The organism is Streptococcus sp. 210928-DFI.4.42, from assembly GCF_020554365.1.
Classification (GTDB): domain Bacteria; phylum Bacillota; class Bacilli; order Lactobacillales; family Streptococcaceae; genus Streptococcus; species Streptococcus parasanguinis_S.
In genome coordinates this window covers 1-57,671 of the sequence record NZ_JAJCHF010000004.1, presented here as the reverse complement: position 1 = coordinate 57,671, position 57,671 = coordinate 1, and the positions used below count along the sequence as shown (strand labels likewise).

The window sequence follows — 57,671 nt, the reverse complement described above, 5'->3', positions numbered from 1 at the left end:
CAATTCCCTTGCTTCGAAGAAAGATCAGGGTAGCAGAGAGATACTTGGGCTCATTGAGCAATTCATCATCGCTGATCTGACCCGATAAGGCCTGGCAGGTTTGGAGGTGTTGGCAAAAGAGAGGATCGGAAGTCAGTTGTTGCAAGAGAGCATTCTTTTGTTGGCTAAAAGCATCCAACTGCTCTTGCTCTTCCTTGGTTGGAAAGGCGAAGTAAACATAGTCTTGGTGGGGACAAAGGGTGTCTTCCTTGACCAATTCGGGAACCGTAATTTCCTCATCGATCTCACCACACATGCGGATATAGCGATCCCAAAGGGCAGGATCCCCTTCATAGGGAGGGGTGGCGGTGAGGGAGATCATCTTTAAGTCAGGGAAGGCTTGACGAAAAGCTTCCAAACTCTTCCACCATTCATTGCGCAAGTGGTGACACTCATCCAAACAAAGGGTTCCGAGTGAGATGGCTTTGAAAGTAGTAAAGATATCAAAGCCTTTGAAATCAAATGTTTCAATCTCTGCCTGGTCATCGGTATCCTCAGCTTGTGATTGACCGACGACTTGGTTCATGGCGCTGTGTAGAGCCTGATAGGTAGCCACTGTAATCAGCTTAGGATGTTTGAGGTCCTGAGAAATCAGTTGCTCCGCTTGGCTTTCATCACTCAAGAATGCCTGGATAATCCGGTCGACCCATTGTTGACGAATGGTGACCGTTGGAGCCAAGATCAGGGTTGGCTGGCCGAAGCGTCTGATAAATTCGATTCCCAGGGTTGTTTTTCCAGAGCCAGGAGCTGCTACCAAATGCAGGTGGCCATCCGCCATAAAAGCGTCACTCTTATCGAGAACGCGTTTTTGATAGTGTCTCCATTGGCCTGTAAAGGCTAGTTCTTGTAACATTGGTTTCCTCCCTTGTACTGTCCCCATTATATCATAGCGGAGGACAAGAATCTCTTGGTAGAAGTTGAAGATTTCCGCTTTCTAATGAAAATAGCAAAGGGGAAATTTTGAGTGATAAAAAGCCCAATCAACGGATTAGGCTTTTCATGTTAGTCTTTCTTTGTTTTACGAGAGAGGCCAAAGGCAGCACCCATGCTAAGAAGACCAAGACCTAGAGTCGTCAAAGCAATTGAGGTCTTGCTTCCTGTATTTGGAAGGCTTGCTTCTTTTTGAGGAAGAGCAGCTGGTGCGATATAAACTGCTGTTTTGACAGGCTCATCTTTAGCCGGTGTGAAAACGGTCGGTTTCGCAGGAGTGACAACAGCCGGTTTCTGAGGAGTAGGAGTCGGTGTTGCAGGTGTTTGGATGCTAGGCGTTTGTGGTTTTGCTTTCGCCACGCGGTGAGTTTTTGAGATCAACTCATACTTGTCTGTTTGTACCTTGAAGACACGACCTTTTTGGACAGTTTCAACGACTTTATTGGCAAATTGAACGTTCAACAAGTTAGCAAAGTTTTTGTCGATATCTAAGTAGAGACCATTTGTTCCATTGACCAATGGATCAAAGTCTTTTTTTTCACGTGTTTCACCAACCACTGTCAAAGAGATACCAGCATCTTGAAGGGCTTTCAGTGTCGCTTCTTTTGTTGGTGTATCCTTTGTAAGATCAATGTCCTCATCTGTAATCAAGAAAGCAAAGCGATGGTTGTTTGCCCCAGTCCCCCAGTTGTAGTCTCCTGAAGTAGCGATATGATGCAATGGAACAGTAGCATTTTCATAGTAGCCTTTAGTTTTGATGGTTTTCAGAGCAGAAATGAAACTTTCTGGATCTGTTGTGAATTTTGATCCATTAAAATCATGGTATTTTGTACGGTCTGATCGTTCATATTCAACCAATCCTAAACGGGCTTGAATATTTTTAGCAGAAAGATTGCGAACGAAGGTCTCAACATTTTTCATCGTATTATTAATATGGTCGTCCATTGAGAACGATTTATCAATGACAAAGACGATGTCTGATGTTCCTTGGACTTCTTTTTTATTGACCACATCTGCTTCTTTTGTCACTTCGACTAGAGTTGTTTTATTAACTGTTTCAGTTGTTGTCTCAGTGTAGTCAGCTGTTTCTTTGGTTGATGTAGCTGTCTTGGTAGATGACACTGGTTTTGAAGTGCCAACAGGTGTGTCTTGATCGGATAAGCTAGTCGTTTTGATGGTTGCTGTTGAAGTAGTGGTTGTGTCTGCGCCGTCTGTTTTAGCAGATGGGCCAGTTTTCTTGACGTCCACAGCGATGACATCGCCGGTTTTTGCTTTATCAGCAGGAACAACTGGTGTATTGGCTTTGGCATTGATTTCTTCTGTTGCAGCAGTGATAGGTGATTTTGTTTCTGTATAAGTTGCAGGAGCGGCTTGGGTTGTGCTAGGTGCAACCTCATCAGCAGAAGCAATAGTCGTTCCTGTGAAGATCGTTCCTAAAACAACGGAAGCTAAAGTTAAAGTTTGTTTACGTGAAATAGTATATTTTTTCAAAATACGTCCCCTTTTTAATAAACTTTTTTCTATCATACAGGTTTTTGAAAAACTTGTCAACGGTATAATAATCAAGGGTTTCACTGACTTTTATATTCCTAATTATTGATAAATAACCAAACAAGAAAAATATGCATAAAATAGGTTTAATATACAAAATATATAATAAAAAATAGGATTCCTAGCAATTGGCAAGAAACCCTATTCTATCAGTATTTCTACTCTATTTTTTTGCCGTAAAAAATACTAGCTAGTCACTTTATTTATGTCTCTAAATCAGGACATAGGTTTCAACCGCATGCCCAGCACCATTTTCATTGTTGGTCTTTGTCACGACAGTCGCTCCGTCTTTCACTTCTTGTGGAGCGTTGCCCATAGCGACCCCGATGCCTGCTTTTTTGAGCATAGGGAGGTCGTTGAAGTTGTCTCCCATGGTGAGGACTTCTTCTAAGCACAAGTGGTAGTGGTTGGCTAGCTCAACCAGAGCATCCTCTTTGGAGACCTGCTTAGCCGTGACTTCTAGGTAGTTGGCTTTGGAGAGATAAAAGGCGGTAGAAGGGAAGTCGTCGGCAGAAATAGTGCGATAGAGAGCTTGGATCTCTTCTGGCTCTCCAATTAAGAGCAATTTGTGGAGGGGCTTAGTCGCATCCAGCAAAGGATCCAATAGGGGAAGAATGAGAGGTTTTTCCCCTGTAATCCGGGCTTCCTCTTGACTCCATTGGTCAAGTCGGTCGGTCATCCAGTCTTTTCCACTATAGAGGTTGATCGAAACCTGAGGAAAGTGTTGGTTGACCCAGTCGATAAAGTTCCGGGCCTCCGTCTTGTTCACAGGGTGCTCGAAAAGAACCTGCTCTCCCTTTTGGATCAAGGCGCCATTGTAGCAAGCTATGGGGCAGTCTTCTATACCGAGTTCTTTGGCAATGGGAGCCATTCCTTTTGGAGAACGAGCAGAAGCCAGTACGAAAGGAATGGTTTCGCGTTTTAAATCTGGGATCAATGCTACCAACTGTGGATCGATCTGATGGTGATCATTTAAGATAGTACCATCGATGTCGCTGATGATGAGACGAATGTGAGACATAATGAGGACCTCCTAATAGAGAATAGTGGTTTCACTGCCGATTTGTTTAAGGATTTCAGGGCTTGGTTTTTGATCAGTAATCCAATAGTCAAATTGCTTGAGACGAGCGAGATAGTAGTTGGCATGTTTGTGGAACTTTGCACTTTCTGCTACCAGCACCTTGGTACGAGTCCGTTCAAAAACGAGGGACTTGACTGCAACGTCTTCAGCATCCTCAAAGGTGACTTCGCCATTGGCTAAGCTACTCGCTCCAAAAAAAGCAAGATCAAAGCGAAGATTGTCCAGTATGTGTGCTTGATTCGCGTCATAGTAGAAGCGGTTTTTAGGGTAGAATTTCCCGCCTAGGAGATGAACGTCAACCTGGGAATGGCTACTGAGCTGGATGGCATTGTCAAGAGAGTGCGAATAGACCGTGACTTCCTTATTCAGCATGCCAGCAAGCAGGGTCATCGAGGTGGAAACGTCGAGAAAGATCACTTGTCCATTTTGGATCAATTGCAGGGCCCTTTGAGCCATGGCAGTCTTTTCCTTGTTGGCTTTCTGACTGCGGTCTAGGTAAGAAGGGCCAGGTTCTTTGTTTAAGGGGAGAAGTCCACCATGGGTCCTACGGACTAGCTGGCGTTGGCTCAGAAGGGCAAAATCTCTGCGGATAGTATCTTTTGAGACCTTGAAATAATCGACCATTTCTTTAGCGGATAGCTGTTTTCGCTCTTCTAAAAGTTCTAGGATTTTTTCGAGCCGTTGTTCCTGGTACATGAATTCGCTCCTTATTGCTGTTCTTGCCTTCATTGTACATCATTTTGTAAGTGGATGCAAGTTTTATTAAGTGTATTTAAGTGTTTATGATCTTTTTCTTGTAAAACCTTATTTCTGACGTTTGTTTTAAAGGGGGAATTCTGCTATAATATGTCAAAATAACGTGGAGGTTTCCTTATGGCCAGTGAATATGAAAAAATGATTGCAGGTGACTATTATAGACCTGCAGACCCTGAATTACGGGCTTTGGCCAAAGCCTCTCGGGAGAAACAAGAGGCCTTTAACCAAGAAGTAGACCCTAAAAAAGGGGCGGCCATCATCAAAGAGTGGTTTGGCTCTACTGGCGACAACCTCTATCTAAATCGTCAGGTTCTTGTGGATTATGGGGTCAACATCCATCTGGGAGAGCATTTCTATGCCAATTACAATTTGACTATGTTGGATATATGTCCCATTACGATTGGAAAGAATGCCATGATTGGTCCTAATTGCCAATTTTTGACACCCTTGCACCCACTGGATCCAGATGAACGCAATTCTGGTCTGGAGTATGGGGCTCCGATTACTATTGGGGACAATTTCTGGGCAGGAGGAGGTGTCACCATCCTTCCTGGTGTGACGCTGGGTGATAATGTAGTCGCTGGTGCTGGGGCAGTCGTGACCAAGTCCTTTGGAGATAATGTGGTCCTTGGAGGAAACCCAGCCCGTGTCATTAAAGAAATACCCGTTAAAAAGGAGAAGGGATGATCCATAAACATGAAATTCCTATTTTAGAGTTTGACGACAACCCACAGGCAGTCCTGATGCCGACTCATGAGGGGTTAGACCTGCACCTGCCTGAAAAATGCGTTTATGCTTTTTTAGAGGATGAAATTGATCGCTTTGCCAAAGCTGTTGGAGCTGAGCAAGTGGCTACCTTTGTCTCAGCTACCAAGGCTTATCCAGTCTATGTTCTGGAGCACCAAGGGGAGAAACTCTGCTTGGCCCAAGCGCCAGTTGGATCTGCACCAGCAGCTCAATTCATGGATTGGTTGATTGGCTATGGGGTGAAGAAAATCATTTCCGCAGGCAGCTGTGGCGTCTTGGTAGACATAGAAGAAAATTCCTTTTTGATCCCGACCAAGGCCTTGCGAGATGAGGGAGCCAGTTACCATTATGTGGCGCCTTCTCGTTATATGGAAGTGGATCGTCGTGCACTGACTGCTATTGAAAGGGTTCTAAAACAAGCGTCCATTCCCTATCAAGAAGTCATGACCTGGTCGACGGACGGCTTTTATCGAGAAACGCCTGACAAGGTAGCCTATCGCATTCAAGAAGGGTGCAGTGTTGTGGAGATGGAGTGCGCCTCACTGGCAGCAGTCGCCCAGCTTCGTGATGTAGTTTGGGGCTTGCTCCTATTTACCGCAGATTCTCTTGCAGACCTGGAAAATTATGACCAGCGTGACTGGGGTGCTGAAGCTTTTGAGAAGGCCCTAGAATTGTGCCTAGAGATGGTTCATCACTTGTAGGTCTTTTCACCTTTTTATGATACAATGAAGCTATGTTAGTCAAATTATTTTTTAAACAATGGCAGGCCAAAATTAAAAGCCTGTCTCCGGCAAGGCGAATCTTTCTCAGCTTTGCCTTGGTTATCCTGGTGGGCTCCCTCTTATTGAGTCTGCCTTTTGTCCAGCAAGCAATCTCAAAAGCAGGTTATGTCGACCACCTTTTTACAGCAGTCTCCATGGTCTGTGTGACAGGGCTCTTTACCCAATCAGTAGCTTCGACCTATAATGGTTGGGGGCAATTGATTTGTATGCTCTTGATTCAGATTGGTGGCCTGGGGATCTTGACCTTTATCGGTCTCTTCTTTATGGAAGGTCGCCAAAAGCTTAGCTACAAGGACCGACAGACCATCCGGGACAGCTTTAGCTTTAGCAATAACCAGAGCTTGGCCCGTTTTGTCCGTTCTATTTTCATTACCACCTTTACCATCGAAGGACTGGGGGCCTTGCTCCTCATGATTCGCTTCATTCCTCGATTTGGTTGGGGCCATGGAATCTTTAACTCTATCTTTGTTGCGGTCTCGGCCTTTTGTAATGCGGGCTTTGATAATTTTGGGGGCGATAGTATGATGAGCTTCCAGACCGATTGGTTGGTCAATATGACCTTATCTGCCCTTATTATTACTGGGGGCTTGGGCTTCATGGTCTGGTTTGACCTGGCTACCAAGGCCCGTAATCAATCAGGACGGCGGACTCTTCGCTTCCATACCAAGGTGGTTCTCTGGTTAACAGCTGCGATCCTTCTCTTTGGGACAGTAACCAGTCTCTTGACCGAGTTTAATAATCCAGCAACGATTGGGTCCCTTCCATTAGGAGAGAAGATCTTGGTCAGCTTCTTCCAAACTGTCAGTATGCGGACAGCTGGTTTTGCATCCTTAGATTATACAGCAGTCCGGCCAGTGACGCTCTTCGTCTATCTCTTGCAGATGTTTTTAGGTGGAGCACCGGGTGGGACAGCAGGGGGCATGAAGATCACCACCTTCTTGGTGCTGATTCTCTTAGCGCGCAAAGAGTTGCTCGGCTTGCCACATACCAACCTGGGTAAGCGCACCATCGCACCAGACTTGGTCCAACGCTCTTTGGGGACGGCAGTGATTTTCCAGTTGACTTTTCTCCTTGGACTCTTTGGCCTTTGTCTCGTGACTCCGGATGGTCAACGCTTTTTGTACCTGGTCTTTGAGGTAGTATCGGCTCTAGCGACAGTAGGCGTGACAGCCAATGTGACCTCGACCTTAAATGGAGCAGGGCTGGGGATCATCATGGTGCTTATGTTTATCGGTCGGATCGGCCCCTTGACCCTCATGGTCAGTTTGAACAATTACAAAGCTAAGAAGGCAGATGCCTTGCAATATGCTAAAGCAGACATCATTATCGGATAGGAGAAACTTATGGCAAATCGAACCATTGGAATTTTAGGATTAGGAATTTTTGGACAGAGTGTCCTGAAAACCCTGCAAGACCAGGATGTGGATATTGTTGCGATTGATGATCACGCAGATGTGATCAACCAATATGAATCCATGATTACGACTGGAATTGTTGGAGACATTACGGAGTTGGACCTCTTGGATGCAGCAGATATTGGGAACTGTGACACAGTCGTGATCGCGACGGGTGAAAACCTGGAGTCCAGTGTGCTGGCTGTCATGCACTGTAAGGCACTAGGTGTCGAGCACGTCATTGCCAAGGTCAAAAATGAAGTGACCAAAGAAATTCTGGAAAAGATTGGGGCTGATTTGGTCATCCTGCCAGAGGTAGAAGCAGGCATGTCCCTCGCCAAAATGGTTCTTTTCCAACACCGGATTGAAGTTTTCCAGTTGGATGAAGAAGTGGTAGTAGTCGAGTTTACGGTTCCATCCAGCTGGGTAGGAAAAAGTCTTCAGGACTTGGCTGTCAGAGAGGAGTACCATCTCAACATTATTGGTTATCGAGATGCGGAAGATCAACCGCTTCATATTCAGATTGCTCCCGACTTTATCTGGCCAGAAGGGGTGCGCGTGATGGCGGTGACAGACAACCAGTATCTGGATAGAATCCAAGATTTGTTAGACTAATTGTGTAATGGAAACGGCCGAAAGGTCGTTTTTTTCCTCTCTAGGTTAACTCTTCTTTAAGCAATGATTGCTAAAGTAAGAGAAACAAAAACACTTCCATTGTGGGAATAGAAGGATGAAAGATGATATTTTTTAACAGTATACGACCCAAACAGCCCTTAAAAGAGCTCAAATGGTTTGATATTGGTATTGTGACGGCCATTCTTTTTGGGCTTAATGACTTCGGTGAGTGAGAAGAACAAGTGGAAGGCGCTGGCCTTTTCAACCCTGATCCGCTTTTCTTTCCACACCTATCAAGTGCTTCTCTGGGCCCTTGTGATTGGCGTCATTTATGGGCTCTTCTATTACGTCATGTATAAGAAGGTCGTCAAGAATCTCTTGCCATTTTTCCTCATGCATGCCTTGGCAGATATGTTTGGCTCGAGTCTCATGTATCTCTTGATCAATTGGGGAAGTTGATCTTATAAAATTTTAGGAAAGGCTCTGTCAAGTGTTGACAGGCCTTTTTTTGAGTGCTATAGTAAAAACGTAAGCGCTTACCTAGTAAGGCGAAGCAGATGAAAAGAGGGCGAGTCAGATGCCCAGTAAAAAGAGGAGGACAGACAAATGGCAGGACCAGTGATAGAGGGAGAAAACTACCGGATCTCCGTATTAACGGAATCTTTGGTGCGCTTGGAATACTCAGAGGATGGTGTTTTTGAAGATGGTCAGACGCAAGTTGTACAAAATCGAGATTTTGGCCCTGTTGCCAGTGAGGTCGTAGAGACAGAAGAGGTCCTAGATCTTCATACAGAGCATCTCCACCTCCATTTTGAAAAGGGACCTTTTGCACCGGATCGGCTTTATATCGAACTCAAGGGTCAGTATGCAGTCTATGGGAGCCGCTGGCACTATGGAGATCAGCCGGAGACCTTAAAGGGGACTAGTCGGACGCTTGACGAGGTCGATGGGGCTATGGAGTTGCAAGATGGGATCTTGAGCAAGGCCGGTTATGCTCTTTTAGACGATTCCGCTTCCTACTTGTATGATGACGAAAGCGGGTTTAGAGCACGGCCACGTCCAGAAGTGGATCTGTATTTCTTCGGTTATGGGCGCGATTATCTAGGAGCCTTGAAAGATTTTTACCATCTGACAGGACAGCCACCCCTCTTGCCACGTTATGCTCTGGGAAACTGGTGGAGTCGCTATTGGCCTTATACCAGTCAGGAGTACACAGATTTGATGGATCGTTTCAAAGCAGAAGGGGTGCCTCTTGCAGTCAGTGTGATCGATATGGACTGGCACAAGACGGCGATTCCTGCTCGCTTTGGAAGTGGTTGGACTGGCTATAGTTGGAACCGGGATTTGATTCCTGATCCAGCTGCTTTCTTAAATGGCCTGCATGAGCGTGGTTTAAAGGTGACCTTAAATGTCCATCCGGCAGATGGAATTCGCGCCTTCGAAGATACTTATCCCATGGTCGCAAAACGCTTGGGACTGGATGCTGAAAAAGAAGAAGCGGCTAGCTTTGACTTTTATAGTCCAGCTTTTCGCGAAGCTTATTTCGAAGATGTCCACCATCCCTTGGAAGATCAAGGAGTGGACTTTTGGTGGATTGATTGGCAGCAAGGTAGTCATGGCAAGATGGATCCCCTTTGGTTGTTAAACCACTATCATTATCTAGACAATTGCCGAAAAGGCCAAGCTGGTCTCATCTTATCACGATATGGGGGTCCCGGCAGCCATCGGTATCCGATTGGTTTTTCAGGGGACACTATTGTGACTTGGGAATCCCTAGCCTTTCAACCCTATTTTACTAGCACAGCTTCCAATATCGGCTACACCTGGTGGAGTCATGATATCGGTGGCCATATGCGGGGCTACTATGATGAAGACTTGGCTCTTCGATGGTTGCAGTTTGGGGTCTTTAGCCCGATTAATCGTCTCCATAGTTCTTGTAATGCCTTTAACAGCAAGGAACCGTGGTTTTACTCGCCTGAGACCTGTCGCTTGATGAAGCAGTATTTGCGCCTGCGCCATGGCCTACTACCTTATCTCTACACCATGAATGTGGCGACACACGAAGAAGGGCTACCTTTGGTTCAACCCCTCTATTACCACTATCCAAATGAAGAAGAGGCTTATGAAGCGAAGAATCAATATTTCTTTGGTAGTGAACTCATGGTGGCACCAATTACCGAAGCGCTGGATCCTGTCTTTCATAGTGCTTCTGTGAGCGTTTGGTTCCCAGACGGCGTTTGGTACGATTTCTTCCATGATTGGAAGTATGAAGGAAGAGGCAAGCTTACGGTCTTTAGGACCAGCCAGGATATTCCGGTCTTTGCACGTGCAGGAGCCATCATCCCTATGGATGCACAACCACAGACAGGAGTAGACCTTCCAGAAATGCTGGACTGGCATCTCTTCCCAGGTGACAATCGTTCCTTCGTACTCGTCGAAGGAGAAGGAGCTAGCAAGGTTGAAACCCGCCTAACAGTCGATTGGGATGAAAAAAAGATTAGGATGGATCTGTCAGGTGATCTAGCCTTGCTTCCTGAAAAGAGACAGCACCGTTTCTTGCTCCATACCTTTGAGACAGCCCCTATTTTAGTGGACAATCAAAGTCAGGAAATTGCGATGGGTGAGCTGCAATCGCATCCGATTGCTAAAGAAGATCGGATGTTTGAACTCTTGAAATCTGCCAACCTGGCTTACGATAGGAAAAATGAATTATTTGCGGCTTGTTCAAGAGCCAAGGATTGGAAACAGTTGATGAAGGTCATCACACCTTTGGAGGAAGGCTTGCGCCAACGTCTCTTTGAAGTGATTTATTCTAGTGAAGAGGGAGAAGACTTGTAAACTCTTGCAATTTCACCCCTATTTTTGTATGATGAAAATGATTTCACAATCATAAAGGAGAAGAAAAAATGGAACAAAAATGGTGGCATAACGCCGTAATTTACCAAGTTTATCCAAAAAGTTTCAAGGATAGTAATGGCGATGGCATAGGGGATCTCAAGGGGATCACGAGCAAGCTAGACTATCTGGAAAAGCTAGGGATTACAGCCATCTGGCTCTCACCAGTCTACAAGAGTCCCATGGATGATAACGGCTATGACATCTCGGATTACGAGGATATTGCCTCCATCTTTGGTACCATGGAAGATATGGAAGAATTGATCGCAGAAGGTCAGAAACGTAAGATCAAAATCATCATGGACTTGGTGGTCAACCATACCTCTGATGAGCATGCTTGGTTTATCGAGGCGCGTGAAAACCCAGACAGTCCAAAGCGGGATTTCTATATCTGGCGCGATGAGCCCAATGGTATTATTTCTGCTTTTAGTGGCTCTGCTTGGGAATTCGATGAAGCTTCAGGTCAATACTACCTGCATAACTTTAGTAAGAAGCAACCAGACCTTAACTGGGAAAATGAGGAGCTTCGTCATCAGATCTATGACATGATGAATTTCTGGATTGACAAGGGAATTGGTGGCTTCCGTATGGATGTGATCGATATGATCGGTAAGATTCCAGATCAGGAAATCATCAGCAATGGTCCCATGCTCCATCCTTACTTGAAGGAAATGAATCAAGCGACCTTTGGTGATAAGGATCTGCTTACAGTGGGTGAAACTTGGGGGGCAACTCCAGAGATTGCCAAGCAATACTCCAATCCGAAAAATCAAGAATTGTCCATGGTCTTCCAATTTGAACACATCGGCCTTCAATACCAACCGGGTCAACCAAAGTGGCACTACGCGAAGGAATTGGATGTGCCTAAATTGAAGGAAATTTTCACAAAGTGGCAGACGGAATTAGGAGAAGAGGAAGGCTGGAATTCCCTCTTTTGGAACAACCACGATCTCCCACGGATTGTGTCAACTTGGGGGGATGATGGCGACTACCGTATCAAATCTGCCAAGGCTTTAGCAATTCTGCTTCACTTGATGAAGGGGACTCCGTATATCTATCAAGGCGAAGAAATCGGGATGACCAATTATCCATTTAAGACCCTTGAGGATGTGGAAGATATCGAGTCAATCAACTATGCCCATGAAGCCTTGGGAAAAGGAGTGCCACTCGAAGTGATCATGGATCAGATCCGCCATATTGGTCGGGACAATGCACGGACACCGATGCAGTGGAATGATGAAGCAGAAGCTGGCTTTACGACAGGTCAACCATGGCTTGCGGTCAACCCAAACTACAAAGAGATCAATGTAGAGGCTGCCCTAGCAGATCCAGACTCTATTTTCTATACCTACCAAGCCCTCATTGCTTTGAGAAAAGAGTACCCTTGGCTTGTGACCGCTGATTATGAATTGGTGGACGCAACAGACAAGGTTTTTGCCTACAAGCGGGTAGAAGGAGAGCAAGCCTATCTGGTGGTTGTCAATCTCTCCAGTCAAGAGCAAGAGTTACCGCTCGTCAATGGGGTTGAAGAGGTTCTCATTGCCAATACCAAGGTAGAACAAGTCCTCGAATCAGGCAAGTTGGCCCCTTGGGATGCCTTCTGTGTTAAATTAGCCTAATGAAGCAAATGAAAAAATAGGGGAAATTACTTCCTCGTAGAAGCAGGTCTTTCTCGATAGAGAAGGCCTGTCAGAATGAGGACGAAGTCATCTAAAAAACTTTCCTTAGGTGAGTACGGACGTCAGCGAACTTCTACGAAGTTCCAAGACTAAATCAAGATACTAAGGGCGTCTGCGGATAAAGTCAAAATAGGAAGTTTGACGCAGAATCTTTTGATTCTAGAAAAACTTATCTTTTTGACACAATCCGCAGCCCGTGTTCAATTTTTATTGAGCCCCTTCGCTCTTTAATTTCTGGGCTCAGGCTAAAACAGTTTCCCAAACTGTTTTACTCTCAATAATTCCGAGTGCTAGAAACAATAGTGTTTCTAGCACTTTTCTCACGGCGGAAAGTTTCACTAGATGATAGAATCATTCTAACGAATACATTTTTATAGAATTTCTTAGATTTGTAAACAGAAGCAATTTGTTTATGCTTGCACAGGTCTTTCTCAGTAGAGAAGGCCTTCTTTAGTTTTTAGGGGCTGTTCTTCTAGCAGAATCCGCTCAAAATCCGCTCAGAAATGGTTCAGGGACGCTTGGGCTATAGGAAATCTTTATAAGAAGTCCTAGTTTTTGCTTTTAATCTCTGGTCTCAAGGCCCATTAAATCCGTGTTATAGTTTTTGGCTATATCAAAATTCGTGTAAAAGCAATTATACAAGACGGCTATCTTCTGATATGATAGTGTCAATTAGAATTTTTGGAGGACACAACATGTCAACTACAATTATCGGTTTCCCACGTTTGGGTGAATTCCGTGAATTAAAATTTACAACTGAAAAATACTTTAGAAAAGAAATCTCAGCAGACGAGCTCTTGGCAGCTGCTAAAGACTTGCGTGCTAAACATTGGAATATCGTTAAAGAACAAGGCATCTCAGAGATTCCTTCAAATGACTTCTCACATTACGACAATTTCCTTGATGCAGCCTTCCTTTTCAACGTCGTGCCTGCATCTGTTCAAAACTTGGATTTGACAGACCTTGAACAATACTTCGCTTTGGCGCGTGGTTACCAAGGTGAAAAAGGGGATGTCCGTGCCCTTCCAATGAAAAAATGGTTCAACACCAACTACCATTACATCGTTCCTAAATTTGAAAAAACAACAGAAGTGAAATTGGCTGGTCACAAGATTTTTGATGAGTATCAAGAAGCCAAAGAATTGGGGATCAACACTCGTCCAGTAGTGGTTGGACCATTCACTTTCCTTCAATTATCTGACTTTGAAGATGGTGTGAAAGCTGAAGACTTCTTCGACAGCCTGGTTGCTGCTTACCAAGAAGTCTTTGCTAAATTGGCTGAGCTTGGTGCGACTCGTATTCAACTCGATGAGCCAGCTCTTGTTAAAGATTTGACAGCCGAAGAAAAAGCTCTCTTCTTGAACCTCTACAACAAACTCTTGGCTGACAAGAAAGGTCTTGAAGTCTTGATCCAAACTTACTTTGGTGATGTTCGTGATGTCTACAAAGACCTTGTAAACTTGCCAGTAGATGGTATCGGTCTTGACTTTGTTGAAGGGAAGAAAACGCTTGAATTGGTGAAAGGTGGCTTCCCAGCTGATAAGACCCTTTATGCTGGTATTGTCAATGGGAAAAACATCTGGCGTAACAACTACGAGAAGAGTCTTGCAATTCTTGAACAAGTTCCAGCTGAAAAGGTTGTCTTGACGACTTCTTGCTCCCTTCTTCATGTGCCATTTACAACGGCTAACGAAGATTTTGAACCAGCTATTTTGAACCACTTCGCCTTTGCGGTTGAAAAATTGGGTGAATTACGTGACTTGGATGCCATCCGCAATGGTCAAGGAGCAGAAGCTCTTGCTGCCAACAAAGAACTCTTTGCAACAGAACGCGTTGGAGCAAATGCTGAACTTCATGCTCGCATCGCAGCTTTGACAGAAGCAGACTACACTCGCTTGCCAGCCTTTGCAGAACGGGAAGAAATCCAAAAAGAAGCCTTCAAGCTTCCAGCACTTCCAACCACTACCATTGGTTCATTCCCTCAAACTAAGGAAGTACGTGCCAAACGTTTGGCCTTCCGTAAGGGTGAATTGACTCAAGAAGAATATGATGCCTTCCTTGCTGAAACGATCGACGAATGGATCAAATGGCAAGAAGAAGTTGGATTTGACGTACTTGTACACGGTGAATTCGAGCGGAACGACATGGTTGAGTACTTCGGTCAAAACTTGTCTGGTTACCTCTTCTCTAAAAACGGTTGGGTACAATCATACGGTATGCGTGGGGTGAAACCACCAATCATCTGGGGAGATGTGACTCGTCTCAACCCAATCACAGTGAAATGGTCTAGCTACGCACAAAGCCGTACAGACAAACCTGTTAAAGGTATGTTGACTGGGCCTGTGACCATTCTTAACTGGTCATTCCCACGTGAAGACATCTCTATCAAGGATTCTACTCTTCAAATCGCTCTTGCTATCAAGGATGAAGTTCTTGACCTTGAAGCTGCAGGCGTGAAAATCATCCAAATCGACGAAGCTGCTCTTCGTGAAAAATTGCCACTTCGTCGTAGCGACTGGTACGAAGATTACCTTGACTGGGCGATTCCAGCCTTCCGTTTGGTACACTCAACTGTAGCTCCAGATACCCAAATCCACACTCACATGTGTTACTCAGAATTTACAGATATCATCCCAGCGATCGACAACTTGGATGCGGACGTTATCTCATTTGAGGCTAGCCGTTCAAACCTTGAAATCTTGGACGAACTCAAAGCGAAAAACTTCCAAACAGAAGTTGGACCTGGGGTTTACGATATCCACTCACCACGTGTCCCACAAGACGGTGAAATTGATCACACTATCGAAGCGATCTTGGCCAAAGTACCAAGTGGCAAAGTTTGGATCAACCCTGACTGTGGTTTGAAGACTCGCGGAATTAAAGAAACAAAAGAAAGCTTGATCAAGCTGGTTAATGCCGCTAAAGAAGCGCGTGAACACTTGTAAGAAATGTTTCGAGGACCTTCTATCATCGTGTAGAGGGTTTTCGAATCGTTCCCTTATCCTAGAAATAGTGGCTCAGAGTTCTTGATCAAAGAAACAAAAGAAAAGGATAGAATATGTCACAACACACACCGTCTCTGTCATTTGAAGTTTTTCCTCCAAATCCTGAAGTAGGCAATGCCAAGCTCTTACGTGCCTTGGCAAATATGCAGGAGTTAGCCCCTCACTTCATTAGTGTGACCGCTAGCAATAATAAATACAATATCAAAGAGACGACGGTTGCTTTAGCCAATTACATTCAAAATGAATTGTCTATTCCGACAATTGCTCACTTGCCAGCCGTCTATTTGAGCAAGGAAAAAGTGGCCGATACTCTTCATGAGTTAGATGAAGTAGGAGTTCATCGGATTTTGGCTCTGCGTGGGGATATTATCCCTGGTGTGGAACCTTTAAAAGACTTTCGTTATGCAACGGATCTGATTGAATTTATTAAAACAGAAGCGCCCCATTTTGAGGTAATTGGTGCCTGCTATCCTGAGGGACATCCAGATTCTCCAAACCAAATTTCAGATATTCAAAATCTTAAAAAGAAGGTAGATGCAGGGTGCTCTAGCTTGGTCACTCAACTTTTCTTTGACAATGAGCGTTTCTATGATTTTCAAGATAAGTGTACCTTGGCTGGGATCAATGTTCCTATTCATGCAGGAGTGATGCCGATTCTCAATCGCAATCAGGCCCTTCGCCTCCTTAAGACTTGTGAAAATGTTCATATCCCACGGAAGTTTAAAGCGATTTTAGACAAGTATGAGCATGATCCAAAGTCACTCAGAGCAGCAGGACTTGCCTATGCAGTCGATCAAATCGTTGATTTGGTCACTCAAGATGTGGCAGGTGTCCATCTTTACACCATGAACAATGAAGATGTCGCTTACCACGTCTACCAAGCAACAAAGGCTTTATTTGCTCATCAACCGAATTTTGAAGTGAATTAATCAACACTTTTAGTAGGAAGTGTAGAGATTGAGAAAGAATCGTTCTCAGTCTCTTTTTATTTGGATAAATTACTTGCTAAAAGCCAACTTTTTTTTTATAGTATTAATATGAAGTTTTTGGAGGCGCTTGCAATGAAGAAAGATCTCACGTTAAAGTTATTTGGACCCCCTAAGGTTGTTTTCAATCAGAAAGATATTCGGTTTTCTTTCTCGAAGATGGAGGCCTTGCTTTATTACTTGGCAGTCATGGGCCAGGTCAACCGAGATGAAATCGCCGGTATTCTTTGGGGAGATAAGGAAAACCAAGTAGCTCGCAAAAACTTACGAAATACGGTTTATCAAGCCAATAAAATCTTTGAAGGAGATATCATTGTCTCACCAAGCCGGAGTAGTTTGGCCCTTAATCCTGACTTGAATCTTTCGCTGGATGTTCAGCTCTTTGAAAGAGATCCACTAAGTGCCTTGGATCTCTATCGGGGAGACTTTCTAGAGGGCTTCTATGTCAAGGATGATGAAGACTTTGATCAGTGGGCATCTCGCAAACGAGATGCTTATAGGAAGCTCTATGTCGAAAGCTGCTATCAAAAAATTGAAAAGGTCGGTTTCGGAGATCCTGGTATAGAACTCTTGCTCCATCATTTGGTAGAACTGGATGAATTTGAAGAGAAAAACTACCAACTCTTGATGGAGTATTATAGCTTCCATCATCAGCTAGGAAAATTTTTCGAGACCTATTATAAGCTAGTCGATTTATTGGATCGCGAGCTCAGTGTGCGTCCCAGTCGAGCGATTGAGGAACTTTATCACTCCGTTTTGGAAGCCAAACGAACTCATAAACTGGCCAATCGCTTGAATATTCGTGAACTTTCTTTCTTTGGTCGGAAACAAGAACTCTCGCAACTCGAGGAATACCTTTCCTTAGTCGAGACAGGTGAAGCGGTAGGACCGTTTCTGGTGATGGGGCAATCTGGAACAGGTAAGAAACGTCTGTTGCGACAGTTGGTCTTGATGTCCAATCGCAGTTTTAACTTTATCAAGGTGGAAGGAAAAGCTACTAGTCAACGATACGAAGGAAGCAGCTGGAATGATCTCAGACAAGCGCTAGAGAAACTGGGGGATGAGATGGGGATTTCCCTTCTGGAAGAGGAGGATGATCTCATTTCTGTATGGAATCAGCTTCAAGGCCTTAGCAAAGAAAAACCGCTCCTGATCCTGCTTGAAAACGCCCAGTGGTTCGATGCAGTGTCTCTAGAAAAAGTGAAACAACTAGAGGAGAGAAGAAGTCAGGAGAAATGGCAACTAATTTTCACAGCGGAAGATCCCCTACCAGATTTCTTCGTCAACTTCTTGGGGGGCTTGAAGGTAGAGAAACGCTTGTCCCAACTAGAGTTGACCAATTTTTCCCCAAGTGAAAGTCGTGCTCTCTTGAAAGGGGAACTGGGGGCAATAGAGCCGGCAGTGATGGAGCAGATGGTTGAATGGAGTGAAGGCAGTCCGTTCTTGCTGTCCAGCTATATCGAAGAGTGGAAAGAAAATGAAAATTTAGAACCCTTGCCTGATATCATTCAAGCCTATCTTTCTCAGGAACTTGGGGATATGAGCAGTGAGGAAGAGGCTCTTCTACACTACCTATCTTGTTTTCATAAGCCAATTTCTCTGTCTATCTTGGCAGAATTGACAGCTACAGAGCTTCCTGTTTTGACAGAATTAATCGAGCCTTTATCTGAAAGAGCGATCGTTTCAATCGTAGAAGAAGGAGAGGCTCTCATGGTTCAATTTTGCAAGCAATTGGTAGCCATGTACTTTTACCATCTCCTCTCGCCAGCTAGACGGCGACTCTTCCACCAACAAATTGCGCAAAAATTGGAAGAAAGCTTAGAAGATGCGACGGACCTTCTTCTTTATAAGGAAATTGCCTACCAATACAAGCAATCCCAAAATCTTTTGCGTTCCATATCTTTTGAGTTGACCTATTTAGAAGAAATCCTTCAGCTGGAGCATGAGCTGTTTCCGATTTATTCCAAGGTAGATGAGGGGTTCCTATCAGATGGTACAAATAGCCATTTGGACATTTTTGGAGAGCTATCCCGCATTCGCCAAGAATTAGATAACCTCTTTTCAAGGCACCAAAGAGATAGAGAATACAAGCATTTACAACTGCGTTACTTGTACTTAGAAGGTCGCTATTTTATTCGAAGTGGGGAGTATCAAAAGGGGATTCATGATATCCAAAAAGTCATCTCCTATGCGCGGGAACTCAAGCAATCCGACTTCCTCTTAGAGGGTTATCGGCAAATCATTTATTATTGCATTCAAACGGAAAATATCTCTGAGATGGCCTATTATACAGATTTAGCTTTGGAAGATGCCATCCAAGCTAATAATCATGAGGTCATCGCGATCCAGTTGCGTTTGAAGGGCTTGTATCACCTGATGGTTGGGGATGAGGAGCAGGCAACCCGGCATCTGTATCGCTCCATTGATTGCTTTAGTTTGACCAATAGCATGCAGGCCAAGTATGCCATTCAAATTGCGGCTTCTTTGGCCTATCTCGCTGAAATCGAGCAAATTAGGGGCCATTTCCAAGTAGCTGTCACCCACTTAGAAGAGGTTCTGCGTTTGGTGGGAGATCAAGCTGTTGATTCCGTCCGTGTCGTCTTTGATATTGATCTTGGGATCGCCTATTATTGGAAGGGAGATTTGATCCAAGCTCGCCGCTGTTTTGACAGAGCTCAGAAGATTTTGTCCAGTGTTCGCTTCCCTTGGAAGGAAGAATTGCTCGAATTTTACCAATCCTTAATTGCTTGTCAGCAAGGAGATCAAGAAAAGGTTGCGGCTTATCTGGCTCGAAAAGAAAGGACGATGAAACCATCTGCTAATTCACGGGATAAGGGGATGGTTCATTATCTATTAGCTTTCTTATCTGATCAAAAGGAGAAAGGAGAAGAGCTCGCTCCTGCCCTGAGCACCTTCTTGAAAGAAGATAAGAATTACTACAAGAAGGTGGCAGAGCAACACTTGAATCCCTACAGAGATCGTCATTTTCTTAAAAAATTAAAAGACCTGTAGTGGCTCTTGCCTAAATCATAAGAGAGGGCTAAGTGGCCTGTTCTCCTTTCAGGCAAAGATCATTGTGCCTGAAAACGAAGAAAAAGCATAGAAATACCCTAGCAATGGGTGTTTCTATGCTTTTTATGTGTGTAGAAATCTTCTTAGTTCAGTTTTTGTTGCGCCAATATTTGGGTCAAGTAAAAGATAAAGGTCGCAGCAAGGTTTGAAGTATGGTTGTCAATATCATGAGGAGGAGAAACTTCCACGACATCAAATCCGATTAGCTTACCACTAGCAGCAATGTGTTGGAGAAGCAGGAGGGCTAGTTTAGGATCGACACCAAGCGATTGGATGGCGCTAACACCAGGAGCAGAGCCGACCGCAAAGCAATCCATATCAATAGACAGATAGATCGCGGTTTGGTTTTCTAAAAATTGATCGATTCGATCCAGAATGGCTTGGTGGCTCATCTGGAAGAGATCTTGGCCAGTTAAAAAATCAATGCTTGGTGTTTTAGCAACGTAATTAAAGAGGAAGAGGTTATTATTGTGCTCTTGGATCCCCAGGATGAGGTAAGGGAAGTCCTGACCTTTTTCTTTAGCATGATCAGCCATTTGACGAAAACCTGTTCCAGAATTGGGACCGGTTTGGTCGTAAGGTCGCAAATCAAAGTGGGCATCCAGATTGATCACAGCCAGTTGTTCATCTTTTTCTAAACTGGATTGAATCCCTAGATAGTGGCCGTAAGCAGTTCCGTGACCGCCTCCTAGGACAATGGGTTGGATCCCTAATTGGTACATGCGCTGGATCGCTTGTGAGAGGCTTTCTTGGAGTTCTTCTAGTGAATGGTTAGGCCCGTCAATATTTCCCACATCATACACTGTCACATTGGTTCCCCAGTGCCATGGAAGTTTAGCGATTTGAGAACGGATGGCTGTAGGACCCTCGACTGCTCCTACACGCCCATTATTGATATAGACTCCTTTGTCGCTCTTAAAGCCGATGATCCCAAAGGTCATCCCCTCAAATGGTGTGAGAGTCTCGTCGTTTAGGTCTAAAAATTTGGTGACCATTCCCCATTTGGCCGTGTAGGGATTGTCCTCGATGCTACCTTGGTAGTAGCTGTAGGTCATTGGATAGTAGTTTGTGAGCAAGCTTGTCGCCTCCCTTATTTTTCTGAAAGCAGGCAGAGGCTGAGAAGATCGCCAGCCTCTGTTTTGCTTTATTCTTACTGTATCAGTATTGAATGCTTAAGTCAACTGCTTTTTCGATGGTTGCTAAGAATTCTTCGCTTTCGACAACAGCAGATGCTTTATTAAGTTCTTCAAAGATTTCGATATCTTTGTCAAATTCAATGAAGTTCAGTTTTTGACGAATCAGCTCATAAGCTGGTTTTGTACCTTTACCAAGTTCATGATTTTCTGGCTTGAGATCCAAGGCTTGGCAAGCTGCCATGATTTCAGTAGCAACGATGCGACGGGAGTTCTTAAGAATTTCAGCCGCTTTACGAGCTGCTGTTGTTCCCATGCTGACGAAGTCTTCTTGGTTTTCACAAGATGGGATAGAATCGACACTAGCTGGGTGAGACAAGATTTTGTTTTCAGATGCAAGGGATGCACAAGCATACTGGGTAATCATGAAGCCTGAGTTGAGTCCAGGGTGTTTAACCAAGAAGGATGGTAATTTACTAAGCTGGCTGTTGACCAAGCGTTCCACCCGACGTTCAGATACGTTTCCGATTTCAGAAAGGGCGATCCCTAGGAAGTCAAATGGTTGTGCCATTGGTTCTCCGTGGAAGTTCCCGCCGGAGATGACGTGGCCTTCTTTAGTAATAATTGGATTATCTGTCACAGAGTTGATTTCGATTTCAACTTTTTCTTTTACATAAGCAATAGAATCCTTGCTAGCTCCATGGATTTGAGGGATACAACGGAGTGTGTAAGGGTCTTGGACCCGTTGTTGGGTTGCTACCGTTGTGTTCTTGCTTCCTTCAAGGAGGTTGCGGATATTGCGAGCGGTTGCCAATTGTCCACTTTGAGGACGGATGGTATGAAGGTCTTCTTCAAATGGACTGGTAATCCCATTGTGGACTTCCATTGAGAGAGCACCGGCAATGTCAGACAGTTTAAGCAATTGAATACCGTCGTAGGTTGCAAGAGCTCCGATACCGGTTAGAACGGTTGTACCATTGATTAAGGCAAGCCCTTCTTTGGCAGCCAATTGGATTTTTTCAATACCAGCTTGGTCGAGAGCTTCTTGACCGCTTAAGAGTTGCCCCTTGTAGTAGGCCTGTCCAAGTCCCAACATTGGTAAAACCATGTGAGATAGAGGAGCGAGGTCTCCAGAAGCTCCGAGAGAGCCTTTTTCAGGGATATAAGGAGTGACTCCTTTGTTGAGCAATTCTAACAGTTTTTCAACGGTTGACAGACGAATGCCAGAATAACCTTTCAATAGTGAGTTAATACGGATCAGCATGATGGCACGAACGGCATCTTCAGGAAGTGGATCACCGAAGCCAGATGAGTGAGTTCGAATCAGGTTTTCTTGCAGTTGAACAGTATCTTCTGGAGAGATGCTGACATTACAGAGGGAACCAAAGCCAGTGGTTACACCATAGACGACTCGTTTTTCCCGGACAATGTCATCAACGATTTTACGGGATGCGATAACGGCTTCTTTGGCTTGTTCATCAAGCTCACATTGGGCACCGTGCCGAGCTACAGCGATGACTTCTTCGAGTGTTAAGCTATTACCATCTAAATGAATCAATTGAGTCATATAAAACCTCCGATTATGAATAGTTGTTCTGTGGAAGTAGTGTTGTTTACTTCGGTTTGAATACCAAACATGGTCCCATTGTCTATTGATCATAAAAATTGAAAAGAGTCATAGAGAAAAGGGCTCAGGTTTGACATTCGTGGAGTCCTAGATGGGTTAGGGAGCAAAACCGAGCTTCGCTCCCTAACCCATCTACTGTGTAAAGAAAATTAGTGAGGAAGGGTTTTCGATTTATGTAGTTTGTCACCGTGGAAAACAAAGTAAAGTCCACTAGCGATTACTAGACCGATAGCTCCCCATACAAAGTTCATTAGATTATCCCCTGCAATCATCAAGATACTGATGACAACAGCCAAAATTGGGATAACTGGACCGAATGGCACTCGGAAGGTAACCTTTTTCTCTGGGTACATTTTTCTGAGTTTGAGCACTGCCAAAGCAGTCGGAATATATTGGAAGAAACGGAAAACAACACTGAAAGCTGCTAAGGATTCGAAAGATCCAGATAACAAGAGTAAGAATGCAAAGAAACCGGAAATGATAATGGCAATGACAGGAGCATTCTTGGAGTTTGTTTTTCCAAGTTCTGCTGGCAAGAGTTTTTCGTCTGCTAGGGCAGCACCGAAACGAGGGACCATGATGGATTCACCAATGTTTAGACCGGCAATTGAAATGAGGGCTCCGTAAGAAACGAGTGGAGCTCCGATAGGGCCAATCATTTCGACAAATGCATCTTGTACCGGTGCACCAGTTTGCATAATGCGACCACCAAGCATGGCGATTGTTCCAGCGATGATCAACATGTAGAGAACAGATACAATACTGATAGAACCTAGAATAGCGCGGGGAACGTTCTTTTCAGGGTTACGCATTTCCCCTGCAACGATAGACATGGTTTCAAATCCGATGAAACCGTAGAAGATGTAGACGGCTGTACTAGAAATAGAACTGAAGAGATTTGTTCCACTTTCCAATTGAAGGAAAGGTGTGAAGTTGCCCTTGCTTACCCCGCCAGGAATGAAGAAGATGGCAAAGAGCGAGAAGAGGACAATGGGGATTAATTTTGCAACAGTAGCTGTCAGAGTGAACATCTTAGAGGTTTTCAGACCGGCGATGTTCATCAGACTCAAGAGAATCAGCATACCGATACTGATCGGAAGGTTGTAGCCTTCAAATGCTGGGAAGGTGATGATGAAGATCTTAGCAAATCCGGCTAACATGGCAGCCCAAGCGATAACAGTAACGGCCCAACCGAGAATCCCAACGTTAAAGCCAACGAAGTCTCCGAAAGCGGCTTTTGAGTATTGCATGGCTCCACCGTTTTTGTCGAAGTAGCCAGCTGTTTCAGCCAGACAGGCTGATAGTAGCATGACGAGAATGGCAACCCCGAACATGACAGCTAGAGAAGCTGGTCCGAGGCCAGAATAAATTTTTTGAGGAAGGAGGAAGATACCAGATCCGATTACGGCGTTGATACCGTAAAGAGTGGCACCGCTAAAGCTGAATTTCGCTTTTTCTTGTTCCTCAATCGACTGTTTATGTGCTCCGTTCATAATGTTTCTCCTTTGTGAACATTATTGTAGTCCAGTCCAGATAGCAATCGGTTGCTCCCCAGACTGATGGGGTAAAAACGTGATTGTCATCTCTTGAAGAGGAGATGCTTGTTCGATCACCAGGAGCTCGTGAGTTTGGAGAGTTTGAGAATGATTGTTTCCCCATTCGAGTGTTAGTGGACAGAGAGCGTAGATCAATTGATAGCGACTCTGACTTTTGACACTCTCTTTTGGGGATATAGCACTCATATGCCCCTGATAAGAAGGTTTGTAAATCAAATTAAAGTCTTGACAAGTCCCTTGGCTAGATACAGGATCTCCCCCATCAAAGAAGTAGCTTTGAAAGGGGTTCAAAACCACTTCTTTCTGTTGATGGTTGAGTCGAATGGAGGCATTCAAGGGCATCAAGATTCGGTGGTAGCCCGTGAGATCGGTAAAGTTACTTTTTTCAACCTCTACCGTTGCAGTAGAGAGGCGGAAGTCAAAGGTCCGATCTGGATAGCTTCCTCCCTCTGGGGAGAGAAAGAGTTGGGTGGTTTGGCCACCGGACCAGGTAGAAATTTGATAATCTGCGGGGGTAAGATGAAGGAGAGTCACCATAGGACGCCTTCTTTCTTAAAAGAGACCAGTGATATTGCCGTGGGCATCGATATCAATCTTTTCACTGGCAGGAACTTTAGGTAGGCCAGGCATGGTCATAATGGTACCAGTGAGAGCTACGATGAAGCCAGCTCCGGCAGCCACCTTAAGGTTACTGATTTTAACTGTGAAATCTTTTGGTGCTCCCATCTTCTTCGCATCGTCTGAGAAGGAATATTGGGTTTTGGCCATACAGATTGGGTAGTTTGAGAAGCCAAGAGCTTCCAATTCTTTGAGTTCGCGTTTGGCCGCTGGTGTTAAGCTGATGCCTTTACCACCATAGACTTTTGTGACGATCTTGGTCAATTTTGTTTCAATGCTGTCTTCTTCGTCATAGACATAAGAGAAGTGGTTTTCTTCTTGAGCCAGTTGAATGACTTTTTCAGCCAAGTCACGACCACCAGCTCCACCATGTGCCCAGACATCTGAAATGACCACATCTACATGGCGTTTCTTACAAGATTCATAGACAGCTTCTAGCTCTGCTTCTGTATCCAGTGGGAATTTGTTAATGGCAACGACCACTGGTAGACCATAGACTTCTTGAATGTTGGCCAAGTGTTTGTCTAGGTTTGGTAGTCCATCGATAACGGCTTGGACATTTTCGGTAGCCAAGTCTGCTTTGGCAACTCCACCATGCATCTTGAGGGCTCGGATGGTTGCGACGAGGACTACGGCAGCAGGTTTGAGTCCGGCAATGCGGCACTTGATATCAATGAATTTTTCAGCACCTAAGTCTGCTCCAAAACCAGCTTCTGTCACAACATAGTCTGCATATTTGAGAGCTAGTTTAGTAGCCAGCACACTGTTACAGCCATGAGCAATATTGGCAAAAGGTCCGCCGTGGATGATAGCAGGAGTATGTTCTAAGGTTTGTACCAAGTTTGGATGGATGGCATCTTTGAGGACGGCTGCCATAGCACCTCCAGCCTTGAGGTCTTTAGCTGTGACTGGTTGTCCTTGGTAGTTGTACCCAATAATGATGCGATCGAGGCGTTCTTTGAGGTCAAGGATATTTTCTGAGAGACAGAGAATAGCCATGATTTCAGAAGCCACGGTGATGTCAAAGCCATCTTCACGAGGAACCCCGTTTGTTTTTCCTTGAAGACCATCGACAATATGACGGAGTTGACGGTCGTTCATATCGACCACCCGTTTCCAGGTGATGCGACGAGAATCGATGCCCAACTCATTGCCGTGATGGATATGGTTGTCAATCAAGGCTGCAAGCAAGTTGTTGGCAATCCCAATGGCATGGAAGTCTCCGGTAAAGTGAAGGTTGATATCTTCCATTGGAACCACTTGGGCATACCCGCCACCGGCAGCTCCACCCTTGATCCCAAAAACAGGGCCAAGAGAAGGTTCGCGCAGGGCAATGACGGCTTTTTCACCAATAGCTGAAAGAGCATCGACCAAGCCAACAGAGGTGGTTGTCTTTCCTTCTCCAGCAGGTGTTGGTGAGATGGCTGTCACGAGGATTAGCTTTCCATCTTCCTTATCCTTGAGTTGTTCCAGTTGGTTGCTATCAATTTTTGCCTTGTATTTTCCGTAGAGCGAAATATCGTCTTCGGTCAATCCAAGTTCAGCAGCGATATCGGTGATGGGCTTCATTTGGACAGAATTGGCGATTTCAATATCCGATAAAACCATAGAATCCCTTCTTTCTTTATTTTTATTTGCTAGGTTTAAGATAGACTTTCTAAAATGGTTTGGTAAATGTTATCTGCAAGATCAGAACCGGTTTGGAGGAGTTCGAGTCCCTTGCTATGGTATTCTTGGACGAAGTCTTGGTCCTTGATTCCTGAAATGTTGATCAAGACATTGAGCCAAGCACCTTGAAGGCCAGCTTTAAGATTCAGAGCAGCTACCCCTAGGTCACTAGCCGCATTGGTGTTGGACTTGCCAACAGCTTCTTTGGTGGTTTCAAGAGCCTCAACGATGAGCTCCATCATAGAGAAAGGAGATACTGTCGCGTGTTTCAAAGCTTTTTGCATGGCTTCACGACGAGCGGCTTTCTCTTCTTCCGTTTCTTTTGGAAGATCAAAGACAGCTGATACGACGTTGAAAGCTTCTGTATCTTTATCGATGGCTTCTAGTAATTGGTCTTGGAGTTGAGCGCTTTTTTCATGAACCCCTTTGATGTGGTCTTCAAATTCTGCGTATTTTTTCTTTCCAATGGTCAGTTCACAGACCATTTTTGTAAGGGAAATCCCATTCGCAGCAGATAGAGCAGCAGCAGAACCACCACCTGGAGCTGGAGCATCTGAACCAAGAACTTTGGCAAACTCCGTAATACTTAAGTCAACTAGTTTCATAGAACTCCCTTTCTAACCCAACAAGTGATTTTCCAAGACTTGTTTGCTGTAGTCAAAGTCTTCTAATTGCAAGTAGTATTCAGCAGAGTCGATCAAAGCCTTAGCAGGAGCCAGTCCAATGAGTTCTGTTCCGATGATGCGAACACCATAGCGTTGCGCTTCGAAACGAACGGTTTCAACGACACGATACAATGGGAATTGTTCCAAGTTGACCATGTTGATGGAGACTTGGGCGATGTTGCGATCTTCTAGCATGACGCCGATCGCTTTACAGTACTTGTATCCACCGCTTGATCCACGAATGATTTTAGAAATCTTATTGGCAATCTCTAGGTCGTCTGTGTCAAGGTTGATATTGAAAGCAACGAGTGGCATACGGACACCGACAGCTGTAACCCCTGCAGTTGGGTGAATCTTGCGTTCACCGTAGTCTGGCTTCCAGTCTTCTTCCAACAATTTTTCTGGCATTCCTTCAAATTGTCCTTTACGCACTTTCGCCAAGTTCTTCCGTTCTGGGCGAGTTGCAGCATCTTCATAAAGGAAGATTGGAATACCTAATTCACGATTGATGCGTTCGGCTACTTTGTTAGCAATCTCAACGCATTCAGCTGTAGTGATATCCTTAACCGGAACGAATGGACAAACGTCTGTTGCCCCCATACGAGGGTGTTCGCCTTCGTGCTTGGTCATATCAATGTTTTCAGAAGCGTATTTCACCAATTGGAAAGCCACTTCTTGAATGCTTTCTTCATCCCCAACGAGTGTAAAGACGCTGCGGTTGTGGCTGGCATCGGACGAGTAGTCTAGTAAAGTGACACCTGGAATACTTTTTGCTGTAGCTGCTAATCCGTCGATCACAGCCTGATTGCGTCCTTCAGAGAAGTTTGGAATACATTCAACAATTTTTGCCATATGATTACCTCTTTTTATAGGAGAAGTTGGGGAGGAGGAGTCTTTGTATTTTCCTCCCCTTTCTCAGTTTTTATTTTTTGATGTTAAAACAATTTTTGAACGGCTTCTTTGACCAAATCTTCATCTGCCAGATAAGGAATGGTGATGTGGTCTGTTCCTGCATGGAGACGGTTGTACTCGATCGCTGTTTCGATAGCATGATCGTTCCGTGCCCAGTTCCGACGAGCAACCCCGCCCATGGTATCCCATGAAATAGCAGATTTGATAATTTCGTCGATTCGGTGACTACCGTCTAGGACGAGACCAAATCCTCCGTTGATGGCCTTACCGATACCAGTACCACCACCATTGTGGAGAGCAACAAGACTCATACCTCGAGCAGCGTTACCAGCGTAACATTGAACGGCCATATCACAAGTAACATTCGATCCATCTTTGATATTGGATGTTTCACGGAATGGAGCATCTGTACCAGATACGTCATGGTGGTCACGTCCAATCATGACCGGTCCGATCTTGCCTTGGCGAATGAGTTCATTAAATTTCAAAGCGATATTGACACGTCCCATACAATCTTGATAGAGGATACGAGCTTGCGTACCAACGACTAATTGGTTCTTTTCAGCATCGCGGATCCAGTTGTAGTTGTCGCGGTCTTGGTAGCGACGAGTTGGATCGATCGCTTCCATAGCAGCGTGGTCAGTTGCAATCAAGTCTTCGTGTTTACCGCTGAGGCAGACCCAACGGAATGGACCATAACCATAGTCAAAGAGCATAGGTCCCATGATATCTTCTACATAAGATGGCCAAATGAAGCCGTCCTTGTCATCCAAACCATTCTTAGAAATTTCCTTGATGCCAGAGTCGTAAACAGATTTCATGAAGGCATTACCATAGTCGAAGAAGTAGGTGCCCTTAGCAGTCAAAGCTTTAATCACTGCGAAGTGACGAGCTAAGGTTTCATCAACCAAGCGATGGAAGGTTTCTTTGTCTTCTGCCAGCAGACGTGTCCGTTCTTCAAAGCTAATCCCAACTGGGCAATAGCCACCATCATAAACGTTGTGGCAAGAGGTTTGGTCAGACAAGAGATGAACGTGGACATTGTGTTCATTGACATATTCGAGCAAGTCTACGATATTTCCATGGTAGGCAATAGAAGTAGATTCACCAGCTTCAAGGGCTGCTTGAGCCAATTTCACAGCTTCTTCGGCACTGTCGGTTACTTGGCTAATCCAACCTTGAGAGTGACGGGTTTCGATTCGAGAGCGGTCTACTTCTGCAACGATGGCAACAGCTTTTGCAATTTCAGCTGCTTTCCCTTGAGCTCCACTCATACCACCGAGACCAGATGAGATGAAGAGTTTACCAGTTAAGTCGCCATCATCAGGCACACCGAGTTTAAGACGTCCAGCATTAAGGAGAGTGTTGAAGGTACCGTGAACGATCCCTTGAGGACCGATGTACATCCAACCACCAGCCGTCATCTGACCGTAGTTGGTAACGCCCATCTCTTCAGCAATTTCCCAGTCGCGCATGTTGTCATACTCACCGATCAAGAGACCGTTGGTAATGATGACGCGAGGAGCTTCTGGTTTAGACTTGAAGAGGCCGAGAGGGTGACCAGATTCAACCACCAAGGTTTGGTCTTCTGTCATGACTTCTAAGTATTTCTTGATCAAGTTGTATTGCATCCAGTTGGCACAGACAGAACCTGTTTCTCCGTAAGTGACCAATTCATATGGATAAAGGGCAATTTCAAAGCTCAAGTTGTTGTCAATCATAACATGCATAGCCTTAGCAGCAGTGCATTTTCCTTTGTACTCATCAATTGGTTTTCCATAGATCCGATCTTTTGGACGGAAGCGATAGCCATAAATCCGACCGCGAGTTTTTAGTTCTTCCAGAAATTCTGGAATCAATTCTTGGTGGAATTTTTTAGGGATGTAACGCAGAGCGTTCTTAAGAGCAATCTCAGTCTGAGCTTGCGTTAAGCGGAAGCCTCTATCAGGTGCACGACGGATGCCTTCTTGAAAAGTTGCCTTTTCAGGAAGGACATCAAAGTCAAGTTTGACAGACATAGCAGCTGCAATTTCTTTATCGTCTATAAATGACATAGTAGGAACCTCCTTATGTGTAGACTATGAATTTATATTTTCTTTATTGTATCCAAGAAACGTCAATAAAGAGTCAAAAATAAATTTAATTTTTAATAAAGCAAAAAATAATGAGGGAGAAACTTTTTGACTTTTTTTTGACGCTTTTCCTGTAGAATTGTAAAATGAATAACAATGGAAATAGAAAGGAATGTTTTCATATGTCTGCTGATGTAATCTTAACCCACTTTAACCAGTTGTTTTGTCCAAATGATCTAGGCCATCCTCTCTATGGAAAAGAGATGGCAGAAGCGCGAATCCTATCCGATGCTTATATCGCTATTAAGGATGGAAAAATTCTTGCAGTTGGAACAGGTCAACCAGATCCAGAACTGATCGATGACCATACGGAAGTAAAATCTTGTGAAGGGAAAGTTGCGACTCCTGGTTTGATCGACTGCCATACCCACCTGGTCTACGGAGGTAGTCGTGAACATGAATTTGCGAAAAAGTTAGCGGGTGTTTCTTACTTAGACATCCTCGCTCAAGGCGGTGGAATTCTGAGCACTGTTCGGGCAACTCGTGAAGCATCTTTTGACAATCTCTATAACAAGTCCAAACGATTGTTGGACTATATGTTGCGTCATGGAGTGACCACCGTTGAAGCTAAGAGTGGCTATGGTTTGGATTGGGAAACGGAAAAACGCCAACTAGATGTAGTAGCTGCCTTGGACCGTGACCATGAAATTGATCTGGTTTCAACCTTTATGGCAGCCCATGCGATCCCGACAGAGTATAAGGGCCGTTCTCAAGAGTATTTAGATCTCATCATTGAGCAAATGCTTCCAAAAGTGAAGGAAGAAAAGTTAGCTGAATTCTGTGATATCTTCTGTGAAAAGGGTGTCTTTACAGCAGATGAGTCTCGCTATCTTCTGTCAAAAGCCAAGGAAATGGGCTTCAAATTACGGATTCATGCGGATGAGATCGAGTCCATCGGTGGTGTTGATGTGGCGGCTGAATTGGAATCTACCAGCGCAGAACACTTGATGGTGATTACCGATGAAGGTATTCAAAAACTAGCTGCAGCAAAAGTGATTGGCAATCTATTACCAGCCACAACCTTTAGCTTGATGGAAGATACTTATGCACCGGCTCGTAAGATGTTGGACGCTGGGATGGCCATTACCCTAACAACGGACAGCAACCCAGGGTCTTGTCCAACAGCCAATCTCCAGTTTGCCATGCATCTAGGTTGCTTCATGATGCGCCTAACTCCAGTAGAAATTCTCAATGCAGTGACCATCAATGCGGCCTATTCAGTTGATCGTGCTAAAACAATCGGCTCTTTCGATGTTGGCAAACAGGCCGACATTACCATCTTTGATGCACCAAATCTAGATTATCTCTTCTATTTCTTTGCGACAAATCTCGTGACAGATGTCTACAAGAAAGGTCAAAAAGTCATTTAACTGACTCCATTTCATTTGGGACTTTGCTGGTTTGCAAAAATCAGCAAAGTCTTTTTTTAAAACCTATCCCTGTAGGGAATGGAACCACTTTAGTAGGAAATTAAAATTTGACGTTCAAAGAATATTTTTCTTACTTTCTGATGTACAAAAAGGGAAATTCTTGATAGAATAGAAGTAATATTGAATATTTTCTTCAATATCATCTGTTTGATTGAAAACAGATTGTTTAAACTATTGATCAAACGAACAGGTTATTCAACAGACCTGTCTAGAAATTGTGAGGAGACAAGATGACTGTCGATTATAACAGCAAAGCTTACTTGGATAAAGTAGACGCTTGGTGGCGTGCAGCCAACTACATTTCAGCTGCTCAAATGTACTTGAAAGATAACCCATTGTTGAAGCGCGAAGTCGTTGAAAATGACTTGAAGGCTCACCCAATCGGACACTGGGGAACTGTACCAGGACAAAACTTTATCTATGCTCACTTGAACCGTGCCATCAACAAATATGACTTGGATATGTTCTACATTGAAGGACCAGGTCACGGTGGACAAGTAATGGTATCGAACTCTTACTTAGATGGTTCTTATACTGAATTGAATCCAAATATCCCACAAAATGAAGAAGGTTTCAAACACTTGTGTAAGATCTTCTCATTCCCAGGAGGAATTGCTTCTCACGCAGCGCCTGAAACACCAGGATCTATCCACGAAGGTGGAGAACTTGGTTATGCCCTTTCTCACGCTGCTGGTGCTGTATTGGATAATCCAGATGTGATTGCTGCCACAGTTATCGGTGACGGTGAAGGAGAAACAGGTCCATTGATGGCTGGTTGGTTGTCAAATACCTTCTTGAACCCAGTCAACGATGGGGCTATCCTTCCAATCTTCTACCTCAACGGTGGGAAGATCCACAACCCAACCATCTTCGAACGCAAAACAGACGAAGAATTGGCCCTCTTCTTTGAAGGTCTTGGTTGGAAACCAATCTTTGCGAATGTCACTGCAATTTCAGAAGACCACGAAGCTGCACACGCTTTGTTCGCTGAAAAATTGGATGAAGCAATTGAAGAAATCAAGAAAGTCCAAGCAGAAGCTCGTAAAGGTTCTGCTGAAGAAGCAACTCAACCAGTATACCCTGTCTTGATTGCTCGTATTCCTAAAGGTTGGACTGGTCCAAAAGCATGGGAAGGAACACCAATCGAGGGTGGATTCCGTGCTCACCAAGTGCCAATCCCAGTAGATGCTCACCACATGGAGCATGTCGATGCCCTTCTTTCATGGTTGGAATCTTACCGTCCAGCTGAATTGTTCGACGAAACTGGAAAACTAGTTCCGGAAATTGCGGAAATTGCACCAAAAGGTGACCGTCGCATGGCTATGAACCCAATCACAAATGCTGGTGTGATCAAACCAATGAACACAGCTGATTGGAAGAAACATGCCCTTCAATTCAACACACCAGGTGAAATCATGGCTCAAGACATGATCGAATTTGGTAAGTATGCGGCAGACTTAGTAGATGCAAACCCAGATAACTTCCGTATTTTCGGTCCAGACGAAACCAAATCAAACCGTCTTCAAGAAGTCTTCACACGGACAAGCCGTCAATGGTTAGGACGTATGAAACCAGACTACGATGAAGCCTTGAGCCCTGCTGGTCGTGTCATTGACTCTCAATTGTCAGAGCACCAAGCAGAAGGAATGCTTGAGGGATATGTCTTGACAGGTCGTCATGGATTCTTCGCTTCTTACGAATCCTTCCTTCGTGTTGTGGATTCTATGATCACTCAACACTTCAAATGGTTGCGTAAGTCTAAGACACATACAACATGGCGTAAAAACTACCCAGCCTTGAACTTGATTGCAACTTCAACTGTCTTCCAACAAGACCACAATGGTTACACTCACCAAGATCCAGGTATCTTGACTCACTTGGCTGAGAAAACTCCTGAATACATCCGTGAGTACTTGCCGGCAGATACTAATAGTTTGCTTGCAGTGATGGATAAAGCCTTCAAGGCAGAAGACAAGGTAAACTTGATCGTTACTTCAAAACACCCACGTCCTCAATTCTACTCAGCTGATGAGGCAGAAGAATTGGTTCGTGAAGGGTACAAGGTGATCGATTGGGCATCAACTGTGTCAGCAGATGAAGAGCCAGATCTTGTCATTGCAGCTGCAGGTACAGAGCCAAACCTTGAAGCTCTTGCAGCCATCACAATCTTGCACCAAGCCTTCCCAGAATTGAAGATCCGCTTTGTCAATGTTGTGGATATTTTGAAATTGCGTCACCCATCAGTAGATGCACGTGGACTTTCTGACGAAGAGTTCGATAAAGTCTTCACGACTGACAAACCTGTCATCTTTGCCTTCCATGGTTACGAAGGCATGATTCGTGACATCTTCTTCAACCGTCACAACCACAGTCTTCGTGTACATGGTTACCGTGAAAACGGAGATATCACAACACCATTTGATATGCGTGTGATGTCTGAGTTGGACCGCTTCCACTTGGCACAAGATGCTGCTAATGCAGCTCTTGGGGAAGAAGCATCCGCATTTGCAGCTCAAATGGATGAAACAGTTGCCTTCCACAATGCTTATATCCGTGAAAACGGAGATGACATTCCGGAAGTGCACAACTGGAAATGGGAAAATGTAAATAAATAAGAAAAAAAGTCGGAGCATTCCGGCTTTTTTTCTTATTTAGACCGTCTTTTACATTTCCACTTGCTTTTTTTGAAACAGTTAAGCGCTGTTTCATCAGTTTGTGGAAGTCTTCTATCCACAGAGGGTGAAATCACCTTGTGGATTGCATTGATGATGCCAGCGGTAAAAGAATTTGATATTTTTTTAAAAATATTTGATTAGCCCATCAGTAACTAGGTGAATGATTTCATAAAATAAAAAGAGTGCTGGAAAGTGGGATTGCTTGAGAAAGAAAATTACAAACGAATTCCAGTTTCTACAGTCAACCTATTTTTATATTTTGGTTGACCATTGAGGAGTTGTCTGGTATAATAGGTTAACCATATTTGAAAGTGAGGTTAACTAAAAGTGAAACAACATCATACTTTTTCAATTGTTCTTCCAGCCTTCGGAGCTGCTATCATTGCTTCCTTATCACAAATCATCATTCCGATAGGAGCGGTGCCCATCACCTTACAGACCTTTGCTGTAGGACTGGTGGCTGCCATTTTTAAACCGAGAGAAGCTACTCTTGCTGCTCTCCTCTATCTTATTCTCGGTGCAATTGGTCTACCCGTTTTCGCAGGAGGTAGCGGTGGTTTTCAAACCTTCTTTAGTCCAATAGCTGGTTATATACTTGCCTATCCCCTTTTCGCCTTTATCACTTCTAAACTGACCAATGCTGATACACCCATTTGGAAAATCTTTTTGGCTTTTGTTTTAGGAGATGTCCCAGTATTTGTCGGTGGAATTCTCACCCTTCACTTCCTTGGAAATATGGGTTGGTCTACAGCCGTAGCTGTCGGTTTGACACCTTTTATCATTCCTGACCTGTTAAAAGGACTCATCGTCTCTTTGGTGACTAAGCCAGTTTTAAAAGCACTAAAAGATCATAGCTACTTTAACTAAAAAAAGATTGAAGGCTCTGTTCACACGAACAATGTCTTCAATCTTTTTATTTTGCAAAATAAATGTCATAGTGCTTTGAGCAAGCTGGATTAAACCGACTGTGACAATGAGAGCAAGAGATAGACTTTTGATAGTTTTCAATAGTCATTTCATGTAGACAAACACCACAGATAACTACCTTATCCTGCCTTATGTGGCAAGGATAAGCTCGAAATCTATGATCCTCTATATGATCATGACATTGATAACAGGCATAATATTTTTGACAGTCATAGCATTTTAGAGCAACAATATCTAGTGGAGAATGATAGTGTTGGCACCTACTTTCCTTATCTACCAGGAGACCATGAATTTGTGCTACTGGTAGATAAGGAGTAGAAGCAATTGTCTTGCCCAGGACATCAGGTTCCTGCTTTCTGAGAGTTTTTCTAGTGATTGTACTTTTACTATTTTCCATTAACCACATTATAGCACAAATGATTTGTATTTTTAGGAGAAAAGTATAGTCGATTCACATGATTCATTGTGTCTATCTTATGCTTCTACGTAACAATAGTTTTCAGTTCTTATTTGATGAAACTTTAGGGACTGATTTTTTTTAACAATTTATAGATCTAGGAACTAAAGAAAAGACAGCTGGATATAAGTTCGGAAATCAAGCGTTTTTCTAATAAAATTGTAAGAGTTTCTAGGAAAATATTGAAGTAAAACCGAAAAAATAGTAAAATGGAAGAGCTGATTGCAGCAAATCAACTGTTCTGCATTCTCCTTTTTGGAGAAGTGTTCTACATTAGAAAATGGAGTATTCTATGAAGAAAAAAATTATCTTGAAAAGCAGTATCCTAGCGGTCGCTGCGGGTCTTAGTGTTTTTGCGATCAATAGCGTTTTTGCAGACGAATTGCCCGTACAGTTCATGGGCGTTAATGACTTCCACGGTGCCTTGGAACAAACAGGGACAGCTCGTTTAGAAGGCGAAACTGTGAAAAACGCAGGAACAGCCCCACTTTTGGCAACCTATTTGAACGATTCGCAAAAAGACTTTGAAACGGAGAATGCCGGAACGCCTAATGCCAGCATCCGTGTGCAAGCGGGAGATATGGTCGGCGCTAGTCCAGCCAACTCTGCCCTCCTTCAAGATGAACCAACTGTAAAAGTCTTCAATGAAATGAACTTTGAATACGGAACCCTTGGAAATCACGAGTTTGACGAAGGACTTGGTGAATTCAACCGGATCATGAAGGGAGAAGCCCCAACACCTGGTCAATTCAATAAGATCGTCGATGAATATCCTCATGAAGCTTCTAAACAAGAAGTCGTGATTGCCAACTTGGTCGACAAGGATACCAACAAAATCCCATTTGACTGGAAACCTTATACCATCAAAGAAATCCCAGTCAATGACAAGACAGTTAAGGTCGGATTTATCGGGATTGTTACGACAGAATTCCCAAATCTTGTCTTGCGCAAAAATCATGAACAATACCGTGTTTTGGATGAAGCAGAATCGATTGCTAAATATGCGCGTGAATTAAATGACCAAGGGGTTCATGCGATTGCTGTCTTGGCCCACGTTGCTGCCACTAGTAAGAATGGTGTAGCAGAAGGTCCGGCTGCAGAAATGATCAAAAAATTAAACCAAATCTATCCTGAAAACTCAGTGGATATCGTCTTTGCAGGCCACAACCACCAATATACAAACGGGATGGTTGGAAATACCTTGATCGTTCAAGGTACGTCTCAAGGGAAAGCCTACTCGGATGTCCGTGGAGTCCTAGATACAGATACAGCTGACTTTGTTAAAGCTCCAACTGCTAAAATTATTGCAGTAGATCCATCTAAAGGCAAAGCAAAAGATGCCAAGGTTCAAGCGATCATCGATGATGCCAATGCGACGGTTAAAAAAGTAACAGAAGCAAAAATCGGTACAGCAGACAAGGCTGAAAATATTACCCGTGAATTGAATGCACAAAAAAAAAGTGCTGTTGGAGATTTGGTCACAGCAGCGCAACTAGATATTGCCAAAAAATCAGGTTATCCAGATGTTGACTTTGCCTTCACCAACAATGGAGGAATCCGTGCAGACCTCGTGGTGAAACCAGACGGAACAGTAACTTGGGGTGCAGCTCAAGCAGTACAACCATTTGGAAATATCCTCCAAGTAGTAGAAATCACTGGGGACCAAATCTACAAAGCTTTGGACCAACAATATGATGAGAAAGAGCTTTACTTCTTGCAAATGGCAGGGATCAAGTACACCTATACAAAACCGGCTGATGCAACAGAAGAAAATCCATATAAGGTCGTGAAAGCTTACAAGGCAGACGGAACCGAAATTGATCGCAACAAGACCTACAAGGCAATTATCAACGACTTCTTGTATGGTGGCGGAGATGGCTTCTCAGTCTTCCGTGATACAAAATTGATCGGTGCCATTAATCCAGATACTGAAGTCTTTATCCAATACATCGAAGATGTGAATAAGGCAGGGAAGAAGTTGTCTGCTTCAATCTTGGGCAATAAGACCTTTGTGGAAAAAGTGGAAGAAGAAACACCTACTCCAGAACCACAACCAACCCCTCAACCAACTCCAGAACCAACTCCACAACCACAGCCAGCGCCAGTTGATCCAGTAAGTCCAGTTCATCCTGTAGCTCCAGTAACTCCTGTTACCCCAACTCCACAACCTGAAAGCTCAGTAACTCCAGCTCAACCAGCTGCAAGCGAAACAAAAGAAGTGGCAACAAACAAACCAGTTGCTGTCACTTATCATACGGGTGGACAAACAGAAGTAGCTGCTACACCAGCAACTGGTCTTCCAAAAACAGGTCAAGAAGAATTGGCTTCGACCGTCCTTAGCCTCTTTGGCATGACCTCACTAGCTTTAGCAGGATTTGTAGCCAGCAAAAAACGTGAAGGCTAAGTCGCTCATCCGTTAACTTACTCCAAAAAAACGTCCGTTCTATAAAGAAACGGACGTTTTTGATCTTAGGCTGTTTTCTCTACCCAGACACTGCGGACAAAGAAGAGGCTGATCAGAGCTAGTGCTAGAAAGGCAACTCCAAGGTAATAATAGGGTTGATCCATTGTAGTAGATCGACCAGAGAGGTTGACAATCCCTCGGTAGAGGGCCCCGGCTGTGAGCGTAGCCACTCCTGAATTCCAAAGATTGAGGCTCAGGCGAGAGAAGCCTTTCACCATCAACTGTAGAAGCACTAGTAAGGCGCCACCGATCAAAGGAATCAAGAAGAGGTAGTGCATGAAGGCAGAGGTTTCGCCAAAACTAAAGTGTTCGTAGATGCGACTTCCGACAAAGAAGAAAGCCGAGATAAGAATGTACCATAGGATGGTCTTTTTCAAGCGTTGTTTAATAGGATTAGTAACCGATGTAGACAATGTCACTCACCGCCCTTTCTGAGATAGTACCATTTGTTGTTGGTTTATTAATAACTTGGCCATTGAAGTAAAGGGTAGAAGATCCACCCCCGTCCAGGTTGTAGGCTGTTTTAACGCCATAAGACTTCATCACTTCTGCTAATTGGTAGAGAGACAGGCCTTCACTCTCTGAAGTCCGTCCGTCTGACACGACGATAATGTAGTGGTTTTCATCGATGATCCCAATCGCTGTCCGTGGATTTGACGCCATGGATTGTCCAACTTCTGAGTTCGTATCGACCGTAATCTCACCATTTTCAACCAAGGAAGGTCCGAAGGCAAGGAGATTGACGACCCCATCTTTGACCAATTGATCTGCAGAGATCTCATCTTCATAGATAATTTTGAAGGATCCATCCTTGTAAATGGCTAGGTCACCATTGCTTGAATCTTCCCGAACCGTATCGCGGTAGACCACTCCGTTTCGGATGACATAGCCGGTGCTATTAGCTCCGTAGTAGTCTCCATTGACGGCTAGAATAGCATTGTTCTCAGCTGCAGTGACGGAAGTCTTAGCCGTTACATTTGTCCCGTAGGTGTTTTGTGCAAAGGCTGTTTTGAGATAATCTGCCGAGCTGACTGTGATATCTGCAATGTAAACCTGGGTATTTTCAATCGTTTTTTCTGTTAGGCTCACCTGGATATTGTCATCTGAATAGCTAGTATCAGTCGTTGTAGCTGAAGCAGCTGCTTTTTTGGCTGCCTTAGTGTCCGTAGTAGTAGCTTTTACGGTTTGGATGGCATCGGATAAGACAAAGGTCTTGAGCATCGAGTAGCTAAAACTACTGGTCAAAAGAAGGCCAAAGCAGGCAGCATAGGTATAGGATTTTTTAAAGAATTTCATGGTGGGGAGCTGTCCTTTCTTTGAAGATTACTTTTTTCTGGATCACCCATGAGACCAGAAAGAGGAGGAAGCCAACGACAATTTTACTGATCAGGAGATTGAGCCCGAAAGCAGTATAGAAGAGTCGAATCAAGAGCGTATCGAGAATAAAGAGGCCGAGGGCTAGACCAAAGTAGCCACTTCCTGTTTTAGCGACGCTGTCTTTATTCTTAAAGACCAGGTGCTTGTTAGTCGAGTAGTTAAAAATGGAACTCGTCACACGAGCGATCCCGTTCGCTAGGAGAATGCGAAGACTAATGGGCACAGCCATCATCACGAAAAGGAAGAAAGCGTAGACCAGATAGTCAACGATAAAACTACTCAGAGAGGAGAGGGCAAACTTAAACATGTCCTTGTAGATCATGAGGCCATCTCGGATAGGTCGGAAGTGGGAACCTTCATTGTCATTGATGTAGACTGTTTCAATCGGAACTTCTAGAATGGGGAAGGACTTGCTTGCTGCAAGGAGAACATTCATCTCATATTCATAACGCTGTCCGTCAACCTCAAGCATGAAAGGTAACATATTTGTAGTGAAGGCCCGTAAGCCAGTCTGAGTATCGCTGACTGCCACTCCCGTTTGTTGTTTAAACAAGAAGCGAGTCAATTTATTCCCGAAAGCAGAACGTAAAGGAACTTTTCCAGAAAAGGCGCGTGCTCCTAGAATAAGTGTTCCAGGATGCTCTTGAGATTGGTTAACAACCCTGAAAATATCCCAAATTTTGTGCTGACCGTCTGCATCAGCTGTAACAATGCTTCCATAGGTGCCTCTTTCTAGGATGTAGGCATAAGCAGTCTTGAGTGCTTGCCCTTTTCCTTGGTTGTGCTCATGGGTCAGAACTGTCGCAAGACCCTCTAATTTGTCAAAAATCGCTTTCTTGTCAGCGTCACTCCCATCGTCGACCACGATGATGTGGAGATCGCTCTTAGCGTGGACCAAGCGAACCAGTTTGACAAGATTCAGATCCGGTTGATAGGCGGGGATGATAAGATAATTCATAATCGTTCCTCGTTTCTTGAGATTTGTTGAAGCTAGTATATAGACTCAAGCTTAAAGCTAACTGATATCAGTTTTCTTTAAGGAAAGAGGAGAAAGAAGGGGAGGGGTTTCTTCTATAAAATGTCATTTTTTAGGACATTTCTTTCTTTTTTCTCGAAGGGAACGTCAAAAATCATTTTTTAAATCCTAAAGATAATTCTTGCCTTTGTTCCAAAAGTCTGGTATAATAGTTTCTTGTGAGTAAACCTCACTTACCCCTTGCAAAGACTTGGGGTCATTAGTCCAAAAGGAGGAACATTATCAATGGCTAAATACGAAATTCTTTATATTATTCGTCCAAACATTGAAGAAGAAGCTAAAAACGCTTTGGTAGCACGTTTCGATTCTATCTTGACTGACAACGGTGCAACTGTTGTTGAATCAAAAGATTGGGAAAAACGTCGTCTTGCATACGAAATCCAAGATTTCCGTGAAGGACTTTACCATATCGTAAACGTTGAAGCGAACGACGCTGTAGCTCTTAACGAGTTCGACCGTCTTTCAAAAATCAACGGTGACATTCTTCGTCACATGATCGTAAAAGTTGACGCGTAAGAAATCATCAGAGGTGACTTATGATTAACAATGTTGTACTTGTCGGTCGTATGACCCGTGATGCTGAACTTCGCTACACTCCAAGCAATCAAGCAGTTGCTACTTTCAGCCTAGCTGTCAACCGCAACTTCAAGAGTCAAAATGGAGAGCGCGAAGCCGATTTCATCAACTGTGTGATCTGGCGTCAGCAAGCAGAAAACTTAGCCAACTGGGCTAAGAAAGGTGCTTTGATTGGGATTACCGGTCGCATTCAAACACGTAATTACGAAAACCAGCAAGGTCAACGTGTTTATGTCACTGAAGTCGTAGCAGACAGCTTCCAACTATTGGAAAGCCGTGCAGCACGCGAAGGGCATGCAGGTGGTGGCTATTCATCAGGCAACGGTGGTTTTGCTGGAAATGCAACCCCAAGCTTTGGTGGATCTGAACCAAGCAATGCAGCGCCAAATTTTGGTCGTGAAGAAAATCCATTTGGAGCTAATCCAATGGATATCTCAGATGACGATCTTCCATTCTAAGAATGGGTTTAACGAATTAAAACTATAAAGGAGAATTAAACATGGCTCAACAACGTCGTGGCGGATTCAAACGCCGTAAAAAAGTTGATTACATCGCAGCAAACAAAATCGAATATGTCGATTACAAAGATACTGAGCTTCTTAGCCGTTTCGTTTCAGAACGTGGGAAAATCCTTCCTCGTCGTGTAACTGGAACTTCAGCGAAGAACCAACGTAAAGTAACAACAGCTATCAAACGCGCTCGCGTAATGGCTTTGATGCCTTTCGTAAACGAAGATTAAAGAAAAGACCCGGGTGGGTCTTTTTTTCAGGTCCAGTGGACCTCTTTTTCACGAGCTTGAAAATAAAAAAGCGAGTAAGACCCTAACGGGTCTTTTTTTCACGAGCCTGGAAATGTAAGGGCGAGTTGAGGTCCAGTGGACCTCTTTTTCAGACCCTTTGGATTTTTTTTTTGCGAGCATAGAAATGTGATAGTGTGTTAGGTCCGTGTGAAGCTCTTTGATTTCCCAAGCTCTGATTATGCTATAATGAGGGGAGAAAGGTATCAAGGAGGGAACTATGAAGGAAGGTGTAATCATCAGGAGGATGATAGAGGCAGATATTGAGCACATCTCTCAAGCCTTTATCCACCAAGGGTGGCCGGGTAGAGAGGATATCTTGACTAGCTATTTTCAGGAGCAGGAGAATAGAGAGAGGGACGTATTAGTAGCTGAGTCGGATGGATTTGTGGCAGGCTATATCACTATATTGCCTGTTGCCAAGCACGGCCCTTTTGTGGGAGTCTATCCTGAACTATCTGATTTTAATGTTTTTGAACCATTTAGAAATCGAGGGATTGGGAATCAACTCTTAGAGGAGGCAGAAAAAAGAGTCCGGCTACTATCAGAGATTGTTACTTTAGGGGTTGGTTTACACTCGGGCTATGGCCCAGCTCAAAGACTGTATGTCAAACGGGGCTATACCCCTGATGGATCTGGAGTTTGGTTTAGGGATCAGCCCTTGGCCCCTTACAGTTCTTGTGAAAACAATGATGACTTAGTCCTCTATTTTTCAAAAAGATTGAACAAGAACATGCAGTAAAACAAAAACGGATGAAAACTTCATCCGTTTCTTTTTAGCGACGAGTTGCGGGTGCTGTGCTCGAACTTTTAATATTAAAGCGTTTCTTGAGATAGAAGCGAAGGACAAGCGCTAGAGCTCCTAAAACAATGGCAAAAACATCTGGAATAGTTGGGTTGAGGACTTGTGGGAGTAAGGAAGTAAAGGACAAGACAATGACCCAAAGGAACATGACTCCGACAAGAATCGGCATAGATTTCCAAAGAGAGGGACGCTCACTGCGATCTTTTGTGCCATCCATATACTGATAGAAGAAGTAGTACATGAGATACAAGAGCAGGGCCCCTGTCAAACTTCCAAGAATCAAGGTGATCAAACCATAGCCAGTACGATGCGGTGCGACCAAGTTCATAAAGGCGCTAATCGCAGCAAAGACACCAAAGATAAAGAGGAAGGAATCCAAAATCATAAGAGAGGGAGCATCGTTTAATTTCGGATGCTCTTTTTCATAGCGTTCTTTCTCGCTGAAAGAGTTCGCCCATACAGTTGGGGCTCCAAAAAGGGTCCGTGCCGGAATTCCTTTTCCTTGGTTTTCATGGATAGCTGGAAGAATTTCTTGGATGAGGCTTTCTGCTTCTTCCTCTGTCTTTCCGTTTTCAAGCAATTGGTGTTTGGCGATCCGGATAAATTCTTGATTTTTCTTACTAAGTTGATGAAGGTCGGTGTGAGACATAGTTACTCCTTTGATGTACAAGTTTGGTTAGAACCATTTTTTATGGATGAGGTAGACGACAAGAGACCCAGTGAGGGCAAAGGCGATGAAAATGATCAGCCAGAAGGCATGGGGTTCGCCATTGAGCGGAAGCTCATTGTCCTTGAAGTTCATACCATAGGCCGAAAAGATCATGGTCGGAATGGACATGACAATGGTAACGAGGGCCAGGGTCTTCATGATGTTGTTCTGGTTGTTGGAGATGATCGATGCGAAGGTATCGGTCATGGAGTGGAGGATATTTCCATAAATATCTGCCATCTCGATGGCCTGCTGGGTTTCGATCAAGGTATCTTCCAACAGATCCTCGTCTTCTAGGTATTTCTTGATGTTACTAGTAGCACTGGTCAATTTCTTGATCACGCGCTCATTGGTTTTTAGAGAGGCCTTAAAGTAGACGATGGTTTTCTCCAGCTCCATCAACTCAATCAGCTCTTCATTACGCGTTGATTTGTGCAATTGACTTTCAATCTGCTCGCTTTTGCGATCCAAGGTACGAAGCGCAGACAAGTAGAGTTCAGCGTTGCGATAGAGGATCTGAAAGATAAAGCGCGACCGCATAAAGGTATAGAAATTCCGCAAGCGTCGGTTGATAAAGATATCGAGAAGTGGCAATTTCTCCAAGCAAGTCGTGATAATAGCCTCTTCTGTTAGGATGATTCCCAAAGGGATGGTGACATAGTAGGTCTGATTGTTCCGCTCTTCCTTGATGGGAACGTCTACGATAATCAAGGTGTATTCGTCTTCGATGGTCATACGGGACATTTCTTCCGCATCGAGTGGTGCCCGTAAGTCTGCAATATCGATATTAAAAGCAGAGGCGATTTCCATCGATTCACTTTGAGAAGGGTTAACAAGGTTGATCCAGCTACCGGGTTCCAGCGTCTCTATTTCCTTAAATTCAGTCGTTGTCGATAAAAAGACCTGTTTCATGGTGCCTCCCCTTGTTTTTTTACACCTTAACATTATATCAGAAAAAGGACAGTTTTGGATAAAAGAATACTAAAAAATTTGTTATAATGGAGGTTAACAAAAAGGTGATTAGAGTAAGAATATGCAAGATAAAATTGTCATTCATGGGGCACGCGCCCATAATTTAAAAAATATAGACGTGGAAATTCCACGGGACAAATTAGTCGTGGTGACGGGTTTGTCTGGTTCTGGAAAGTCCAGTCTGGCCTTTGATACTCTCTATGCAGAAGGTCAGCGCCGCTATGTGGAGAGCTTATCGGCCTATGCTCGGCAATTCTTGGGAAATATGGAAAAACCAGATGTCGACTCTATTGACGGCTTGAGTCCAGCCATTTCCATCGACCAAAAAACGACCAGTAAAAACCCACGTTCTACAGTGGGGACGGCAACAGAGATCAATGACTACCTGCGCCTGCTCTATGCGCGTGTAGGGACGCCTTATTGTATCAATGGACATGGGGCTATTACCGCTTCTTCGGTTGAGCAAATTGTCGATCAAGTCTTGGAATTACCAGAGCGCCAACGCCTGCAAATTCTAGCTCCCATTATCCGCAAGAAAAAAGGCCAGCACAAGAATATCATTGAAAAAGTCCAAAAAGACGGCTATGTTCGGGTTCGAGTTGACGGTGAGATCTATGATGTGACAGAGGTTCCAGAACTGTCTAAAAGCAAACAGCACACGATTGAAGTGGTGGTGGACCGAATCGTGATCAAAGAGGGCATCCGCTCGCGTCTCTTTGATTCGATTGAGGCAGCCCTTCGGATAGCGGACGGTTATGTGGTGATTGATACCATGGATGGAAAGGAACTGCTCTTTTCGGAGCATTATGCTTGTCCAGTCTGTGGCTTTACCGTTCCTGAATTAGAGCCCCGTCTCTTTTCTTTCAATGCGCCTTTTGGATCTTGTCCAGACTGTGATGGGCTGGGTATTAAGCTAGAGGTGGACTTGGATTTGGTGGTGCCAGATGATCGCTTAAGCCTTCGCGAAGGAGCTCTTGCTCCTTGGAATCCGATCTCTTCTAACTACTATCCTCAGATGTTGGAGCAGGCCATGATCCATTTTGGTATTGATATGGATCAGCCTTTCTCAGATCTCTCTCAAGAAGAAAAGGACTTGGTTCTCTATGGTTCAAATGGCAAGGAATTCCACTTTCACTATGAAAATGAGTTTGGTGGGGTTCGGGATATCGAGATTCCTTTTGAAGGGGTCGTAAACAACATTCACCGTCGTTTCCGTGAGACCAATAGTGATTTCACCCGCAACCAAATGCGCTCTTATATGAACGAATTGACCTGTGCGACCTGCCATGGCTACCGTCTCAATGACCAAGCTCTCTCTGTTCGTGTTGGTGGGGAGACAGGGATGCATATCGGGGAGGTGTCAGATCTATCGATTGCGGACCACTTAAAAGCTGTGGATCAGTTGGTCTTAACAGACAATGAAGCCACGATTGCAAGACCGATTCTAAAAGAGATCAAAGATCGCTTGACCTTCTTAAACAATGTAGGCCTTAATTACTTGACCTTGTCACGCTCAGCTGGGACCTTGTCAGGTGGAGAAAGCCAGCGCATTCGCTTAGCAACCCAGATTGGCTCCAATCTTTCGGGTGTCCTTTATATCTTGGATGAGCCGTCAATCGGCCTCCATCAAAGGGACAATGACCGCCTGATTGCCAGTCTCAAAAAGATGCGTGATTTAGGCAATACCTTGATCGTCGTCGAACACGACGAAGATACCATGAGAGAAGCAGACTACCTGATCGACGTCGGCCCAGGTGCCGGTGTCTTTGGTGGAGAGATCGTTGCTGCGGGAACTCCAAAGCAGGTGGCTCGTAATAGTAAATCCATTACCGGCCAATATTTGTCCGGCAAGCGCAAGATTCCGGTTCCAACAGAGCGCCGTTCAGGAAATGGTCGTTCTATTGAAATTACAGGGGCCAGTGAGAACAACTTACAAGATATCACAGCACGTTTTCCTCTGGGCAAATTTATTGCGGTCACTGGAGTTTCTGGCTCTGGGAAATCGACCTTGATCAATGGCATCTTGAAAAAAGCCATCGCTCAAAAGCTCAACCGCAATTCGGAAAAACCAGGGAAATACAAGACCATTCAGGGGATTGAGCATATCGATCGCTTGATCGACATTGACCAAAGCCCGATTGGCCGGACTCCTCGTTCCAATCCAGCGACCTATACAGGCGTCTTCGATGACATTCGCGATCTCTTTGCTCAGACCAATGAAGCCAAAATTCGGGGCTATAAAAAAGGCCGCTTTAGTTTCAATGTCAAGGGCGGGCGTTGTGAAGCCTGCTCAGGAGATGGGATCATCAAGATTGAAATGCACTTCTTGCCGGATGTCTTTGTTCCTTGTGAGGTCTGCCATGGACGTCGTTACAATAGTGAGACCCTCGAAGTCCACTACAAGGAAAAAAATATCGCAGAAGTGCTAGATATGACGGTCAATAAGGCAGTCGAATTCTTCAAGCACATTCCAAAAATTGAACGCAAACTCAAGACCATCCAAGATGTGGGCTTGGGCTATGTAACACTGGGGCAACCAGCGACCACCCTTTCAGGTGGGGAAGCGCAGCGAATGAAGTTGGCTTCTGAATTGCACAAGCGCTCTACAGGAAAATCCTTCTATATCTTGGATGAACCAACGACCGGACTCCATACCGAAGACATTTCTCGCTTGATCAAAGTCTTAGAGCGTTTTGTGGATGATGGCAATACAGTACTTGTGATTGAGCACAATTTAGATGTTATTAAGACAGCAGACCATATCATCGATTTAGGACCAGAAGGTGGTGTCGGTGGTGGAACCATTATTGCGACCGGAACACCAGAAGAAGTAGCAGCAAATCCTGCTAGCTACACAGGACAATATTTGAAAGGAAAATTACAATGAATCAACGGATCAGCAACTTAAGAAACAAAATGAAAGCCCAAAACCTCAAAGCGGTATTGATTAACAATTTGAAAAATGTTTATTATTTGACCAATTTCTGGGGTTCAAACGGGACCGCTTTGGTGACAGAAGAACGCGTGGTCCTCTTTACAGATTCGCGCTACACCATCCATGCCCATGCGACTTGTTTCCCCTTTGTAGAGATTGTGGAAACACGCGATGAGTTGACTGCAGCTGCAGAGATCGTTAAGGATCTTGGAATCAAAGAACTTGGTTTTGAGGACGAAGTGACGGTGGCCTACCATGCCCGCATGGCTTCTGTTTTCAGTGGCATCAGCCTTCAATCCCTAGCGAATTTTGTAATGGAATTGCGCTTGATTAAGGATAAAACGGAGATTGCAGCCATTAAAAAAGCTTGTAGCATTTCTGATCAAGCCTTCCATGATATTTTAGACTATATCAAGGTAGGGAAAACGACTGAGTTGGAAGCAGCGACTTTCCTCGACTTTAGAATGCGGGAGTTGGGAGCTTCTGGTGTATCTTTTGATATTATCTCAGCAGCTGGTGAACGCTCTGCCATGCCTCATGCGACTCCAAGTGATCGGGTGATTTCAGCAGGAGATGCCTTGACCCTTGATTTTGGTTGCTTGTATGATCACTATGTCAGCGATATGACACGGACTATCTATGCAGGACATGTCAGCGACAAGGAAAGAGAGATTTACGAAACCGTTTTGAAAGCCAATCAAGCCTTGATTGATGCTGCTAAAGATGGACTTGGCTTCCGTGATTTTGATAAAATCCCACGTGATGTGATCGAGGCAGCCGGCTATGGTCAATACTTTACTCATGGAATCGGTCATGGAATTGGGCTAGATATCCACGAAGAGCCATACTTCAGCCAAACGTCTAAAGAAGCGATTCAAGCAGGGATGGTCTTAACAGATGAGCCAGGTATTTATATTGAAGGTCTCTCTGGTGTGCGGATCGAAGATGACCTCTTGATCACAGAAACAGGCTGTGAAGTCTTGACCCTTGCTCCTAAAGAATTGATTGTCCTATAAAATAGACAGTATTTTCTTAACCCCTGTGTAACAAACAAAGATAAGAAAAGAGGCCTATGAAAAAACGAAGTGTAATAGTTGGAATTCTTCTAGTAGTCCTGCTATTTGTATTTGCTCCTTCTGCCCATGCTGGTGTTGGTAATACAGATAGTGGTGGCAGTAGCTTGATTGATTCAGGTGGTGGTAGCAGTTGGTCCGATAGTGGCAGTAGCTGGTCGGGTGGCGGAAGCAGTTGGTCTGATGGAGGAAGTAGCTGGTCTGGTGGATCCAGTAGCTACAGTTCTGGTTCTGGAACAGACTCTGGTGGTGTAGTAGCAATTTTTGCTATCGTTGGATTGATTGGATTTATCTATAATATTGCAAAAGAAGCTAATGATAGTGATGAATCATTTTCTTCAAATAGTGGTCCAAAACGGACAACCGAAGAACGGGCTGGTCGACCAATTGAGAACAACTATGAAGCGATTCGCCGTATCCGTAAACTGGATCCAATGTTTGATGAAGACCGCTTCTTGTCGCAAGTCAAGCTGGTTTATCTTCAATTGCAGTCTGCCTGGACAGAAAAAGATTGGAATTCTGTGCGGAACTTAGAAAGTACGAGTCTTTATGAGCAGCACTTGACGCAGTTGCAAGAGCATATTCGTGCCAAAACAACCAATGTTCTAGAGCGCGTGCGTGTGGAAGATTCGAAGATCAAAGACTTTATCGAAAATCCAGAAGGCAATGACCGCATCGAAGTCATTCTGTCATCGATGATGAGAGATTACATCCGAAATGACGAAACAGGCCGTGTGATCGAAGGGGATCCAACCAAAGATCTCTTTACCGTTTACCGCATGGTCTTCCTCCGTGAACATGGAGCGCAGACAGAGATCATTAAGAATTCCGAAGTCGTTAGTGATCACTGTCCGAACTGTGGTGCGCCATTGACGATCGATTCAATCGACAAGTGTGAATATTGCCAAGCATCCTTGAAGCACAATCCAAAAGATTGGGTCTTAGATGTCTACGAAGTTGTGGATGAAATTGAATTCTACAGATAGGAGAATGTATGGGATTTATTAAAGCAGCCCTTTCAGCGGGCATTTCAAGTTTTCAAGATAGTAAATTTAAGGAAGCCATTACCTTGCCAGAAGCTGTTCCAGCAACAGCTTTGGCCATTAAGGGACAGCTCTTAACCAAAGATCCAGATGGGCGCTCTCGTCAGAGCAACCAAAATACAGGCCTATTGACAGATGGCTCTGTTGTCATTGTTCCCCAAGGCTATGTTGCTCTCTTGGTCAATAATGGAACTTTTCTAGGAGACCTTCTAGAAGCAGGGAGCCACGAATGGCAAGCCGGTGAAAATGCCTGGTTGTTTGAAAAGGGGGGTGTGAAAGGAACGTGGGATCAGTTCAAGAATCGTTTCTCATTTGGAGGCCAAGTGGTCACCCAACAAGAAATTATTTTTGTGCGGATGCAACCTTTTACAGGAAATAAATTTGGCACCCAAAATCCAGTTGAGTACTTTAGCGACCGTTACCAACAACTTCTTAGCATTCGTTTTTATGGTCTTTATGATGTTAAAGTAGCAGATCCTGTACTCTTTTACATCAGTACAGTCAGTCGTCAAATCACTGCAGATAAGCCGTTTACCTTGGAAGATGTGGCTCAGGGAACCTTGCGCCAAAATCTGGCTCCAAAAATTGCAGTGGCTATTTCAAAATATACGGCTGAAAATAAGGCAGACATCTACAATATCAATGCGGACCAAGATGTCTTCAATGAAGTTGCAAAACGCGAAGTCAACAAAACTTGGACAGAATTATATGGTATCGAATTAACCAATGTCCTCATCGAAGATTTGAGCTACGATGCAGACAGTATGGCCAAGGTCAATAAACTGGACAGTGAATTGGCAGCGATGAAGTACAATACCATTGAAATCGAAGAACGTCGTGCTCGCAATGAAGCCTTGGTCGCAGCTGCTAAAAATGAAGGTGGTAATGGCATGAACATGATCATGGGGATGAACTTGGGTCAAGCCCTTGGCAATGACCTTCAAAAACAAGCCTCTCCAGCTCAAGACAAGCCTCATACCTTCTACATTGAAGTAGATGGAAAGTATGTCCATGTCACCAAAGATGCGGATGGCAATATTGTGCCTGTGGATCAATAAGGAATTGTGAAGATGGAGTTGGAGATGTAGAGATTCGAAGGACTCGTTTCTGCAATCTCTCTCCGCCTTCTAGCCTTCCTAAAAAGGGAAAATTGCTGTTTGAGAAAAATCAAATAGTGTGTTACAATAAAGAGTAATCTATTTTTAAAAAAGAGGTAATAAAACATGATTGAAGCAAGTAAATTGAAAGCTGGTATGACTTTTGAAACAGCTGACGGAAAATTGATCCGCGTTTTGGAAGCTAGCCACCACAAACCAGGTAAAGGAAACACTATCATGCGTATGAAATTGCGTGATGTCCGTACTGGTTCAACATTTGATACAAGCTACCGTCCAGAAGAAAAATTTGAACAAGCGATTATCGAAACTGTCCCAGCTCAATACTTGTACAAAATGGATGATACAGCCTACTTCATGAACACGGAAACATATGACCAATATGAAATTCCAGTTGTGAATGTAGAACAAGAATTGCTTTACATCCTTGAAAATTCAGAAGTAAAAATTCAATTCTACGGAAGCGAAGTGATCGGTGTAACAGTTCCTACAACTGTTGAATTAACTGTTGCAGAAACTCAACCATCTATCAAAGGTGCTACAGTGACTGGTTCTGGTAAACCTGCTACAATGGAAACTGGTTTGGTCGTAAACGTTCCTGACTTCATCGAAGCTGGACAAAAATTGGTCATTAACACTACTGAAGGAACTTACGTTTCTCGTGCATAAGAGACATCTCAGGGTGTCAAATAGAAAGGAACTTCTATGGCAACTGAACAATTTGGTGACATCGTTATTGCACCACGTGTATTAGAAAAAATTATTGCGATTGCGACAGCAAAAGTAGAGGGTGTCTATTCGCTTGAAAACAAGAGTGTTTCAGATAGCTTATCCAAACGCTCCCTTGGACGTGGCGTCTACCTTCATACAGAAGAAGATGGTCAAGTTTCAGTAGACATCTATCTCTATTTAGAATATGGAGTGGCTGTACCATCTGTCGCTGTAGCCATTCAAAAAGCGGTTAAGTCTGCAGTTTATGATATGGCAGATGTAACCTTGGATGCTGTCAACATTCACGTTGTTGGTATCGCAACGGAAAAATCTCCAAAACCAGACTTGAAAGACTTGTTTAATGAGGACTTCCTCAATGACTGATGAAATTTTATTAGAATCACGTCGAGATTTGCGTGAGCGTGCCTTCCAAGCCTTGATGGCCTTGGAATACGATGGAGACATTGTTGAAGCTTGTCGCTTTGCTTATCTACATGACAAGGACCTAGCAGAAGACAAAGAAGTCGATCTTCCTGCCTTTCTCATGAATCTCGTGACGGGTGTCTATCAGTCAAAAGATCAACTAGACCAACAAATCGGTCAACATTTGAAAACCGGCTGGACTGTTGAGCGCTTGACCTTGGTAGAGAAAAATATCCTTCGTCTGGGAATTTATGAAATGACAGAGTTTGATACACCACAGATCGTCGCAGTCAATGAAGCGGTGGAATTGGCCAAGGCCTTTTCAGATGAAACCTCTTCACGATTTGTCAACGGTGTCCTCAGTCAATTTGTGACAGAAGAATAATTAAAAAAGAGCCGATGGCTCTTTTTTTGGTAAAAAATATCCCCACAGTTTCTACTGAGGGGATATTGCTTTTAGACACTTTTTCCAGAGTGGAGACTAACGGGCAAGAAATAACCGGTAGTCGCTACTTTTTTTCCTTCGATCTTTTGGAGTAAAAGATCCACCATGAGGATAGCAATGTCTTCGAGGGGTTGTTGGATGGTTGTCAGTTCAGGTGTATAGGTCTCGATGAACTGGGTTCCATCATAACCAATCACTTTCAAATCCTGGGGAATCTGAATATCTAATTCTCTAGCGACTTTCATGATCAAGATCGCCGTCAAATCATCGGAGGCAAAAATAGCGTCTGGTTTGTGGTGGGTTAAAATCTGTTTGATTTCCATTTCTTTGCGAATAGGGGAGAAATCACTGGAAACATTGATGATCATGGACTCAGGTAGAACTGATGCAAATCCCGCATGACGCAAGCCAGTTGGGGAGTTGGAGTTGTCATTACCTGTGATCATGATAATATTTCGGGCTCCGGTTTTTACTAAAGTTTCTGCTGCTAGCACTCCACCAGCATAGTTGTCTGAAGAAACAACCGGAATTTCTGGGGAGAGGTTGCGGTCAAAAGCAATGATAGGAGCAGTTACCCGGTTGTAATCTTCAATGCCCAAATTATGACTTCCTGAAATGATGCCATCTACCTGGTTAGCCTCCAACATCTCAATATATTCGCGCTCTTTCTCGGAGTCGTGCTCACTATTGCAGATGATGGTTTTATAGCCATGTTTGAAGAGTTGGTGTTCTAGTTTGTCGATTAATTCAGCATAGAAAACATTGCTGATGTTGGGAAAGATCAAGCCGACTAACTTGGCTGATTTTCCTTGGAGGCTTCGAGCAACATTGTTAGGTTTATAGCCTAATTCTCGCATGGCTTCTTGGACTTTTTGAATCGTTTTCTCAGACAGGTATCCTTTTTTATTGATAACCCGTGAGACAGTAGTAGGGCTGACACCGGCGAGTTTGGCGACATCAGTTAGCTTTGCGACCATAATCAAGTTCGTAGTAAGTTCCAGTAGGGGTTCCAGACTTGATCAAGATTCCATTTTGATCTGCATGTGGGTAGACCCGACCAGAAAATACTTTTTCTCCTTTATTGATAAAGATTTCAAATATCGAATTGTCAATGAAAATATTAGCGGTTGTGGCTTGGTTAGCGATTGGGCAGCTACGGCTCGTACCGAATTCTTGGGCATATTGCTCACCTGCCTGGCTACGATCCACTGTGACCAATCCTTTAGCCAGATCAAATGTGAGAGCTAAGCCCTTTCCTTCTGCATCGGCAAAGAGGACGATTTCGTTCTGGCTATCTTTTTCAAACTGCAATTCCAATTCATAGCAGTTCTTGGTTTGAGCCTTGTTGGCAAATGCCTCACTCTCAGCGCGCAAGTTCTTGATGGCTTCAACTGGGTATTGGTAGAGCTTGCCATCTTTGATGGTTAATTCTTTGACCAGTGAGAGAGATCCTTGGTAGTCATAGGAATCCGTTGGATAAGAAACGTCTGGAAGACCTAGCCAGCTAACAGCATAGGCGCGTCCATCGGGTGCATTAAATCCTTGAGTCGCATAGGCTTCAAAACCATAGTCGAGATTATGCAATTCGGATACATCGACCATTTCGGCCTTTTCTGGGTCAAAGCTTGCCCCGATCTTGTACATATTTGGATAGATATTGTCATAATCGAGAACGGCTTTATCTAAGCCTTGAGGGCAGTATAGGAGAACGGGTTGGTCTCCTACAAAGACTAGGTTGGGACATTCCATCATATAAGCTGTCCGATCGTTTGCAAAATCCAAGTCACCGACTGTAACCCAGTTGGAATAGTCATTATCTACAGCCTTATAGAGACGGATGAATCCTTTCTTCTCAAGGTCTTGACCACCAACGATAGCGTAGAATTGACCTTTGAAATTAAAAATCTGTGGGTCACGAAAGTGATCCGTAGAGTCAGCAGGTTGATCAATCAAGATTTTGTCAATTTTTTCAATCTTGCCGTCTTTATCCATCAAAGCACCGACTTGGTAAGGATGACGAACCCATTCTGCATCACGAACATTTCCGGTGTAGAATAAGAATAGTTTGTCACCAAACTGCATGGCTGATCCGGAATAAGCTCCATGGCTATCCAGATCTGTGTCTGGAAGAAGCGTTACACCAGTTTCTTTGAAATGAACCAAGTCTTCACTTTCTGTTTGTACCCATGATTTTAACCCATGGGCTGCACCAAATGGGAAATTTTGGTAAAACAAGATCCATTTTCCATCAAAGTAGGAAAAACCGTTAGGATCATTTAAGAGACCAGCTTTTGGCTCAACATGATAGTGTGTATGCCAAGGAGATTTGGCCATATGATCTTGGATGGCTTGCTTTTCCTCTTTTGTCCAGTCTTCGTAACGTCTGTAACGACGTTCAGTTGTCCATTCCATTTTATTCCTCCGAATTTTTTCTTACTTCCATAGTACCGATTTCCTATTAAAAATGCAAGCGATAAATGAAAAAAATGGCAAAAAATGTCAAACGATTGACAGCTATTTTGCAGCCTGAAGAAAAGAGGAGAAGTTGAAAATTTATGAAAATATGAAAGAAAATGAAAATAAAAGTCTGATTTAAAGCGCTAAAAAGCGTAGTACAGGCCTGTTTTAAAATGAAAATAGTTTCATACTGTCAAAAGGTGTCAAAAAGTCCAAAAAAGTTTCAAAAAAATCCTGCAAAACGCTTGACATATTTTCAATACGTGGTACAATTAAAAACGTAGAAACGATTTAACCGTTTACATTACAAAAAATAAGGAGATTTTTGCAAAATGTCAAATACAGAAATTGCAAAGCAGGTCATCGATGCAATCGGTGGGGTTGAGAACGTTAGCAGTGTTGCTCACTGTGCGACTCGTCTTCGCGTGATGGTAAAAGATGAATCAAAAATCAACAAAGATGTTGTTGAGAACATTGAAAAAGTACAAGGTGCTTTCTTTAACTCAGGTCAATACCAAATCATCTTTGGTACTGGTACTGTAAACAAGATCTATGATGAAGTAGTAGCTCTTGGCTTACCAACATCATCAAAAGATGAAATGAAAGCAGAAGCCGCTAAACAAGGAAACTGGTTCCAACGCGCGATCCGTACCTTTGGAGACGTTTTTGTTCCAATTCTACCAGCAATTGTTGCGACTGGATTGTTTATGGGGATTCGTGGTGCCATTGCTCAAGACCAGGTTTTGGCTTTGTTTGGCACAACAGCAGATGCATTTAAATCTACTGATTTTTATACCTATTCAACAATTTTAACTGATACCGCGTTTGCCTTCTTCCCAGCCTTGATTTCATGGTCTGCATTCCGAGTATTCGGAGGAAATCCTGTTCTTGGGATTGTAATTGGTTTGATGATGGTTAGTCCGACACTTCCAAATGCGTGGGTTGTAGCGGAAGATCCTTCTAAAGCAGCAACATACTTTGGTATCTTCCATCATGTGGTTGGATTCCAGAACTCAGTTCTTCCCGCTTTCTTCGTTGGTCTAATTGGTGCGAAACTTGAAAAGTGGCTCCATAAGAAAATTCCAGATGTCTTAGATTTGTTATTGGTTCCATTATTCACATTGACAATCATGTCATTCCTCGCTTTGTTTATTATTGGTCCATTCTTCCACAGTATCGAAGAATATGTACTAAATGTAACTAAGTTTATTTTGAATTTACCATTTGGTCTTGCAGGTCTTCTTATTGGTGGCGTTCATCAGTTGATTGTCGTTACCGGCGTCCATCATATCTTTAATCTTCTTGAATCACAATTAATTACTGCAGATAAAAAAGATCCATTTAATGCAATTATTACAGCGGCTATGACTGCACAAGCTGGAGCTACTTTAGCAGTGGCAGTGAAATCTAAATCTCAAAAAGTGAAAGCTCTAGCATTTCCTGCAACTATCTCTGCCTTGTTAGGTATTACTGAGCCTGCAATCTTTGGTGTAAACTTGCGTTATGTGAAACCATTCGTTATTGCTTTGGGAGCAGGTGCAGTAGGTGGTTGGATTGCATCTATGTTAAATCTTGCTGGTACAGGATTTGGTATTACAATTATTCCAGGAACGCTTCTCTATCTAAACGGTCAATTATTGAAATATGTATTTATGGTTGTATTTACAACTGCCCTAAGTTTCGGTTTGACTTATATGTTTGGTTATGAAGATGAAGCTTCATCAGTTCCTGCAGAGGACAAAGAAGCAGAAGCTATTATTGAAGAAGAAACAACTGGAGCTCTTCCAGCATCTCTTCAAGACGAAACCATTATCTCTCCGATCGTTGGTCAAGCTGTTGCTTTGTCTGATGTGAATGATCCTGTCTTCTCAAGTGGAGCGATGGGACAAGGAATTGCCATCAAACCAACTGAAGGCGTTGTCTATGCACCAGCTGATGCTGAAGTAACCATTGCTTTTGCAACTGGTCACGCTTACGGTTTGAAGACCGCTAATGGTGCTGAAATCTTGATCCACGTTGGGATTGATACCGTATCAATGAACGGTGAAGGATTTGATCAAAAAGTAGCTCAAGGTGATAAAGTGAAAGCTGGTGATGTCCTTGGTACATTTGATGCAGCGAAAATTGCCGCAGCTGGTCTTGAAGACACAACTATGGTGATCGTCACTAACACAGCTGACTATGCTTCTGTCACACCTGTTGCAACTGGATCTGTTGCGAAGGGTGATGCGATCATCGAAGTCAAAGCTTAATCGAAACAATAAGTTTTCAAGGACTGGTCTATCATCTCCAGTCCTTGAATTTTATTTCTCAAAAAAAGTGTGTTTTTTCTTTAGAGAAGAGAAAAAGATTGACTACAAAATATGCTATAATAAATACAGGATATTTTTCATAATAAAAAAGGAGCCAACATGACAAAATTATATGGAAGTTTGGAAGCTGGCGGTACAAAATTTGTTTGTGCGGTTGGTGATGAAAACTATAATGTTGTGGAAAAAGTACAATTTCCAACAACCAAGCCAATTGAGACGATTGATAAGTGTATTGAATTTTTCTCAAAATTTGAGGATCTAGTTGGGCTTGCGATTGGTTCATTTGGACCAATTGATATCGATCCAAATTCAAACACTTATGGTTTCATCACAACGACTCCAAAACCAAATTGGGCCAATGTAGATATCGTTGGGGCCTTCCGTCGTGCCTTGAATGTACCTATCTATTTCACAACAGATGTGAATAGTTCTGCCTATGGAGAAGTGGTCGCACGCAACAATGCGGGTGGTCATATCGAAAACTTGGTTTACTATACAATCGGAACAGGAATCGGAGCTGGTGTCATCCAACGTGGTGAGTTTATCGGGGGAGCTGGGCACCCAGAAATGGGACACTACTATGTGGCCCAACACCCAATGGATGTGGAAAAAGAATTCAAGGGTGTTTGTCCTTTCCACAATGGCTGTTTGGAAGGTTTTGCGGCTGGTCCTAGTCTCGAAGCTCGTACGGGTATTCGTGGGGAAAACATTGAACTCAACAGCAATGTATGGGATATTCAAGCCTACTACATCGCACAAGCAGCAGTGAATGCGACAGTTACCTTCCGCCCAGACGTCATTGTCTTTGGAGGAGGAGTCATGGCTCAACAACATATGTTAGATCGTGTTCGCACGAAATTTACTGCCCTCTTGAACGGTTACCTCCCTGTACCTGATGTGAGAGATTATATTGTGACACCTGCAGTTGCCGGCAATGGTTCAGCGACCTTGGGGAACTTTGTCCTTGCAAAAGAAGTGAGCGAAAAGCTTAAAAAATAAGCAGCAATTGTCTCTTAGAGGTTAGAAACAAGAGCGAGGAGGCTGGGACAAAAGTCCTAGCCTCTCAATTATTTTTGGATTGTCGAGCAAG

At 43.8% G+C, this 57,671-nt stretch carries 46 protein-coding genes and 1 pseudogene (1 of these 47 running past the window's edge); 27 read left to right on the top strand and 20 right to left on the bottom strand.

Translation table 11 applies throughout. From position 1 onward, the window contains the following. The 4 genes from LIZ08_RS02500 to LIZ08_RS02485 form a co-directional block, all read right to left on the bottom strand. A protein-coding gene (locus LIZ08_RS02500; protein ID WP_227038192.1) for a DEAD/DEAH box helicase family protein crosses the window boundary here: on the bottom strand, positions 1–892 show its beginning. Its footprint begins 1,823 nt before the window's first position; 892 of the gene's 2,715 nt are visible here — the first part of the coding sequence; it begins with the start codon at positions 890–892; the stop codon falls past the left edge of the window. Positions 893–1,041: 149 nt separating this feature from the next. Beyond that, positions 1,042–2,460, bottom strand: coding sequence for a vWA domain-containing protein (locus LIZ08_RS02495; RefSeq protein WP_227038191.1), 1,419 nt, complete (start codon positions 2,458–2,460; stop codon positions 1,042–1,044). A 271-nt stretch (positions 2,461–2,731) separates the two neighbouring features. Continuing rightward, positions 2,732–3,541 carry a Cof-type HAD-IIB family hydrolase gene (locus LIZ08_RS02490; RefSeq protein ID WP_227038190.1) on the bottom strand — a complete coding sequence of 270 codons (810 nt, stop codon included), beginning with the start codon at positions 3,539–3,541 and terminating at the stop codon, positions 2,732–2,734. A 12-nt stretch (positions 3,542–3,553) separates the two neighbouring features. Then, on the bottom strand, positions 3,554–4,297 hold the full coding sequence (locus LIZ08_RS02485) for a DeoR/GlpR family DNA-binding transcription regulator (protein WP_227038189.1): 744 nt from the start codon (positions 4,295–4,297) through the stop codon (positions 3,554–3,556). A gap of 177 nt (positions 4,298–4,474) precedes the next feature. Between LIZ08_RS02485 and LIZ08_RS02480 the strand changes: the two genes are divergently transcribed. From LIZ08_RS02480 to LIZ08_RS02435, 10 genes and pseudogenes are all read left to right on the top strand, one after another. Continuing rightward, a complete protein-coding gene (locus LIZ08_RS02480) occupies positions 4,475–5,044 on the top strand; it encodes a sugar O-acetyltransferase (protein ID WP_223141625.1) in 570 nt (189 codons plus the stop codon). Further along, positions 5,041–5,805: a nucleoside phosphorylase gene (locus tag LIZ08_RS02475; RefSeq protein WP_009731620.1), complete on the top strand. Its 765-nt coding sequence runs from the start codon at positions 5,041–5,043 to the stop codon at positions 5,803–5,805. The genes LIZ08_RS02480 and LIZ08_RS02475 overlap by 4 nt, the downstream gene beginning before the upstream one ends. A 32-nt stretch (positions 5,806–5,837) precedes the next feature. After that, the gene (locus LIZ08_RS02470; protein ID WP_227038188.1) at positions 5,838–7,220 is read left to right on the top strand and encodes a TrkH family potassium uptake protein; all 1,383 of its coding nucleotides are present in this window, start codon (positions 5,838–5,840) and stop codon (positions 7,218–7,220) included. 9 nt (positions 7,221–7,229) lie between these two features. Continuing rightward, on the top strand, positions 7,230–7,895 hold the full coding sequence (locus tag LIZ08_RS02465) for a potassium channel family protein (RefSeq protein WP_023919047.1): 666 nt from the start codon (positions 7,230–7,232) through the stop codon (positions 7,893–7,895). A 201-nt stretch (positions 7,896–8,096) separates the two neighbouring features. Next, a pseudogene (locus LIZ08_RS02460) lies at positions 8,097–8,354 on the top strand (type II CAAX prenyl endopeptidase Rce1 family protein); the annotation flags it as partial. Between the two features lie 147 nt (positions 8,355–8,501). Next, positions 8,502–10,733, top strand: a complete 2,232-nt coding sequence (locus LIZ08_RS02455; protein ID WP_227038187.1) for a glycoside hydrolase family 31 protein — start codon at positions 8,502–8,504, stop codon at positions 10,731–10,733. A 68-nt stretch (positions 10,734–10,801) separates the two neighbouring features. Continuing rightward, on the top strand, positions 10,802–12,409 hold the full coding sequence (locus tag LIZ08_RS02450; protein WP_227038186.1) for an alpha-glucosidase: 1,608 nt from the start codon (positions 10,802–10,804) through the stop codon (positions 12,407–12,409). 755 nt (positions 12,410–13,164) lie between these two features. Then, entirely contained in the window at positions 13,165–15,414 is a 2,250-nt protein-coding gene (gene metE, locus LIZ08_RS02445) for a 5-methyltetrahydropteroyltriglutamate--homocysteine S-methyltransferase (protein WP_227038185.1), read from the top strand. A gap of 113 nt (positions 15,415–15,527) precedes the next feature. Then, complete coding sequence (gene metF / locus LIZ08_RS02440; protein WP_003008657.1) at positions 15,528–16,403, top strand: methylenetetrahydrofolate reductase [NAD(P)H]; 876 nt, start codon at positions 15,528–15,530, stop codon at positions 16,401–16,403. A gap of 132 nt (positions 16,404–16,535) precedes the next feature. Beyond that, complete coding sequence (locus LIZ08_RS02435) at positions 16,536–19,472, top strand: AAA family ATPase (RefSeq protein WP_227038184.1); 2,937 nt, start codon at positions 16,536–16,538, stop codon at positions 19,470–19,472. A 143-nt stretch (positions 19,473–19,615) separates the two neighbouring features. Here LIZ08_RS02435 and hutG read toward each other — a convergent pair whose 3' ends face one another. The 8 genes from hutG to LIZ08_RS02395 form a co-directional block, all read right to left on the bottom strand. Then, positions 19,616–20,608, bottom strand: coding sequence for a formimidoylglutamase (gene hutG, locus LIZ08_RS02430; RefSeq protein WP_024054987.1), 993 nt, complete (start codon positions 20,606–20,608; stop codon positions 19,616–19,618). Between the two features lie 82 nt (positions 20,609–20,690). Then, positions 20,691–22,232, bottom strand: coding sequence for a histidine ammonia-lyase (gene hutH / locus LIZ08_RS02425; protein ID WP_003005267.1), 1,542 nt, complete (start codon positions 22,230–22,232; stop codon positions 20,691–20,693). Between the two features lie 209 nt (positions 22,233–22,441). After that, positions 22,442–23,785, bottom strand: coding sequence for an APC family permease (locus LIZ08_RS02420; RefSeq protein WP_227038183.1), 1,344 nt, complete (start codon positions 23,783–23,785; stop codon positions 22,442–22,444). A 21-nt stretch (positions 23,786–23,806) separates the two neighbouring features. Next, a complete protein-coding gene (locus LIZ08_RS02415; RefSeq protein ID WP_031576515.1) occupies positions 23,807–24,385 on the bottom strand; it encodes a HutD family protein in 579 nt (192 codons plus the stop codon). Between the two features lie 15 nt (positions 24,386–24,400). Next, on the bottom strand, positions 24,401–26,074 hold the full coding sequence (locus LIZ08_RS02410; protein WP_049497965.1) for a formate--tetrahydrofolate ligase: 1,674 nt from the start codon (positions 26,072–26,074) through the stop codon (positions 24,401–24,403). Positions 26,075–26,109: 35 nt separating this feature from the next. After that, complete coding sequence (locus LIZ08_RS02405; RefSeq protein ID WP_023919035.1) at positions 26,110–26,739, bottom strand: cyclodeaminase/cyclohydrolase family protein; 630 nt, start codon at positions 26,737–26,739, stop codon at positions 26,110–26,112. A gap of 12 nt (positions 26,740–26,751) precedes the next feature. After that, the gene (gene ftcD / locus LIZ08_RS02400; RefSeq protein ID WP_003008641.1) at positions 26,752–27,651 is read right to left on the bottom strand and encodes a glutamate formimidoyltransferase; all 900 of its coding nucleotides are present in this window, start codon (positions 27,649–27,651) and stop codon (positions 26,752–26,754) included. Positions 27,652–27,734: 83 nt separating this feature from the next. Further along, positions 27,735–29,765 (bottom strand): urocanate hydratase, encoded by a 2,031-nt coding sequence (locus LIZ08_RS02395; RefSeq protein ID WP_227038182.1) that lies wholly within the window; start codon positions 29,763–29,765, stop codon positions 27,735–27,737. Positions 29,766–29,965: 200 nt separating this feature from the next. Here LIZ08_RS02395 and hutI point away from each other — a divergent pair, with 200 nt between their 5' ends. The 3 genes from hutI (at position 29,966) to LIZ08_RS02380 (ending at position 34,815) form a co-directional block, all read left to right on the top strand. Beyond that, positions 29,966–31,213, top strand: coding sequence for an imidazolonepropionase (gene hutI / locus LIZ08_RS02390; RefSeq protein ID WP_227038181.1), 1,248 nt, complete (start codon positions 29,966–29,968; stop codon positions 31,211–31,213). A gap of 290 nt (positions 31,214–31,503) precedes the next feature. Beyond that, on the top strand, positions 31,504–33,888 hold the full coding sequence (locus LIZ08_RS02385) for a phosphoketolase (protein ID WP_049474088.1): 2,385 nt from the start codon (positions 31,504–31,506) through the stop codon (positions 33,886–33,888). Between the two features lie 387 nt (positions 33,889–34,275). After that, positions 34,276–34,815, top strand: coding sequence for a biotin transporter BioY (locus LIZ08_RS02380; protein ID WP_024054847.1), 540 nt, complete (start codon positions 34,276–34,278; stop codon positions 34,813–34,815). Positions 34,816–34,861: 46 nt separating this feature from the next. Here the strand turns inward: LIZ08_RS02380 and LIZ08_RS02375 are convergent, their stop codons facing one another. After that, a complete protein-coding gene (locus LIZ08_RS02375; RefSeq protein WP_080934958.1) occupies positions 34,862–35,200 on the bottom strand; it encodes a CHY zinc finger protein in 339 nt (112 codons plus the stop codon). Between the two features lie 424 nt (positions 35,201–35,624). Here LIZ08_RS02375 and LIZ08_RS02370 point away from each other — a divergent pair, with 424 nt between their 5' ends. Further along, positions 35,625–37,736 carry a surface-anchored 5'-nucleotidase gene (locus tag LIZ08_RS02370; protein ID WP_227038180.1) on the top strand — a complete coding sequence of 704 codons (2,112 nt, stop codon included), beginning with the start codon at positions 35,625–35,627 and terminating at the stop codon, positions 37,734–37,736. Between the two features lie 65 nt (positions 37,737–37,801). Here LIZ08_RS02370 and LIZ08_RS02365 read toward each other — a convergent pair whose 3' ends face one another. From LIZ08_RS02365 to LIZ08_RS02355, 3 genes are read right to left on the bottom strand one after another with little or no spacing between them, the layout of a single operon-like run. Further along, complete coding sequence (locus LIZ08_RS02365) at positions 37,802–38,209, bottom strand: hypothetical protein (RefSeq protein ID WP_227038226.1); 408 nt, start codon at positions 38,207–38,209, stop codon at positions 37,802–37,804. Next, positions 38,190–39,092, bottom strand: a complete 903-nt coding sequence (locus tag LIZ08_RS02360) for a phosphodiester glycosidase family protein (RefSeq protein WP_049474087.1) — start codon at positions 39,090–39,092, stop codon at positions 38,190–38,192. The genes LIZ08_RS02365 and LIZ08_RS02360 overlap by 20 nt, the downstream gene beginning before the upstream one ends. Beyond that, positions 39,079–40,131, bottom strand: coding sequence for a bifunctional glycosyltransferase family 2/GtrA family protein (locus LIZ08_RS02355; protein ID WP_049474086.1), 1,053 nt, complete (start codon positions 40,129–40,131; stop codon positions 39,079–39,081). The genes LIZ08_RS02360 and LIZ08_RS02355 overlap by 14 nt, the downstream gene beginning before the upstream one ends. A gap of 303 nt (positions 40,132–40,434) precedes the next feature. Between LIZ08_RS02355 and rpsF the strand changes: the two genes are divergently transcribed. The 4 genes from rpsF to LIZ08_RS02335 all read left to right on the top strand — a co-directional run bounded on the left by rpsF (position 40,435) and on the right by LIZ08_RS02335 (position 42,323). Beyond that, positions 40,435–40,725 carry a 30S ribosomal protein S6 gene (rpsF, locus tag LIZ08_RS02350; protein WP_003005040.1) on the top strand — a complete coding sequence of 97 codons (291 nt, stop codon included), beginning with the start codon at positions 40,435–40,437 and terminating at the stop codon, positions 40,723–40,725. 20 nt (positions 40,726–40,745) lie between these two features. Next, positions 40,746–41,243 carry a single-stranded DNA-binding protein gene (locus LIZ08_RS02345; RefSeq protein WP_003008622.1) on the top strand — a complete coding sequence of 166 codons (498 nt, stop codon included), beginning with the start codon at positions 40,746–40,748 and terminating at the stop codon, positions 41,241–41,243. Positions 41,244–41,284: 41 nt separating this feature from the next. Next, positions 41,285–41,524, top strand: a complete 240-nt coding sequence (gene rpsR, locus LIZ08_RS02340) for a 30S ribosomal protein S18 (RefSeq protein ID WP_000068664.1) — start codon at positions 41,285–41,287, stop codon at positions 41,522–41,524. Between the two features lie 277 nt (positions 41,525–41,801). Next, positions 41,802–42,323: a GNAT family N-acetyltransferase gene (locus LIZ08_RS02335; protein WP_061590909.1), complete on the top strand. Its 522-nt coding sequence runs from the start codon at positions 41,802–41,804 to the stop codon at positions 42,321–42,323. A 34-nt stretch (positions 42,324–42,357) separates the two neighbouring features. Here LIZ08_RS02335 and LIZ08_RS02330 read toward each other — a convergent pair whose 3' ends face one another. Continuing rightward, positions 42,358–43,035 (bottom strand): DUF1129 domain-containing protein, encoded by a 678-nt coding sequence (locus tag LIZ08_RS02330; protein ID WP_061590910.1) that lies wholly within the window; start codon positions 43,033–43,035, stop codon positions 42,358–42,360. Between the two features lie 27 nt (positions 43,036–43,062). After that, entirely contained in the window at positions 43,063–44,007 is a 945-nt protein-coding gene (locus LIZ08_RS02325; protein WP_003005422.1) for a magnesium transporter CorA family protein, read from the bottom strand. 121 nt (positions 44,008–44,128) lie between these two features. Here LIZ08_RS02325 and uvrA point away from each other — a divergent pair, with 121 nt between their 5' ends. The 7 genes from uvrA to nusB all read left to right on the top strand — a co-directional run bounded on the left by uvrA (position 44,129) and on the right by nusB (position 51,752). Then, positions 44,129–46,954, top strand: a complete 2,826-nt coding sequence (gene uvrA / locus LIZ08_RS02320) for an excinuclease ABC subunit UvrA (protein ID WP_227038179.1) — start codon at positions 44,129–44,131, stop codon at positions 46,952–46,954. After that, entirely contained in the window at positions 46,951–48,018 is a 1,068-nt protein-coding gene (locus LIZ08_RS02315; RefSeq protein WP_125826570.1) for a M24 family metallopeptidase, read from the top strand. The genes uvrA and LIZ08_RS02315 overlap by 4 nt, the downstream gene beginning before the upstream one ends. 56 nt (positions 48,019–48,074) lie before the next feature. Further along, positions 48,075–49,061: a TIM44-like domain-containing protein gene (locus LIZ08_RS02310; RefSeq protein WP_125826569.1), complete on the top strand. Its 987-nt coding sequence runs from the start codon at positions 48,075–48,077 to the stop codon at positions 49,059–49,061. Positions 49,062–49,069: 8 nt separating this feature from the next. Next, the gene (locus tag LIZ08_RS02305; RefSeq protein WP_070675238.1) at positions 49,070–50,176 is read left to right on the top strand and encodes an SPFH domain-containing protein; all 1,107 of its coding nucleotides are present in this window, start codon (positions 49,070–49,072) and stop codon (positions 50,174–50,176) included. A gap of 165 nt (positions 50,177–50,341) precedes the next feature. Beyond that, positions 50,342–50,902: an elongation factor P gene (gene efp / locus LIZ08_RS02300; protein WP_003005479.1), complete on the top strand. Its 561-nt coding sequence runs from the start codon at positions 50,342–50,344 to the stop codon at positions 50,900–50,902. 36 nt (positions 50,903–50,938) lie between these two features. Continuing rightward, positions 50,939–51,328, top strand: coding sequence for an Asp23/Gls24 family envelope stress response protein (locus LIZ08_RS02295; protein WP_003005404.1), 390 nt, complete (start codon positions 50,939–50,941; stop codon positions 51,326–51,328). Beyond that, on the top strand, positions 51,321–51,752 hold the full coding sequence (nusB, locus tag LIZ08_RS02290; protein ID WP_003008602.1) for a transcription antitermination factor NusB: 432 nt from the start codon (positions 51,321–51,323) through the stop codon (positions 51,750–51,752). Before LIZ08_RS02295 ends, nusB begins: the two co-directional genes overlap by 8 nt. Before the next feature lie 71 nt (positions 51,753–51,823). Here the strand turns inward: nusB and LIZ08_RS02285 are convergent, their stop codons facing one another. Together LIZ08_RS02285 and LIZ08_RS02280 are read right to left on the bottom strand one after the other, a co-directional pair. Then, complete coding sequence (locus tag LIZ08_RS02285) at positions 51,824–52,789, bottom strand: LacI family DNA-binding transcriptional regulator (protein ID WP_049471835.1); 966 nt, start codon at positions 52,787–52,789, stop codon at positions 51,824–51,826. Next, positions 52,770–54,224, bottom strand: coding sequence for a sucrose-6-phosphate hydrolase (locus tag LIZ08_RS02280; protein ID WP_227038178.1), 1,455 nt, complete (start codon positions 54,222–54,224; stop codon positions 52,770–52,772). The genes LIZ08_RS02285 and LIZ08_RS02280 overlap by 20 nt, the downstream gene beginning before the upstream one ends. A gap of 377 nt (positions 54,225–54,601) precedes the next feature. Here LIZ08_RS02280 and LIZ08_RS02275 point away from each other — a divergent pair, with 377 nt between their 5' ends. Together LIZ08_RS02275 and scrK are read left to right on the top strand one after the other, a co-directional pair. After that, positions 54,602–56,521 (top strand): sucrose-specific PTS transporter subunit IIBC, encoded by a 1,920-nt coding sequence (locus LIZ08_RS02275; RefSeq protein WP_003008594.1) that lies wholly within the window; start codon positions 54,602–54,604, stop codon positions 56,519–56,521. A gap of 159 nt (positions 56,522–56,680) precedes the next feature. Beyond that, positions 56,681–57,580 carry a fructokinase ScrK gene (gene scrK / locus LIZ08_RS02270; RefSeq protein WP_003016958.1) on the top strand — a complete coding sequence of 300 codons (900 nt, stop codon included), beginning with the start codon at positions 56,681–56,683 and terminating at the stop codon, positions 57,578–57,580. Positions 57,581–57,671 lie beyond the last annotated feature (91 nt).

Bases quoted from the DNA above. Each gene is read 5' to 3' on its own strand.
- LIZ08_RS02305 (WP_070675238.1), top strand. From the start codon at position 49,070: ATGGGATTTATTAAAGCAGCCCTTTCAGCGGGCATTTCAAGTTTTCAA.
- hutI (WP_227038181.1), top strand. From the start codon at position 29,966: ATGTCTGCTGATGTAATCTTAACCCACTTTAACCAGTTGTTTTGTCCA.
- LIZ08_RS02315 (WP_125826570.1), top strand. From the start codon at position 46,951: ATGAATCAACGGATCAGCAACTTAAGAAACAAAATGAAAGCCCAAAAC.
- LIZ08_RS02480 (WP_223141625.1), top strand. From the start codon at position 4,475: ATGGCCAGTGAATATGAAAAAATGATTGCAGGTGACTATTATAGACCT.
- LIZ08_RS02355 (WP_049474086.1), bottom strand. From the start codon at position 40,131: ATGAATTATCTTATCATCCCCGCCTATCAACCGGATCTGAATCTTGTC.
- LIZ08_RS02450 (WP_227038186.1), top strand. From the start codon at position 10,802: ATGGAACAAAAATGGTGGCATAACGCCGTAATTTACCAAGTTTATCCA.
- LIZ08_RS02385 (WP_049474088.1), top strand. From the start codon at position 31,504: ATGACTGTCGATTATAACAGCAAAGCTTACTTGGATAAAGTAGACGCT.
- rpsF (WP_003005040.1), top strand. From the start codon at position 40,435: ATGGCTAAATACGAAATTCTTTATATTATTCGTCCAAACATTGAAGAA.
- LIZ08_RS02420 (WP_227038183.1), bottom strand. From the start codon at position 23,785: ATGAACGGAGCACATAAACAGTCGATTGAGGAACAAGAAAAAGCGAAA.
- LIZ08_RS02310 (WP_125826569.1), top strand. From the start codon at position 48,075: ATGAAAAAACGAAGTGTAATAGTTGGAATTCTTCTAGTAGTCCTGCTA.
- LIZ08_RS02465 (WP_023919047.1), top strand. From the start codon at position 7,230: ATGGCAAATCGAACCATTGGAATTTTAGGATTAGGAATTTTTGGACAG.
- LIZ08_RS02435 (WP_227038184.1), top strand. From the start codon at position 16,536: ATGAAGAAAGATCTCACGTTAAAGTTATTTGGACCCCCTAAGGTTGTT.
- LIZ08_RS02280 (WP_227038178.1), bottom strand. From the start codon at position 54,224: ATGGAATGGACAACTGAACGTCGTTACAGACGTTACGAAGACTGGACA.
- hutH (WP_003005267.1), bottom strand. From the start codon at position 22,232: ATGACTCAATTGATTCATTTAGATGGTAATAGCTTAACACTCGAAGAA.
- LIZ08_RS02330 (WP_061590910.1), bottom strand. From the start codon at position 43,035: ATGTCTCACACCGACCTTCATCAACTTAGTAAGAAAAATCAAGAATTT.
- LIZ08_RS02285 (WP_049471835.1), bottom strand. From the start codon at position 52,789: ATGGTCGCAAAGCTAACTGATGTCGCCAAACTCGCCGGTGTCAGCCCT.
- LIZ08_RS02335 (WP_061590909.1), top strand. From the start codon at position 41,802: ATGAAGGAAGGTGTAATCATCAGGAGGATGATAGAGGCAGATATTGAG.
- LIZ08_RS02295 (WP_003005404.1), top strand. From the start codon at position 50,939: ATGGCAACTGAACAATTTGGTGACATCGTTATTGCACCACGTGTATTA.
- nusB (WP_003008602.1), top strand. From the start codon at position 51,321: ATGACTGATGAAATTTTATTAGAATCACGTCGAGATTTGCGTGAGCGT.
- LIZ08_RS02395 (WP_227038182.1), bottom strand. From the start codon at position 29,765: ATGTCATTTATAGACGATAAAGAAATTGCAGCTGCTATGTCTGTCAAA.
- LIZ08_RS02275 (WP_003008594.1), top strand. From the start codon at position 54,602: ATGTCAAATACAGAAATTGCAAAGCAGGTCATCGATGCAATCGGTGGG.
- scrK (WP_003016958.1), top strand. From the start codon at position 56,681: ATGACAAAATTATATGGAAGTTTGGAAGCTGGCGGTACAAAATTTGTT.
- LIZ08_RS02475 (WP_009731620.1), top strand. From the start codon at position 5,041: ATGATCCATAAACATGAAATTCCTATTTTAGAGTTTGACGACAACCCA.
- rpsR (WP_000068664.1), top strand. From the start codon at position 41,285: ATGGCTCAACAACGTCGTGGCGGATTCAAACGCCGTAAAAAAGTTGAT.
- LIZ08_RS02490 (WP_227038190.1), bottom strand. From the start codon at position 3,541: ATGTCTCACATTCGTCTCATCATCAGCGACATCGATGGTACTATCTTA.
- metE (WP_227038185.1), top strand. From the start codon at position 13,165: ATGTCAACTACAATTATCGGTTTCCCACGTTTGGGTGAATTCCGTGAA.
- uvrA (WP_227038179.1), top strand. From the start codon at position 44,129: ATGCAAGATAAAATTGTCATTCATGGGGCACGCGCCCATAATTTAAAA.
- LIZ08_RS02370 (WP_227038180.1), top strand. From the start codon at position 35,625: ATGAAGAAAAAAATTATCTTGAAAAGCAGTATCCTAGCGGTCGCTGCG.
- LIZ08_RS02410 (WP_049497965.1), bottom strand. From the start codon at position 26,074: ATGGTTTTATCGGATATTGAAATCGCCAATTCTGTCCAAATGAAGCCC.
- LIZ08_RS02345 (WP_003008622.1), top strand. From the start codon at position 40,746: ATGATTAACAATGTTGTACTTGTCGGTCGTATGACCCGTGATGCTGAA.
- efp (WP_003005479.1), top strand. From the start codon at position 50,342: ATGATTGAAGCAAGTAAATTGAAAGCTGGTATGACTTTTGAAACAGCT.
- LIZ08_RS02485 (WP_227038189.1), bottom strand. From the start codon at position 4,297: ATGTACCAGGAACAACGGCTCGAAAAAATCCTAGAACTTTTAGAAGAG.
- LIZ08_RS02360 (WP_049474087.1), bottom strand. From the start codon at position 39,092: ATGAAATTCTTTAAAAAATCCTATACCTATGCTGCCTGCTTTGGCCTT.
- LIZ08_RS02470 (WP_227038188.1), top strand. From the start codon at position 5,838: ATGTTAGTCAAATTATTTTTTAAACAATGGCAGGCCAAAATTAAAAGC.
- ftcD (WP_003008641.1), bottom strand. From the start codon at position 27,651: ATGGCAAAAATTGTTGAATGTATTCCAAACTTCTCTGAAGGACGCAAT.
- LIZ08_RS02415 (WP_031576515.1), bottom strand. From the start codon at position 24,385: ATGGTGACTCTCCTTCATCTTACCCCCGCAGATTATCAAATTTCTACC.
- LIZ08_RS02405 (WP_023919035.1), bottom strand. From the start codon at position 26,739: ATGAAACTAGTTGACTTAAGTATTACGGAGTTTGCCAAAGTTCTTGGT.
- LIZ08_RS02455 (WP_227038187.1), top strand. From the start codon at position 8,502: ATGGCAGGACCAGTGATAGAGGGAGAAAACTACCGGATCTCCGTATTA.
- LIZ08_RS02325 (WP_003005422.1), bottom strand. From the start codon at position 44,007: ATGAAACAGGTCTTTTTATCGACAACGACTGAATTTAAGGAAATAGAG.
- metF (WP_003008657.1), top strand. From the start codon at position 15,528: ATGTCACAACACACACCGTCTCTGTCATTTGAAGTTTTTCCTCCAAAT.